52 protein-coding genes and 2 pseudogenes are annotated in these 51,803 nt (G+C 65.6%); 32 read left to right on the top strand and 22 right to left on the bottom strand.

The features are described 5' to 3' along the window. Positions 1–105: 105 nt before the first annotated feature. Positions 106–618 carry an HNH endonuclease gene (locus tag F604_RS0106235; RefSeq protein ID WP_026329021.1) on the bottom strand — a complete coding sequence of 171 codons (513 nt, stop codon included), beginning with the start codon at positions 616–618 and terminating at the stop codon, positions 106–108. A gap of 65 nt (positions 619–683) precedes the next feature. Here F604_RS0106235 and F604_RS0106230 point away from each other — a divergent pair, with 65 nt between their 5' ends. The 17 genes from F604_RS0106230 to F604_RS0106150 all read left to right on the top strand — a co-directional run bounded on the left by F604_RS0106230 (position 684) and on the right by F604_RS0106150 (position 17,719). After that, on the top strand, positions 684–2,066 hold the full coding sequence (locus tag F604_RS0106230) for a tetratricopeptide repeat protein (RefSeq protein WP_019550886.1): 1,383 nt from the start codon (positions 684–686) through the stop codon (positions 2,064–2,066). Between the two features lies 1 nt (position 2,067). Further along, positions 2,068–2,886, top strand: a complete 819-nt coding sequence (locus F604_RS0106225) for an SPOR domain-containing protein (protein WP_019550885.1) — start codon at positions 2,068–2,070, stop codon at positions 2,884–2,886. Beyond that, positions 2,883–3,518 (top strand): redox-sensing transcriptional repressor Rex, encoded by a 636-nt coding sequence (locus tag F604_RS0106220; RefSeq protein WP_019550884.1) that lies wholly within the window; start codon positions 2,883–2,885, stop codon positions 3,516–3,518. The genes F604_RS0106225 and F604_RS0106220 overlap by 4 nt, the downstream gene beginning before the upstream one ends. Positions 3,519–3,613: 95 nt before the next feature. Then, positions 3,614–3,955 carry a hypothetical protein gene (locus F604_RS0106215; RefSeq protein ID WP_248644143.1) on the top strand — a complete coding sequence of 114 codons (342 nt, stop codon included), beginning with the start codon at positions 3,614–3,616 and terminating at the stop codon, positions 3,953–3,955. 46 nt (positions 3,956–4,001) lie between these two features. Beyond that, the gene (locus F604_RS0106210) at positions 4,002–4,955 is read left to right on the top strand and encodes a polyprenyl synthetase family protein (RefSeq protein ID WP_019550882.1); all 954 of its coding nucleotides are present in this window, start codon (positions 4,002–4,004) and stop codon (positions 4,953–4,955) included. 84 nt (positions 4,956–5,039) lie between these two features. After that, positions 5,040–6,299 carry a Glu/Leu/Phe/Val family dehydrogenase gene (locus F604_RS0106205; RefSeq protein WP_019550881.1) on the top strand — a complete coding sequence of 420 codons (1,260 nt, stop codon included), beginning with the start codon at positions 5,040–5,042 and terminating at the stop codon, positions 6,297–6,299. 11 nt (positions 6,300–6,310) lie between these two features. Beyond that, positions 6,311–7,585: a Glu/Leu/Phe/Val family dehydrogenase gene (locus tag F604_RS0106200; RefSeq protein ID WP_019550880.1), complete on the top strand. Its 1,275-nt coding sequence runs from the start codon at positions 6,311–6,313 to the stop codon at positions 7,583–7,585. Positions 7,586–7,604: 19 nt separating this feature from the next. Then, positions 7,605–8,126, top strand: a complete 522-nt coding sequence (locus F604_RS0106195; protein WP_019550879.1) for a GNAT family N-acetyltransferase — start codon at positions 7,605–7,607, stop codon at positions 8,124–8,126. Between the two features lies 1 nt (position 8,127). Further along, positions 8,128–9,018, top strand: a complete 891-nt coding sequence (locus tag F604_RS0106190; protein ID WP_026329018.1) for a 2-hydroxyacid dehydrogenase — start codon at positions 8,128–8,130, stop codon at positions 9,016–9,018. Continuing rightward, positions 9,018–9,239, top strand: coding sequence for a hypothetical protein (locus F604_RS0106185; RefSeq protein WP_019550877.1), 222 nt, complete (start codon positions 9,018–9,020; stop codon positions 9,237–9,239). The genes F604_RS0106190 and F604_RS0106185 overlap by 1 nt, the downstream gene beginning before the upstream one ends. Positions 9,240–9,301: 62 nt before the next feature. Then, positions 9,302–10,324: a 1,9-bis(guanidino)-5-aza-nonane synthase gene (locus tag F604_RS0106180; RefSeq protein WP_019550876.1), complete on the top strand. Its 1,023-nt coding sequence runs from the start codon at positions 9,302–9,304 to the stop codon at positions 10,322–10,324. 89 nt (positions 10,325–10,413) lie between these two features. Beyond that, positions 10,414–13,197, top strand: coding sequence for a tetratricopeptide repeat protein (locus F604_RS0106175; RefSeq protein WP_026329017.1), 2,784 nt, complete (start codon positions 10,414–10,416; stop codon positions 13,195–13,197). Between the two features lie 20 nt (positions 13,198–13,217). Further along, positions 13,218–14,027 (top strand): menaquinone biosynthesis family protein, encoded by an 810-nt coding sequence (locus F604_RS0106170; protein WP_026329016.1) that lies wholly within the window; start codon positions 13,218–13,220, stop codon positions 14,025–14,027. A 9-nt stretch (positions 14,028–14,036) separates the two neighbouring features. Continuing rightward, the gene (locus tag F604_RS0106165; RefSeq protein WP_019550873.1) at positions 14,037–14,663 is read left to right on the top strand and encodes a Crp/Fnr family transcriptional regulator; all 627 of its coding nucleotides are present in this window, start codon (positions 14,037–14,039) and stop codon (positions 14,661–14,663) included. A 10-nt stretch (positions 14,664–14,673) separates the two neighbouring features. Continuing rightward, positions 14,674–16,128, top strand: coding sequence for a bacillithiol biosynthesis cysteine-adding enzyme BshC (bshC, locus tag F604_RS0106160; protein WP_019550872.1), 1,455 nt, complete (start codon positions 14,674–14,676; stop codon positions 16,126–16,128). Positions 16,129–16,149: 21 nt separating this feature from the next. Then, positions 16,150–17,247 carry a SpoIID/LytB domain-containing protein gene (locus F604_RS0106155; protein ID WP_019550871.1) on the top strand — a complete coding sequence of 366 codons (1,098 nt, stop codon included), beginning with the start codon at positions 16,150–16,152 and terminating at the stop codon, positions 17,245–17,247. Positions 17,248–17,272: 25 nt separating this feature from the next. Next, positions 17,273–17,719, top strand: coding sequence for a methylated-DNA--[protein]-cysteine S-methyltransferase (locus F604_RS0106150; protein WP_019550870.1), 447 nt, complete (start codon positions 17,273–17,275; stop codon positions 17,717–17,719). On the opposite strand, the gene F604_RS0106145 is transcribed toward F604_RS0106150, so the two are convergent. Beyond that, complete coding sequence (locus F604_RS0106145; protein WP_019550869.1) at positions 17,716–19,143, bottom strand: glycoside hydrolase family 13 protein; 1,428 nt, start codon at positions 19,141–19,143, stop codon at positions 17,716–17,718. The genes F604_RS0106150 and F604_RS0106145 overlap by 4 nt on opposite strands. Before the next feature lie 92 nt (positions 19,144–19,235). Between F604_RS0106145 and gmk the strand changes: the two genes are divergently transcribed. Genes gmk through F604_RS0106120 form a run of 5 tightly spaced genes read left to right on the top strand, consistent with a single transcriptional unit; the run spans position 19,236 to position 22,474 of the window. Continuing rightward, the gene (gene gmk / locus F604_RS0106140; protein ID WP_019550868.1) at positions 19,236–19,898 is read left to right on the top strand and encodes a guanylate kinase; all 663 of its coding nucleotides are present in this window, start codon (positions 19,236–19,238) and stop codon (positions 19,896–19,898) included. Further along, entirely contained in the window at positions 19,879–20,178 is a 300-nt protein-coding gene (gene rpoZ, locus F604_RS0106135; RefSeq protein WP_019550867.1) for a DNA-directed RNA polymerase subunit omega, read from the top strand. The genes gmk and rpoZ overlap by 20 nt, the downstream gene beginning before the upstream one ends. Continuing rightward, the gene (coaBC, locus tag F604_RS0106130) at positions 20,179–21,369 is read left to right on the top strand and encodes a bifunctional phosphopantothenoylcysteine decarboxylase/phosphopantothenate--cysteine ligase CoaBC (protein WP_019550866.1); all 1,191 of its coding nucleotides are present in this window, start codon (positions 20,179–20,181) and stop codon (positions 21,367–21,369) included. 10 nt (positions 21,370–21,379) lie between these two features. Beyond that, positions 21,380–21,856, top strand: coding sequence for an arginine repressor (gene argR / locus F604_RS0106125; protein ID WP_015718057.1), 477 nt, complete (start codon positions 21,380–21,382; stop codon positions 21,854–21,856). Between the two features lie 6 nt (positions 21,857–21,862). Continuing rightward, positions 21,863–22,474 (top strand): MarC family protein, encoded by a 612-nt coding sequence (locus F604_RS0106120; protein WP_019550865.1) that lies wholly within the window; start codon positions 21,863–21,865, stop codon positions 22,472–22,474. Between the two features lie 144 nt (positions 22,475–22,618). Here F604_RS0106120 and F604_RS11975 read toward each other — a convergent pair whose 3' ends face one another. The 3 genes from F604_RS11975 to glyA are packed head-to-tail and all read right to left on the bottom strand — an operon-like array spanning position 22,619 to position 25,978. After that, complete coding sequence (locus tag F604_RS11975; protein ID WP_248644141.1) at positions 22,619–23,131, bottom strand: GGDEF domain-containing protein; 513 nt, start codon at positions 23,129–23,131, stop codon at positions 22,619–22,621. Further along, on the bottom strand, positions 23,128–24,732 hold the full coding sequence (locus F604_RS0106110; RefSeq protein WP_019550864.1) for a DNA repair protein RecN: 1,605 nt from the start codon (positions 24,730–24,732) through the stop codon (positions 23,128–23,130). The genes F604_RS11975 and F604_RS0106110 overlap by 4 nt, the downstream gene beginning before the upstream one ends. Positions 24,733–24,754: 22 nt before the next feature. Further along, positions 24,755–25,978, bottom strand: a complete 1,224-nt coding sequence (gene glyA, locus F604_RS0106105; protein WP_019550863.1) for a serine hydroxymethyltransferase — start codon at positions 25,976–25,978, stop codon at positions 24,755–24,757. Between the two features lie 116 nt (positions 25,979–26,094). Here glyA and F604_RS0106100 point away from each other — a divergent pair, with 116 nt between their 5' ends. Continuing rightward, a complete protein-coding gene (locus F604_RS0106100) occupies positions 26,095–26,370 on the top strand; it encodes an LPXTG cell wall anchor domain-containing protein (RefSeq protein WP_019550862.1) in 276 nt (91 codons plus the stop codon). Between the two features lie 32 nt (positions 26,371–26,402). Here the strand turns inward: F604_RS0106100 and purF are convergent, their stop codons facing one another. The 6 genes from purF to purC are packed head-to-tail and all read right to left on the bottom strand — an operon-like array spanning position 26,403 to position 32,306. Further along, a complete protein-coding gene (gene purF / locus F604_RS0106095) occupies positions 26,403–27,794 on the bottom strand; it encodes an amidophosphoribosyltransferase (RefSeq protein ID WP_019550861.1) in 1,392 nt (463 codons plus the stop codon). Beyond that, complete coding sequence (gene purL, locus F604_RS0106090) at positions 27,787–29,964, bottom strand: phosphoribosylformylglycinamidine synthase subunit PurL (RefSeq protein ID WP_026329015.1); 2,178 nt, start codon at positions 29,962–29,964, stop codon at positions 27,787–27,789. The genes purF and purL overlap by 8 nt, the downstream gene beginning before the upstream one ends. After that, complete coding sequence (locus tag F604_RS0106085) at positions 29,964–30,677, bottom strand: HAD family hydrolase (RefSeq protein WP_019550859.1); 714 nt, start codon at positions 30,675–30,677, stop codon at positions 29,964–29,966. The genes purL and F604_RS0106085 overlap by 1 nt, the downstream gene beginning before the upstream one ends. Next, positions 30,674–31,357 carry a phosphoribosylformylglycinamidine synthase subunit PurQ gene (gene purQ, locus F604_RS0106080; RefSeq protein ID WP_019550858.1) on the bottom strand — a complete coding sequence of 228 codons (684 nt, stop codon included), beginning with the start codon at positions 31,355–31,357 and terminating at the stop codon, positions 30,674–30,676. The genes F604_RS0106085 and purQ overlap by 4 nt, the downstream gene beginning before the upstream one ends. Beyond that, a complete protein-coding gene (purS, locus tag F604_RS0106075) occupies positions 31,354–31,608 on the bottom strand; it encodes a phosphoribosylformylglycinamidine synthase subunit PurS (RefSeq protein WP_019550857.1) in 255 nt (84 codons plus the stop codon). The genes purQ and purS overlap by 4 nt, the downstream gene beginning before the upstream one ends. 2 nt (positions 31,609–31,610) lie before the next feature. After that, entirely contained in the window at positions 31,611–32,306 is a 696-nt protein-coding gene (gene purC, locus F604_RS0106070) for a phosphoribosylaminoimidazolesuccinocarboxamide synthase (RefSeq protein WP_019550856.1), read from the bottom strand. 73 nt (positions 32,307–32,379) lie between these two features. On the opposite strand from purC, the gene F604_RS0106065 reads away from it, so the two are divergent. After that, positions 32,380–32,943, top strand: coding sequence for a Uma2 family endonuclease (locus F604_RS0106065; protein ID WP_026329014.1), 564 nt, complete (start codon positions 32,380–32,382; stop codon positions 32,941–32,943). Positions 32,944–32,954: 11 nt separating this feature from the next. On the opposite strand, the gene purB is transcribed toward F604_RS0106065, so the two are convergent. Continuing rightward, positions 32,955–34,265 carry an adenylosuccinate lyase gene (gene purB, locus F604_RS0106060; protein ID WP_019550854.1) on the bottom strand — a complete coding sequence of 437 codons (1,311 nt, stop codon included), beginning with the start codon at positions 34,263–34,265 and terminating at the stop codon, positions 32,955–32,957. Positions 34,266–34,336: 71 nt separating this feature from the next. On the opposite strand from purB, the gene F604_RS0106055 reads away from it, so the two are divergent. The 6 genes from F604_RS0106055 (at position 34,337) to F604_RS0106025 (ending at position 38,518) form a co-directional block, all read left to right on the top strand. After that, a complete protein-coding gene (locus tag F604_RS0106055) occupies positions 34,337–34,996 on the top strand; it encodes an HAD family hydrolase (RefSeq protein ID WP_019550853.1) in 660 nt (219 codons plus the stop codon). Beyond that, positions 34,993–35,358 (top strand): carboxymuconolactone decarboxylase family protein, encoded by a 366-nt coding sequence (locus tag F604_RS0106050; protein WP_019550852.1) that lies wholly within the window; start codon positions 34,993–34,995, stop codon positions 35,356–35,358. Before F604_RS0106055 ends, F604_RS0106050 begins: the two co-directional genes overlap by 4 nt. Further along, on the top strand, positions 35,330–36,007 hold the full coding sequence (locus F604_RS0106045; protein WP_019550851.1) for a uroporphyrinogen-III synthase: 678 nt from the start codon (positions 35,330–35,332) through the stop codon (positions 36,005–36,007). The genes F604_RS0106050 and F604_RS0106045 overlap by 29 nt, the downstream gene beginning before the upstream one ends. Positions 36,008–36,060: 53 nt before the next feature. Next, on the top strand, positions 36,061–37,239 hold the full coding sequence (gene hemA / locus F604_RS0106040; protein WP_019550850.1) for a glutamyl-tRNA reductase: 1,179 nt from the start codon (positions 36,061–36,063) through the stop codon (positions 37,237–37,239). Then, positions 37,236–37,988, top strand: coding sequence for a cytochrome c biogenesis protein CcsA (ccsA, locus tag F604_RS0106035; protein WP_015718036.1), 753 nt, complete (start codon positions 37,236–37,238; stop codon positions 37,986–37,988). Before hemA ends, ccsA begins: the two co-directional genes overlap by 4 nt. Positions 37,989–38,146: 158 nt before the next feature. Then, positions 38,147–38,518 carry a DUF2089 domain-containing protein gene (locus F604_RS0106025; RefSeq protein WP_019550848.1) on the top strand — a complete coding sequence of 124 codons (372 nt, stop codon included), beginning with the start codon at positions 38,147–38,149 and terminating at the stop codon, positions 38,516–38,518. Here F604_RS0106025 and F604_RS0106020 read toward each other — a convergent pair. The 6 genes and pseudogenes from F604_RS0106020 to F604_RS0105990 all read right to left on the bottom strand — a co-directional run bounded on the left by F604_RS0106020 (position 38,472) and on the right by F604_RS0105990 (position 45,392). Next, positions 38,472–39,878 (bottom strand): sensor histidine kinase, encoded by a 1,407-nt coding sequence (locus tag F604_RS0106020; RefSeq protein WP_019550847.1) that lies wholly within the window; start codon positions 39,876–39,878, stop codon positions 38,472–38,474. The two genes, F604_RS0106025 and F604_RS0106020, sit on opposite strands and share 47 nt — an antisense overlap. Positions 39,879–39,955: 77 nt before the next feature. Then, a complete protein-coding gene (locus tag F604_RS0106015) occupies positions 39,956–40,630 on the bottom strand; it encodes a response regulator transcription factor (RefSeq protein WP_019550846.1) in 675 nt (224 codons plus the stop codon). A gap of 33 nt (positions 40,631–40,663) precedes the next feature. Next, complete coding sequence (gene trhA / locus F604_RS0106010; protein WP_026329013.1) at positions 40,664–41,281, bottom strand: PAQR family membrane homeostasis protein TrhA; 618 nt, start codon at positions 41,279–41,281, stop codon at positions 40,664–40,666. Positions 41,282–41,306: 25 nt separating this feature from the next. Then, a pseudogene (locus tag F604_RS12610) lies at positions 41,307–42,456 on the bottom strand (PEP/pyruvate-binding domain-containing protein). 14 nt (positions 42,457–42,470) lie between these two features. Beyond that, on the bottom strand, positions 42,471–43,379 hold the full coding sequence (locus tag F604_RS0105995) for an AAA family ATPase (RefSeq protein WP_026329010.1): 909 nt from the start codon (positions 43,377–43,379) through the stop codon (positions 42,471–42,473). A 12-nt stretch (positions 43,380–43,391) separates the two neighbouring features. Beyond that, on the bottom strand, positions 43,392–45,392 hold the full coding sequence (locus F604_RS0105990; RefSeq protein ID WP_019550843.1) for an elongation factor G: 2,001 nt from the start codon (positions 45,390–45,392) through the stop codon (positions 43,392–43,394). Positions 45,393–45,439: 47 nt separating this feature from the next. Here F604_RS0105990 and F604_RS0105985 point away from each other — a divergent pair, with 47 nt between their 5' ends. Next, on the top strand, positions 45,440–45,826 hold the full coding sequence (locus tag F604_RS0105985) for a M67 family metallopeptidase (RefSeq protein WP_019550842.1): 387 nt from the start codon (positions 45,440–45,442) through the stop codon (positions 45,824–45,826). Here F604_RS0105985 and F604_RS0105980 read toward each other — a convergent pair. The 4 genes from F604_RS0105980 to F604_RS0105960 all read right to left on the bottom strand — a co-directional run bounded on the left by F604_RS0105980 (position 45,823) and on the right by F604_RS0105960 (position 50,837). Next, positions 45,823–46,302: a flavin reductase family protein gene (locus tag F604_RS0105980; protein WP_026329008.1), complete on the bottom strand. Its 480-nt coding sequence runs from the start codon at positions 46,300–46,302 to the stop codon at positions 45,823–45,825. The genes F604_RS0105985 and F604_RS0105980 overlap by 4 nt on opposite strands. Positions 46,303–46,315: 13 nt before the next feature. Next, the gene (locus F604_RS0105975) at positions 46,316–47,110 is read right to left on the bottom strand and encodes an inositol monophosphatase family protein (protein WP_019550840.1); all 795 of its coding nucleotides are present in this window, start codon (positions 47,108–47,110) and stop codon (positions 46,316–46,318) included. 7 nt (positions 47,111–47,117) lie between these two features. Then, positions 47,118–47,729, bottom strand: coding sequence for a phosphoribosylanthranilate isomerase (locus tag F604_RS0105970; protein WP_026329007.1), 612 nt, complete (start codon positions 47,727–47,729; stop codon positions 47,118–47,120). A gap of 156 nt (positions 47,730–47,885) precedes the next feature. Beyond that, the gene (locus F604_RS0105960; protein WP_019550837.1) at positions 47,886–50,837 is read right to left on the bottom strand and encodes an adenosylcobalamin-dependent ribonucleoside-diphosphate reductase; all 2,952 of its coding nucleotides are present in this window, start codon (positions 50,835–50,837) and stop codon (positions 47,886–47,888) included. Between the two features lie 152 nt (positions 50,838–50,989). Between F604_RS0105960 and F604_RS11965 the strand changes: the two are divergent. Next, a pseudogene (locus tag F604_RS11965) lies at positions 50,990–51,541 on the top strand (MiaB/RimO family radical SAM methylthiotransferase); the annotation flags it as partial. Positions 51,542–51,803 lie beyond the last annotated feature (262 nt).

Below are 51,803 nucleotides of genomic sequence, written 5' to 3'. Positions count from 1 at the left end.
GAAGCATTGCGCTCGCCTGCCGATACGGAGTCAAGGTCTTTCTGGGCCCGGACGGGGCCTTCGGGAGCAATCCCGAGAAGCCCCGGACTTTAGTCCGGGGAGTCGTCACGACAACCAGGCTTGAAGGTAGGGCTGCCAGTCCTCGGGGACCTCCTTCAGGTCGGAAAGAAAAAGGGGCGCCTTGGGCGCCCGGGGAGGCTTTAGTAGGCGCATCCCCGCCTCCTCGGGGGTGCGGTCCCCCTTCTTCAGGTTGCAGGAGCGGCAGGCGGCCACCAGGTTCTCCCAGGTGCTCCTGCCTCCCCGGCTTCTGGGAAGCACGTGGTCCACGGTGAGCTCCCCTCCCTGGCGGCCGCAGTACTGGCAGGTGTAGCGGTCCCGCCTCAGGATGTTGCGGCGGTTTAGGGGGATGCGGCTTGGCCCCCGCCGCACCAGGCGCTTCAAGCGGATGACGCTGGGGACTGGGATCCGGGTGGAGGGAGTGTGCAGGTAGCGCCCGCTTTCCGAAAGCATCTCTGCTCCGCCGGAAAGCACCAGGAGGACGCTTCGCTTGATGCTGGCGAGCCCCAGGACCTCGTAGGCGGCATTCAGCACCAGCACCCTTGGGGCATCCAGGTCCAAGGGTTTAACAGGGACCCCACCCACGTCCTTAGGATAGCAAAAGGCCTTTCGCCTGGAGCTATGCTATGCTAAGGGCAACGACGGGTTTGGAGGCCCTTATGATGAGACCTTTTCCCAAAGCCCTTTCCCTTCTCCTCGGGCTGGGTTTGGCTTTGGCGCAAACCTCCTTGGAGCGGGCAGAATCCCTTTTCAAAGCCGGGGAGTACGTCCAGGCCGCCCTGGCTTACGAAGAGGTTCTAGCGCAGGACTATGGCCGCTTTGAGGCCCATCTGGGCCTTGGGGTGAGCCTCTTCCGCCTGGGCCGCCTCGAGGAGGCCCGCTTCGCTTTTGACCAGATGGTCCGGGTTTTCCCCGACCGTTACGAGGGCCATTACAACCTGGGCCAGGTCTACCTGCGCCTGGGGAAGGCCAAGGAGGCGGCGGAAGCCTTTGCCAAGGCGGCGGAGCTTTCCCCCACCGAGGAGGCCTTTTTGGGCTGGGCCAGCGCCCTCACCCAGGCGGGACAGGCCAAGGAGGCGGCGGAGGTTTTAAGGAAGGGGCTTACCCCAGAGCGGAGCCCCGCCTACCACCTGGCCCTGGCCCAGGCCCTTTACGCCTCCGGGGCCCGGGCCGAGGCGGTGCCGGTGCTCTATGGCCTTCTCAACCGGGAACCCAGGTCGGCCGAGGGCTGGGACCTGCTGGCCCGCATCCTGGCGGAGGAAGGGCTTAAGGAAAGGGCCTTGAGGGAGCTGGACCGGGGGCTTAAAGCCGTGGAGGGGAAGGCCAGGGCCAGGCTCCTCCTGCGCAAGGCGCTTCTCTCCTCCCGTCCCGAGCCCTTGCTGAAGGAGGCTTATGCCTTGGATCCATCCCTTTGGGAAGCCGCCTACCTTCTGGGGCAGGCGCGCCTTCAGGCGGGGGATGCCAAGGGAGCCATGGGTTATCTGCTTTCCGCCTATCGGGTAAGCCCGGAGCCCCAGGTGGCCTTGAGCTTGTCGGTGGCCTCCTTGCGCCTGAAGGATTACCAAAACGCTTACCGCTATGCCGACGAGGCTGGGCCTTTGGGAACCTTCCTCAAGGCCCAGGCCGCTTATGCCTTAGGCCGGAAGGAGGAGGCCCTTAAGCTTCTTGAGGGAGTGGGTTCCCCGGAGGCCCAGGCCCTACGGGGCACGTTGCTCCTGGAGATGGGCCGCCTCGAGGAGGCCCTGGCCCTCCTCCGCCCCCTTTATGAGTCCAGCCGGAGTCCGGAGGTGGGGGTGAACCTGGCGGCAGCCTTGGTGGCCCTGGGGCGCTTCGGGGAGGCGGAGCTGGTCCTCAGGGAGGTGCTGGGAAGAGCCCCCAGGCAGGCGGCGGCCTGGTACAACCTGGGCCTGGCCTTAAAGGGCCTAGGCCGGGAGGCGGAGGCAGAGCGGGCCTTGAACCAGGCGGCGGCCCTGGGCTCGAAGGAGGCGCGGGCCCTGCTTCGGAGGTAGGATGCGTTGGCTACGTGAGAACTGGTTGGACTTCCTCATCTTTCTCCTCATCGCCCTGGTGGCGGCGGGCATTGTCCTTTACCTAACCGGCATCAATCCCTTTGCCCGGCCAAGGGAGAGTGCCTCGCCCATGCCCGGGCCTTCGGTCACCTCCTCGCCCCCTCCTTCCCCGGACCAGCCTCCCAAGGTGGAGCCTGCCCCCCAGGTGCCCTCCCCTGAGGCCAAACCGGCCCCTGAACCCGTGGTTACCGTGCTCCCCCTACCCCAGGCTCCCGTGGAGCCGGGTCCTGCGTCCAAGCCGCCAGCGGAACCTAAGACCATGGCCCCGACCGAGCCTACATCCCCGTCCAGAGCCCCATCCCCTCCGGCCTCCACCCCCAGCGGGGTCTACAGGGTGGCGGTGGGGGCCTTCGCCGACCCGGGGAATGCGGCCAGGCTCCGCCAGGAGCTGGTAGAGAAGGGTTACCCAGCCCGGCTGGAGCCCGCGGGGAACCTGACCCGGGTGGTGGTGGGTCCCTATACCAGCGAGGCCGAGGCCCGCAGGGTGGCGGAGGTCCTGGCCTCCTATGGGGCCCAGGTGTACCGGGGCCAGGGGGCACCCCCGCCCGCCTCCAGCACCCTCTACCTGCAGGTGGGAGCCTTCCAAAAAGAGGAAAACGCCTTAGCCCTGGCAAGCAAGCTTAGGGAGATGGACCTGCCGGTGGTGTTGGTCAAGGATGGGGTTTACCGGGTCCGCATTGGCCCGGTGGCCGAGGAGGAAAAAGAGGCGCTAAAAGCGAAAGTGCAGGCCTTGGGCCTCGAGGCCCTGGAGGTGCGATGAAGGTACCCAGCGCCGCCATCAGCCGGTTGGTGACCTACCTGCGTATCCTGGAGGAACTGGAGGCTAAGGGCATCCACCGCACCAGCTCCGAGCAGCTGGCAGAAGAGGCCCAGGTAACGGCTTTCCAGGTGCGGAAGGACCTCTCCTACTTCGGTTCCTACGGCACCCGAGGGGTGGGTTACACGGTCCCCGTGCTTAAGCGGGAGCTCCGCCACATCCTGGGGTTGAACCGCAAATGGGGTCTTTGCATCGTGGGCATGGGCCGCCTGGGTAGCGCTTTGGCCGATTATCCGGGGTTTGGCGAGAGCTTTGAGCTTAGGGGCTTTTTTGACATAGACCCGGAGAAGATTGGCCGCAAGGTGGGAAGCGGGGTGGTGGAGCATTTGGACCTCCTCCCGGTGAGGGTTCCGGGCCGCATTGAGATCGCCCTTCTCACCGTGCCCCGGGAGGCCGCCCAAGAGGCCGCCGACCGCTTGGTAGCCGCAGGGATCAAGGGCATCCTCAACTTCGCTCCCACGGTGCTGGAGGTGCCTAAAGAGGTGGCGGTGGAGAACGTGGACTTTTTGGCGGGCCTTACGCGCCTGAGCTTTTCCATACTTAACCCCAAGTGGAGAGAGGAGATGATGGGATGAAGAGGGCAAAGGTGGGTCTACTCTTGCTGTTAGGCGGGCTTCTTTCAGGCTGCGGGAACCTTTTTGAGGGGGGGGTAACCTTCGGAGGACCCACCGTGCTGGTGTCGCGGGAAAACTTCAGCTTTTCTAGAGAGACAGACCAGAATAACAACACTGTCTACACGTACAGCTACACCCTCACCCTCTATGCCCTCCCGGGCTCCGGGGCGGGGTCCGTGGTCCTCCTGGATTCTTCGGACAATGCCGTGGATGCTCCCTTCATCATCCCCGAGGCCTGTCCGCCCTCGAGCCCCAATCCTTGCGGACCCTACTCCAGGGACTACCAGAAGCGGGCCTCCACACCCCTGTCCCCCGTTCAGGTGGTCAAGTACCGCATCATCTCCGCCAACGGGCAGTCCAAGGTGGTCCCTCTCCCTGCGCCCATAGAGATTTACTGAGCCTCAGGGAAAGGTGGCCCGGCCTGCCTGGCGTATACTCAGGGGCATGGGGTTTATCGCCCTTCCCGACCTCGAGGCCTCCCTTCGTCGCTTTGAGGAGGCCCTCTCCGAGCTGGTGCAGTCGGATGTCCTCTTCGTGCGCCTTATCCACCAAGACCTGGTGACGGCGGGGGGCAAGCGCATCCGCCCCCGGTTGGTGTTGTTGGCCTCGAGGGCCCTGGGAGGTGCTCCCTTTGAGATGGAGCTGGCTTTGGCGGTGGAGCTTTTGCACTCCGCCACCCTGCTTCACGACGACCTCATTGACGACGCCGAAACCCGAAGGGGCAAGGAGGCGGCCTTTCGTAAATACGGCAATGCGGTATCGGTACTCTCCGGGGATTTTCTCCTTTCGCGGCTCCTTCATGTGATCGCCAAGACCGGGAGGATGGAGCTGGTGGAGCGCTTTGCCCAGGTGGCCAAGACCTTGAGCGAAGGGGAGGTTTTGCAGTTCCAGGTGGCGGCCCTGGAGGACTACTCCCTGGAGAACTACGAGCGCATCATCACCGCCAAAACGGCGGTGCTTATGGAGCTCAGCACGGAAGGCCCCGCCCTCCTCAAGGGGGTGGATGGGGAGGTGCGGGAGGCCTTGGCCCGCTTTGGCCTCCTCTACGGCCAGGCCTTCCAGATGCGGGACGATTACCTGGACCTCATGGGCACCCCTGAAGCCTTGGGCAAGCCCGTGGGGGGGGATCTGCGGGAGGGCAAGGCCACGTTGATCACCCTTCTCCTCATGGAGCGCTTTCCCGAGGTGCGGGAGGTTCTGAGGCGGAAGGGAAGGCGTGAAGGGGACCTGGATCGCCTGCGCATGCTGGCTTGGGAAAGCGGGGTGGCGGAGGAGGTGGAAAGGCGTATCCGGGAGAGGGCGCTTCTGGCCGCGGCAGCCCTTAAGCCCCTTCGTCCCTCCCCCTACAAGGAGGCCCTTAGGGCCTTGGCCCTTAAGGAAGCGGAGAGGCTCTCCTGATCCCGCCCCGGGCCGAGGCTGGTCGATTTGAGGGCCCCATGGGGTTTGGGCTTTGGAGCGGGGTATAATCCCATCGGTGATGGTATGAGCCTTCCCGCCTATCGGCCTCCGGAGGACCCTGGCCTCTGGGAGGCCTTCCTGGAGCGATTGGAAAAGACCTTAAGGGTGGCGGCGATCCACCCCACCACGGTGGAGTACCTGGCTCACCCCAAGCGCCTGGTCACGGTTTCCCTGCCCGTGGTCATGGACGACGGGAAGGTGCGGGTTTTCCAGGGCTATCGGGTGGTGCACGATATCGCCCGGGGGCCCGCTAAGGGGGGGGTGAGGATTCATCCCAAGGTAACCCTGGGCCAGACGGCGGGCCTGGCCGCCTGGATGACCCTGAAGGCGGCCGTTTACGATCTGCCCTTTGGCGGGGCGGCGGGGGGGATTGTCGCCGACCCCAGGCTTCTTTCCCGGAGGGAGCTCGAGCGGCTGGTGCGCCGTTACACCGCCGAGCTGGTCAACCTGATCGGCCCTGACATGGACATCTTGGGCCCCGACCTGGGGACCGACCAGCAGGTGATGGCCTGGATCATGGACACCTACTCCATGACCGTGGGTTCCACGGTGCCCGGGGTGGTGACGGGCAAGCCCCATGCCCTTGGGGGGAGCGAGGGCCGGGACGATGCCGCTGGGCTTGGGGTGGCCCTGGTGCTCAAGGAGCTTGCCGGGCGCCGGGGGCTTCCCCTGGAAGGGGCCAGGGTGGCGGTGCAGGGCTTCGGCCAGGTGGGAGGCAGTTTCGCCTTGCATGCCGAAGGGATGGGCTTGAAGGTGGTGGCGGTATCCACGGCCCGGGGGGCCATGTACCAGGAAGAGGGCCTCGAGGTGGCCGAGGTCCTGCGCCACTACGAGGCCACGGGAGAGCTTCCCCGCTACGACCTTGCCCCGGAGGAACTTTTCGCCTTGGATGTGGACTACCTGGTCCTGGCGGCCCTCGAGGAGGCCTTGGACGGGGAGATGGCCAAAGCGGTGAAGGCCAAGGTGGTGCTGGAGGCTGCCAACTTCGGCCTCACCCAGGAGGCCGAAGCCTACCTCCTGGGCAAGGGGATTTTGGTGGTGCCGGATCTCCTAACGGGGGGCGGGGGGCTTTTGGCCAGTTATCTGGAATGGGTACAGGATCTCAACATGTTCTTCTGGAGCGAGGAGGAGGTGCGGCAAAGCTTCGCTAAGAGCGTGGCCAAGGCGGTGGCTGAGGTGTGCGATAGGGCTGAGGTTCTTTCCACCGATTTGCGCACCGGGGCCATGGCCCTGGCCTTGGAACGGGTGAACGAGGCCACGCGGCTAAGAGGCGTCTACCCCTAAGAGGAGTGTCTATGAAGAGCGAACCCCTTTCCTACCTGGGCAAGGACGGCGGTCCTTGGGAGATCTTCGTGGAGCAGGTGGACCGGGTGGTCCCCTACCTGGGGCGGTATGCCCCTTTGGCGGAAAGCCTTAAAAGGCCCAAGCGGATTTTGATCGTGGACGTACCCATTCACCTGGACGACGGCACCGTGGCCTATTTTGAGGGCTACCGGGTCCACCACAACACCGCCCGGGGGCCGGCCAAGGGGGGAGTGCGCTACCACCCCGAGGTGACCCTTTCCGAGGTCATGGCCCTGGCCGCCTGGATGACCATTAAGAACGCCGCCGTGGGCCTGCCCTATGGGGGCGGCAAGGGGGGCATCCGGGTGGACCCCAAGAAGCTTTCCCCTGGCGAGCTGGAGCGCCTCACCCGCCGCTACACCTCGGAGATCGGGATCCTTTTGGGCCCGGATCGGGACATTCCTGCCCCCGACGTGAACACCGGAGAGCGGGAGATGGCCTGGATGATGGACACCTTTTCCATGAACGTGGGCCGCACGGTGCCAGGGGTGGTGACGGGGAAGCCCATTGCCCTGGGGGGTTCCTTGGGAAGGCGGGATGCCACGGGCCGCGGGGTCTTCGTCACCGCCAGGGCGGCGGCGGAGAAGATCGGCCTTCCCATAGAGGGAAGCCGGGTCATCCTCCAGGGCTTCGGCAACGTGGGGAACGCCGCTGCCCGCATCTTCCACGACCACGGGGCCCGGATCATCGCCATCCAGGACCACACGGGCACCATCTACAACGAGGCGGGGATAGATCCTTATGACCTTCTCCGGCACGTGGCGGAGTTCGGGGGGGTGCGGGGTTACCCCAAGGCCGAGCCCCTGCCCAATCCCGAGTTCTGGGCCGTGCCCGCAGAGTTTCTCATCCCTGCGGCTTTGGAAAAGCAGATCACCGAGCAGAATGCCTGGCGGATCCAGGCCAAGATCATCGCCGAGGGGGCCAACGGCCCCACCACCCCGGCTGCCGACGATATCCTCCTGGAGAAGGGGGTTTTGGTGGTGCCCGACGTGATCGCCAACGCCGGGGGGGTGACGGTGAGCTACTTTGAGTGGGTGCAGGACTTCAACTCCTACTTCTGGACGGAGGAAGAGATCAACGCCCGCCTGGAGAGGGTTCTTCGGAATGCCTTTGAGGCGGTGTGGCAGGTGAGCCAGGAGAAGAAGATTCCCTTGCGCACGGCGGCCTATGTGGTGGCCGCCACCCGGGTCCTCGAGGCCAGGGCCCTCAGGGGGCTTTACCCCTAGCCTCCGTTAGGCTATTCGTGTGGACTGGCCCCGCTATGGCCGCGTTGCGCTGAAGCCCTTTAGCGCGGGGCTCACCGAGGAGGAGTGGAAGGGGCTTTACGAAACCTTCCGCGATCCTGAGGTGGCGGAGTGGAACGGCTCGAGCCCCTTGCGCTCGCCTTTCTGGCTTTTCAAGCGTTTCGTCCTGGCGGAGATGCGCCGCAAGGACCGCCTGGCCTTTGTCATTTTGGACGAGAAGGGGGAGTACCTGGGGACCCTGGAGCTTTACGATCTCACCCCCGAGGAGGCTACCTTGGGCATCCTCATCGGGCGGAAGGACCGCTGGGGCCAGGGCTACGGCACCGAGGCGGTGCGGGCGGCCTTGGCCTACGCCTTCGGTTCCTTGGGGCTTAAGCGGGTAAAGCTCCGCACCTTTGCCCATAACCTTAGGGCGAGGCGGGCTTTTGAGAAGGCGGGTTTCCGCCAGGTGGGCCTGGGCCCGGGGCCCAAGGGCAGGGAGGATGTGTACATGGAGGTGACCCGTGGTCAGCCGGAAGGCTAGCGTGCGCATCTTGAGCCCAAGGCTTAGGGAAGAGGTCTTTGCCCTTTTACCCCAAGAGGTGGAGGTATATTACCTGGAAGAGCCTTGGCCCAAGGCGGTGGACTTCTTCCTGCCTCCTTTCGGCCAGGAGGCGGTGGTGCGGCGGGTGCTGGAACAAGTGGAGGTCAAGGTGGTCCAGACCCTTTCCGCCGGGGTGGACTGGATCCTGCCCCTTGTGCCCGAGGGGGTGGTGCTTTGCGATGGCTCGGGCATCCACGACGTGCCCGTGGCGGAGTGGGTGATGATGAGCCTTTTGGCCCTCCTTAAGGACCTGCCTGCCTTTTTGCAGGCCCAGGGGGAAGGGCGCTGGGCTCCCAGGGTGCTGGCCGACCTCGAGGGCAAGAAGGTGCTTCTATTGGGCTACGGTTCCATCGGGAAAGCCGTGGAGGAGAGGCTTAGGGCCTTTGGGGTGGAGGTGCTTCCCGTGGCCAGGCACGCCCGCCCTGGGGTCTACACTCCCCAGGACCTCCCGCATCTTCTGCCCCAGGCGGATGCCGTGGTGGTTCTGCTTCCCCTTACCCCCGAAACCCGGGGGCTGGTGGACCGGGATTTTCTTTCCTGGATGAAGCCGGGAGCCCTTTTGGTGAATGCTGGCCGGGGGCCAGTGGTGGACACAGAAGCCCTCCTCGAGGCGCTACGGGAGGGGAAGGTTCGGGCGGCCTTGGATGTCACTGACCCTGAGCCCCTACCTTCCGACCATCCTCTTTGGCAGGCTCCTGGAGTCCTCATCACCCCGCATGTGGCTGGGCTTTCCCAGGGTTTCCACCGCCGGGCGGCCCGGTTTTTGGCGGAGCAGGTGGGGCGATACCTCCGGGGTGAGCCCCTTAGGAACGTGGTTTTGGAGGGATACTGATGAAGTTGGTCCTTCACGGGGACCTTAGGCGGTTTGGGGAGGCTTTGGAGGTGGAGGCCAAGACGCCCAAGGAAGCCCTGGAGAAGCTGGGCATTCCCCTGGAGGAGGCCTGGCTTCTGGCGGTGGGTGGAAGGATGGTGGAGCCCCACGAGGAAGTGGAGGGCCCCCTCGAGGTCTACCCCCCCATCGCCGGGGGTGGTATACTGGAAGTCCTGCCCTAAAGGCAGGGGGCGCGAACAAGGGGGGAGCCGCCCGACGCCCACCCCGCGTAGAAAGGAGAAGGATGGAGAAGAAAGAACTCCTCTCTACGCCCGTGGTTCCCATAGACATCAAGGCCTTTGACGCTGGGCCCATCCTCGAGGCCATGGGCAAGACGGCCTTCCAGGCCCGGAACCTCTACCGGGCGGCGGAGATCTACCTCAAGATGCTGGAGGACGACGCCGGCGTCATCCTCACCCTGGCGGGGAGCCTGGTTTCCGCGGGCCAGGGCCTCATCATCCACGACCTCATCCGGAAGGGCCTGGTGGACGCCATCGTGGCCACCGGGGCCAACATTGTGGACCAGGACTTCTTTGAGGCCTTGGGCCACCGCCACTACCAGGGAGACCCCAAGGCTGACGATGAAGCCCTTAGGCAGCTTTGGATCGACCGCATCTACGACACCTACATCGACGAGGAGGAGCTCCGCCACACGGACTACACCATCGCCGAGATCGCCGATTCCCTGGAGCCTAGGCCCTACTCCAGCCGGGAGTTCATCTGGCACATGGGCCGCTACCTGGCGGAAAGGGGCCTGGGGGAGAAGAGCATCGTCCGGGCTGCTTACGAGGAGGGGGTGCCCATCTTCGTGCCTGCCTTCTCCGACTCCTCCGCAGGCTTCGGCCTGGTCTACCACCAGGTGAAAAACCCCAAGGCCCACGTGACCATTGACTCCGTGGCCGACTTCCGCGAGCTCACCCAGATCAAGCTCAAAGCCGGCACCACGGGCCTGGTGATGCTGGGGGGTGGGGTGCCCAAGAACTTCGCCCAGGACATCGTGGTGGCGGCCGAGGTGCTGGGCCACCAGGTGGAGATGCACAAGTACGCCATCCAGATCACCGTGGCCGACGAGCGGGATGGGGGGCTTTCCGGCTCCACCCTCTCCGAGGCCCAAAGCTGGGGCAAGGTGGACGCCGCCCTTTCCCAGATGGTCTTCGCCGAGGCCACCCTGGCCTTCCCCCTCCTGGCCTCCTACGTTTACCACCGGGCTCCCATGCGGGCCAAGCGGCGCTACGCCGACCTTTTCGCTGGGGAGGTTCCCGCCTAGCGGGCCGGGGTTCCCCCCGCTTGGGGTTATGCCCGGGCGGGGGGTTTCTGCTGGACCAACCCCCCCTCCCTTTGGTAGACTTCCGGCAAATGCCCGATGAGCTAAGGCTATACCTGAAGGAGCGGTTTGGCGTCTTGGGGCCGGTTTCCCCAGGGCGCTTTGAGGCCGAGTTGGCCAAGCGGGTGGGAAGCCCCGCCAAGCGGGAGCCTGTTCTCAAGGCCTGGCGGGCCTACCTTTCGGGGGGCGGCAGGGAGGCGGTGCGAAGTTTCTACCAGGAGATCCTCAAGGTGCCCAAAGGGGAGGCCTTGGTCTACGGCATGCACCTGCCCTTTTTGGAGTTCTACGCCCGGGAGGTGCCTTCCCGCTTGGAGGGGCGGGTTTTGGAGGTGGGGGCCTTCACCGGGGCCTTGGTGGGATATTTGCAAAGGAAGCGGCCCGAGCTTTCCTTCCACGCCCTGGACGGGGTGGAGAAGGCCGTGGAGCTTGGGAAAAAGCGGGTGCCCGAGGTGGTTTGGCATGCGGCCTGGGCGGAGGAGGCGGAGCTTCCTCCCTTTGACACCCTGCTTCTCCTTTCCGTGTTCCCCGAGGGCTTTGTAGACCAGGAGCTGGAAAGCCGCCTCGAGGCCCCTTCCTTCTGGAAGCACTTCAGTTTCTTTGATCGCCTTCCCCTTCTGGCCCGGCTTTTGAGGCCCGGTGGGCTTTTGATCTACGGCCACGGACCCTTCCTGGGCAAAAGCCCGGAAGGGGTGGAGGAAGGCCTAAAGCACCTGGGGTTTGACCAGGTGGAGCGGGTGGGGGAAGGGGAGTACTTTCTGGTGCTGGCGAGAAGGCCCGAGGCACTGGAGGTTAAAGAGGAGGCCTGGTCCCTGGCGGTGGACGAGGAAGCTTCCCTGGACCTCGAGGAGGCACCCCTGCAGGTTCCCGTTCTGGTTCAGGGGGATCTTTCCGAGGTGCGGGAGCTTCTGGCCGCAGGGCGGTATGCGGAGGTGCTGGCCCATCTGCCCGAGGGAGTGGAAGGGGAGGCGGCCTGCCTGAGGGGGCGGGCCCTTTTCGCCCTTTCCCGCTATGCCGAGGCGGAGGAGGTCTTAAGGCGGGCTCTTTCCGAGGAGGCGGAGGACCTGAGGGCCATGGTGCTGGTGGAGCTCGGGGAGTACGAGCGGGCCAGGCCCCGCCTCGAGGCCCTGGCCGGGAGGGGTGGGAGGTACCGCATTTACCTGGGCCGGGTCTACCTGAGCCTGGGGCGGTATGCGGACGCCCTCAGGCAGTTTGTGGAATCGGGCCTGCCCGAGGCGGAAGGGTACGTGCGGGAGGCCCTGGAGCGGATCACCGAGCGCATGCGCCGCTTCGCCCGGGAAGGGGAGTGGGCGGAGGTAAGCCGCCGGGCGGAGTTTGTGGAGGACCTTTCCCCAACCCTCCTGACCCGGGAGATGCTCCGGCTTGGCTTAAAGGCCGCCCTGATCCAGGGGCTTTTTGCCCGGGCGGAGCGGTATGCCAGGAGGCTTGCGGATCTGGACGAGGCCGAGGGCTTCTTGGGGCTCGCCTTGGTGGCCCTAAGGGTGCGCTCCCCTCTGGAGGTGCGGCCTCTAGAGGATTTAAAGCCGGTGGAGCCCTACCTCACCGAGGCCTTGGCCCGGGCGGAGATCCCCGAGGCCTTGCTGCTTCTTGGGATGCTCCGGGAACGGGAGGGGCGCCACCTGGAGGCCCTGCGCCTTTTGGAGCGGGCGGCGGAGCGGGGAACAGGGGAGGTGGCGGGCCTGGCCTACCACCACCTGGCCCAGGTGAAGAGGGCCCTCAGGCGGCCCCTTAAAGAGATCCTGGGGGACCACAAGCGGGCCCACGCCTTGAGGGCCTACCCTGCCCCCTACCTGTTCCAGCTGGCCCAGGAGGCCCTGAAGGGGGGAGAGGAGGTCCTGGCCAGGGAGCTTCTCTCCCGGGCCCGGGATGCCGGGCTTTCCGAGGTGGCCGAGGAGGACCTCATGGGGTTACTGGAGCTTCTTGAGAGGCTCGAGGGTCCCTGGGCTGCCTTTAGCCTCCTCTACCAGGCCCTTTCCCGCACGCCCAAGCCCCCCCTGGAGCTTCTGGCCCTGGCCTACCGGCTTTCCCGTGGTTTCCGGGAAAGCCCCGAGGCCTCGGAGGTGCGGGGGCAGTACCTGGCAGCCCTGTATGCCGAGGGGCGGGGGGAGGAGGTGGAAAGGCTCTTGCTGGAGGAACTGAAGGCTGACCCCCAGGCCCTGGAGGTGCTCTTTGACCTGGCGGAGCACTACGAGGCCCAGGGCAACTGGCGGAAGGCGGCGGAGCACTGGCAGAAGGCCTTGGAGGTAGCCCTCTACCGGGAAAAGGACCTGGACCTTTCCCGGGAGGTCCTGAGAAACCTCCTGTTCCTCAGGCCTCACGACGAGAGCCTTACCCTTTACCTGGAGGAGCTTAAGGCGGTGAGCCGGGGCCTGGAGGCCTTGGAGGAAAGCCCAAAGGCCCTGCCCGAGACCAAGGAGGAGCTCCTGCAGGAGGGCCTGCCCCAGTTCCACGGGGAACACCTTTTGGTGGTGGGTGGGCACACCCAGCTTAGAAGCCGGCTTGTTCCTTTCCTCGAGGCCCGGGGCCTTAAGGTGGATTGGTTTGATGCGGACAGCGCTGGCGTGGGCAAGGAGGCCCTAAAGCGCATCCAAAACCGCCTGGAAAAGGCCCATGGCCTGATGATCGTTTCCAGCTACGTGGGGCATGACTTCTCCGAGCCTGTGCGCCTCGAGGCGGAGCGCCTGGGGGTTCCGGTCTACGTGATCCCGGGGCGGGCCCGGGGGGCCACGGGGTTTTTAAGAGCCCTCAAGGCCTTCGCCCCCGAGCTCTTCAAACGAGCCCTCAAGGGGGTACAGTAGGGTTCGTGGAGGCGCCGGTTCTGAAGCTGGGCTACTCCCCCTGCCCCAACGACACCTTCATCTTCTACGCCCTCACCCATGGCCTTGTGGAAAGCCCCCTTCCGGTGGAGGCGGTTTTGGAGGACGTGGAAACCCTGAACCGCTGGGCTTTGGAGGGGAGGCTACCCCTGACCAAGCTCTCCTATGCCGCCTATGGGAGGGTGCGGGACCGGTATGTGGCCCTGAGGAGCGGAGGAGCCTTGGGAAGAGGGGTGGGCCCTTTGGTGGTGGCCAAAAAGCCCTTGAGGAGCCTAAAGGGAGCCCGGGTGGCTATTCCCGGGCGGAACACCACGGCCTTTTTGCTCCTCTCCCTGTACGCGGAAGGGTTTGAGCCGGTGGAGGTGCGCTACGACCGGATCATGCCCCTGGTGGCCCAAGGGGAGGTGGAGGCAGGCCTCATCATCCACGAAAGCCGTTTCACCTACCCGGAGTACGGCCTGGTCAGGGTCCTGGACCTGGGGGAGTGGTGGGAGGGGGAAACGGGCCTGCCCCTTCCCTTGGGGGCCATCCTGGCCCGGCGGGATCTGGGGAAGGAGCTCATCCAGGCCCTGGACGAGGCGGTGCGGCGGAGCCTGGAATACGCCTTTGCCCATCTCGAGGAAACCCTTCCCTACCTGAAAGCCCATGCCCAGGAGCTTTCGGAGGAGGTGATCTGGGCCCATGTGCGCACCTATGTGAACGGGTTCAGCCAGGACGTGGGGGAGGAAGGGGAAAAGGCGGTGAAACGGCTCTTCGCTGAGGCCGAGGCCCGGGGGCTTATCCCTTCCTCCGAAGCCCCCCTCTTTTTGTAAACTCGGGGCATGTTCCAGGAGCTTTCCCTCGAGGCCCGGCGGGAGGTGGCCAGGGTGTTCCAGCCCAAGAGGGTCTTGCGGGGCACCTCCCTCTACGCCCTGGGGGACCGGGCGGACGGGGTGTACCTGGTGCGGGAAGGGCTTGTCTGGCTGGAGGGACCCCGCTCGGCGGAAGGGGAGCCCGCCACCTTGGGGGTGGTGGGGCCTGGGGGGCTTTTTGGGGAGGAGGCCCTGGTGGGGGGAGGAAGGCGCACTTCGGGGGCCACCGCCCTGACCTACGCCGAGTTCCTCTTCGCCCCCCAGGAAGCCCTGGCCCCCGTGCGGGCGCGTTTTCCCGAGGTGGAGCGCTTCCTCCTGGAGGCCCTCTACGCCCGGCTGAAGGAGGCGGAGGAGCGGCTTTGGGAACTGCGCCACCTCTCCGTGAGCCAGCGCTTGGCCCGGCTTCTCCTGAGGCTAAGCCAGGCGGGGGAGGTGGCCTTTTCCCACCAGGACCTGGCCCGCATGGTGGGGGCCACCCGGGAGACCGTGACCAAGCTCCTGGGGGAGTGGGCCCTTTCGGGGGTGGTGGACCTGGGCTACCGTAGGGTGGAGGTCCGGGAACCCCAGGCCCTTGCCCGCCTGGCCGAGGCGCTTTAGGCTTTGAAGCATGGAAGCCCAGGTCCTGGCCCAGCTCTTGGGCCTACCCCAGGGGGAAGAGGTCCTCAAAGAGCGCTTGGGCCGGGAAGGCCATCCCCAACTCTCTTCGGCGCTTGCGGCTTACCTGAAGCGTCTTCAGGCTCCATGGGAGGTCCTGGGGGCCCTCGAGGGCCTGGGGCAGGGGGCGGTGGTCACGGGCCAGCAGGCGGGGCTTCTGGGAGGGCCGGCCCTGACCTTCTACAAGGCCCACACCGCCTTGGGCCTGGCGGAAAAGGTGGGGGCGGCTTCCCTCTTCTGGGTGGCTTCCCAGGACCACGATGTGGAAGAGGTGCGCCACCTTCACCTTCTCCTGGAGGAGGAGGTGCGTACCCTGTCCCTGCCCCTGCCGCCCCTTCCCGCAGGGCGGATTCCATTTGCCCCTTACCGAGAGGCGGTGAGGGAGTTTCTGGGCTTCTGGTCCCGGGATGCCCGGGTGGCCTACGCCCTCGAGGGGGAAACCCTGTCCGAGTTTTTCGCCCGCACCCTCTTGGCCTTTTTGGGGGAGCGGGGCCTCATTCCCTTTGACCCCATGGCCCCGGAGCTTGCCCCCCTTTTCCAAAAGGCCCTGGAAAGGGAGCTGGAGGACCCCAGCTCAAGCGCCCAGGCCATCAACCAGGAGGCGGAGCGCATCCGCGCTTTGGGGGGCAAGCCTCCTTTGAAGCGCAAGCCAGGGGCCACCAATCTGTTTTTAGAAACTGATCAAAGAAGACTGCTTTTTTACCAGGATGGAGCCTTTACCGACGGGGTGCGTCGTTACGGCAAAAAGGAGCTTCTGGAGATCCTCAGGACCGATCCCAGCCGCCTCACCCCTGCGGCGGGCTTGAGGCCGGTATTCCAGGACCTGGTTCTGCCCACGGCGGGCTTCGTGGTGGGTCCCAACGAGTTCCGGTATGTGGCCGAGCTTTCCGGGGTCTACGCCCTTTACGGCATCCCCATGCCTGCCCTCTTCCTTCGCCTGAGGGCGGTGGTTTTGGAGCCTCCCATCCGCCGCATTGTGGAGAGGTACCGCCTGGATCCCTGGGCGTTTGTGGATGGGGGGGAGGATGCCTTTCTTAAGGCTGTCAAGGAGGTGCTGGAAGGGTTCAGGGGCCTCGAGGCCGAGCTTTTGCGCCTCTTGGAGGAGGTGGAGGCCCTGGGCCAGAAGGCCCATGCCCTGGAGCCCACCTTGGAAAGGCCTTTCCGCCGCTTCCAGGCGAGGCTGAAGGGGGAGGGGGAAAGGCTTTTGAAGAAGCTCCTTCGCGCCCGCATGGGGCGGGATGCGGTCCTTCTGCATCACCAGGAGCGCCTCAAGCGGCACCTTTTGCCTCGAGGCCTGCCCCAGGAACGAGTCTACCCCTTTGCCATGTACGCCTTGCGCCACCCGGAGGCCCTCCTTAAGCTCCAGGAGGCACCCATCTCGGGAAGGGCCACCTTGGTTTTGGGCTAGGTGGTAGGATGGGGGCAATATATGTCGCATGGGTTAAAGGGTGCCCTTCTGGCATGCCTCCTTTTGCTGGTCTGGCTCCTGCCCTCCCGGGGCCAGAAGGAGGACCTCCTCCTCAGGGTGCTCCTTAAGGAGGTGCCGGAGGGCCAGGAGGTATCCCTTCTCCTGCCGGAGGGCCAGGGAACCGTGCGGGCCAGGGGGGAGGCCCAAGGGGTCTGGGTGGAGGGCAGGCTCCAGCCCTTTTGGGAGTTTCCCGGACCCTATTTCCGCCTTGATGGGCGCACCTATAGGGGTGGGGTGCGCCTTCTTGCCCAGGAGGGGAGGCTTTTGGTGGTGAACCAGGTCCTTTTGGAGGACTACCTCCTCGGCGTTCTCCCTGCCGAGATGCCCGAGGGCTTCCCCCAGGAGGCCCTGGAGGCCCAGGCGGTGGTGGCCCGCACCTTCGCCGTGAACCGCTTGAATCCCCGGGCGCCTTACGACCTCTGCGCCAGCGAGATCTGCCAGGTCTACCTGGGCTTGGCCGTGGAAACCCCCAGGCATACTGAGGCGGTGAGGGGTACCCGGGGGAAGGTCCTCAGCTACCAGGGAAGGGCCATTTCCGCTCTCTACCACGCCGACTCCGGGGGTATGACCGCAGGGAGTGAGGAGGTCTTTCAGAAGGCCCTGCCCTATTTGCGGCCGAGGCCGGACCCCTACGCCCGGGGTCCCAAAAGCCAGTGGCAGCTTTCCGTGAGCCCGGAGCGGGCGGCGGCGGCCTTGAGGGCCATGGGCCGTACACCCCAGACTGGCTCCCTTGGGGATTCCCCGGTGGTGCTGGAGCGAAGCGCCTCGGGAAGGGTGTGGCGCCTGCGGCTTTTGGGGGTGGAGGTGCAGGGCCCCGAGGCCCAGCGGCTGGTGCGGAACCTGGGCCTGCCTTCGGCCTTGGTGGAGTTTAGGGGCTGGCAGGCGGAGGGCCGGGGAGCAGGGCACGGGGTGGGGCTTTCCCAGTGGGGTGCCAAGGGCATGGCGGAGGCAGGGTACGGGTACCGGGAGATCCTCGGGCATTACTTCCCCGGCACCTTCCTCTCCGACCTTTTGCTGGGTGGGATTCCGGGCCCCGAGGAGGCTTGGGCCACAAGATAGCCTCGGCCGACCCCGCTAAAGAGCCATGTTGATTCCCACGCCCATCGGTCCTTTGTGGCTCGAGGTGAGCTCCGATGGCGTGCGGCTTTTAGTGCCTGCCCTTTTCCCCCGGGGGAAAGAGGCCAGGGGTCCCTTGGCTGCCAGAATACGGGAGCGAGTTCTAGCCTATTTCGCCGGGGAAAGGCCCGACTTCCTGGATATTCCCCTGGACTACATGGGAATCTCTCCCAAGCGGGTGGCCCTTTACGAGAGGGTGCGCCTTATCCCCTACGGGCGCACGGAAAGTTATGGAAGCCTGGCGCGGGAGCTTGGCCTTTCCCCGAGGGCGGTGGGGGCGGGGATGCGGGCCTCGCCCTTTTTCCTCCTGGTGCCTGCCCACCGGGTGATCCACGCGGACGGGCGGCTTGGGGGGTTTGCCGGGCAGGAGGGGCTTAAGGCCTGGCTCCTGCGCTTTGAAGGAGCCTGGCCCTAGACCTCCACCCAGATGGCCACGGAAAAAGGGGGAAGCTCGGGTCCGCAAAGGCGTCCTCCCGCCGGGGTGCAGGTTTTCCCGGAGGGGAGGTCCACGGCCCGGGCCCCTCGAGGCAGGGCACCATGCAGGGGAAAATCCTGGCGGAAAGGCTCAGGAGAAGCGTTCACCACCACCAGGTAGGGCCCCCGGGTGAAGGCCAGGTGCCCGTCTGCGGCATAGACCCGCTGATAGGGGGCGGTGCGGAGCTCAGGGTGTTCCTGGCGCAGGCGGGCCATGCGCCGCACGGTTTGGCGGATTTCCTCCTGCCAACGGGCCTCGTCCCAGATCATCCCTCCCCGGTTTTCCGGGTCGTGGCCCCCCTCCATCCCCACCTCCTCCCCGTAGTACACCGTGGGGTTTCCAGGCAGGAGGAAAAGCAGGGAAAGGGCCAGCTTAGCCCGTTCCACGCTTCCCCTAAGGAGGGTGAGGAGGCGGGGGGTGTCGTGGGAGGTGAGGAGGTTCATCTGGGCCCGCACCACCTCCGGGCGGTAGCGGCTGAAGAGGCCTTCCAGGCGGTGGCTGAAGGCCAGGGCCTGCAGGGGCTCTATCCGCCCCAGGCCCGAACGGGAGGATAGCTCCTGGTCCAGGACCTCTCCCCCCACGAATCCCAGGATGGCCCGGCTCAAGGGGTAGTTCATGGTGGCGTCGAACATATCCCCCTGGAGCCAGAAGTCGGCTTCCTCCCAGATCTCGCCCACGATGTAGGCCTCCGGGTTGGCCCCCTTCACCCGCCGGCGGAAGGCCCGCCAGAACTCGGGGTCAGGGATCTCGTTGGGCACGTCCAGCCGCCAGCCATCCGCGCCGAAGCGGATCCAGTGCTCCGCCACCTCCAGGAGGTACTCCCGCACCGCCGGGGTTTCCACCCGGAGTTTGGGAAGCTCGGGATTGCCCCACCAGGCCTCGTAGTTGGGGTGGCGGCTATAGGGGTTTAGGGGAAAACCCTTCACGTGGTACCAGTCCCGGTAGGGGCTTTGTTCTCCGTTTTCCAGAAGGTGCTGGAAGGCAAAAAAGCCCCTACCCGTGTGGTTGAAGACCCCGTCCAGGATGACCCGCATGCCGTGGGCGTGGGCGACTTCCAGGAGGTGCCTTAGGGCCACGTTCCCCCCCAGGAGGGGATCCACCTGGAAATAGTCCGTGGTGTGGTACCGGTGGTTGGCGGTGGAGGCGAAGACGGGGTTCAGGTAAAGGGCTTCCACCCCCAGGTCCTTGAGGTAGGGGATTTTCTCCGCTATGCCCCAGAGGGTGCCCCCCTTGAAGCCCCTAAGGGTGGGGGGAGCCTCCCAGGGCTCAAAGGGCCCCGTGGGGGCGGGTTTGCCCGGGGGGCCGGCCCGGAAGTACCGGTCAGGGAAAATCTGATAGAAGAAAGCGCCTTCGTACCAAGCCACGGGCCCAAGTGTACCACGCAGGTAGTGTGTTATAGGTCACAAAAATCCTTGCCTCCTCCAGGTGGCTTTGGTATCCTCCCGGGGTGAGGGGTATGGGAGGCCGCCTTTTCGTCATGACCGGCGCCAGCGGGGTGGGGAAGGGCACGGTGCGGGCCAAGGTGCTGGAGCGCACCCGCCTCTTCTACTCCATCTCCATGACCACCCGTCCCCCGCGTCCCGGGGAACGGGATGGGGTGGACTACTACTTTGTGGACAGGGCCACCTTTGAGGCCCTGTTGCGGGAGGATGGGTTCTTGGAGCACGCCGAGTACGTGGGGCACCTTTATGGTACCCCCAAGGCTCCGGTGGAGCGGGCCTTGGCCCGGGGGGAGGATGTCCTCCTGGAGATCGAGGTCCAGGGAGCCCTGCAGGTGCGCAAGAAGATACCGGAGGCGGTCCTCATCTTCCTCCTGCCCCCTTCCCTTTCCGAGTTGAAGCGGCGTCTGGTCTACCGGGGCAAGGATAGTCCCGAGAAGATTGAGAAGCGCCTAAAGCAGGCGGAATGGGAGATTCAAAACGCCCACCTCTTTGATTACGTGATCGTGAACGAGGTGCTGGAGGAGGCGGTGGCCGACTTCCTGGCCATCCTTACCGCCGAGAGGCGGCGCACCCCCAGGATGGGCCCCGCCTTGGAGAGGGCCTTGAAGCGGGATAAGGACCTGGAAGCTGAGCTGGACGAGATTCTACGGAGGAGTTATGGCGGAACCCGGGATTGACAAGCTTTTTGACATGGTGGATTCCAAGTACCGGCTCACCGTGGTGGTGGCCAAGCGGGCGGAGCAGCTTCTCCGCCACCGCTTTAAGAACACGGTTCTGGAGCCGGAGGAGAGGCCCAAGATGCGGACCCTCGAGGGGATCCTGGACGATCCCAACCCCGTCACCTGGGCCATGAAGGAGATGCTCACGGGAAGGCTGGTCTTCGGGGAGAACCTGGTGCCCGAGGACCGCCTGCAGAGGGAGATGGAACGCCTTTACCCGGTGGAAGAGGAGGAGTAGGTGGCCCGGGTCCTGGTGGCGGTGACGGGGGGGGTGGCGGCCATCAAGGCCCCCCACCTCCTCCGCCTTCTCAGGGGCCAGGGCCACGAGGTACGGGTCCTGGCCACCCCCAGGGCCCTGGAGTTCATCACCCCCCTTTCCCTGGCGGTGGCCGCTGGAGGGGAGGTGGCCACGGAGGAGGCCTGGTTCAGGCCGGATGGCCGGGCCTTACATATAGAACTCGCCCGCTGGGCCGATGTGGTTTTGGTGGCTCCCGCCACCGCCGACGCCATGGCCAAGGCGGCCCTGGGCCTGGCCGACGACCTCCTTTCCGCCACGCTTCTCGCAGGGGCTAAGCGGGTGGCCTGGGCCCCGGCCATGAACGAGGCCATGTGGCTTTCCCCCCAGACCCAGCGGCACGCCCAGGGCCTGAAGGAGCTGGGCCACGCCATCTTTGGCCCCGCTTACGGCCCCTTGGCGGCGGTGGGGGAGGGGGAGGGATGGGGACGGATGCTGGAGCCCGAGGAGCTTTTGGAGAGGCTTCAGGCCTTCCTCACCCCCAAGGACCTTAAGGGACTTAAGCTTCTGGTGTCTGCCGGCCCCACCCGGGAGTACCTGGACCCGGTGCGCTACCTTTCCAACCCTTCCTCGGGCCGCATGGGCTACGCCGTGGCCGAGGCTGCCCGGGACCGGGGGGCGGAGGTGGTGCTGGTTTCCGGGCCCACGGCCCTGCCCGCCCCTTGGGGGGTGGAAGTGGTGCAGGTGGAAAGCGCCTTGGAGATGCGTGAGGCCATTCTGGGGCGCTATTCCTGGGCCCAGGCGGTGGTGATGGCGGCGGCGGTGGCCGACTACCGCCCGGCGGAGGTGAGCCGGGAGAAGGAGCCCAAGGTGGCGGCGGAGAAGGTTCTCCGCCTCCTTCCCAACCCCGACATCCTCAAGGAGTTGGGGGAGAACAAGGGACCGAGGGTCCTGGTGGGCTTCGCCATGGAGACCGGGGAGGGCTTGGCGCGGGCCAAGGAGAAGCTTCTCCGCAAGAACCTGGACCTCATCGTCCTCAACTGGGTGAACCGGGAGGGAGTGGGCTTCGGCAGCCTCGAGAACGAGGTGGTCCTCCTCCTGCGGGATGGCCGGGTGCTGGAACTCCCCCGCATGAAAAAGCGGCAGGTGGCCGACCGTATACTGGACTTGGTTAAAGAGTTCTGGAAGGGTTAGAGGGGTGTCTATGCGAAGCAAAGCGGAGCGGCACCGCGCCATTCAGGAGATCGTGAGCCGGGAGGAGATCGGCACGCAGAAGGAGCTGGTGGAGCGCCTGAGGCAGCTGGGGTTTGAGGTGACCCAGGCCACGGTGAGCCGGGACATCGCCGAGCTGAGGCTGGCCCGGGTTTCCCTGGGCAAGGGGCGGCACAAGTACGCCCTGCCCTCCATGGAGCTTCCCGAGGACGTTTACGAGGAGCTGAAGCGGCAGTTTGGCCTCTTCGTCAAGGATGTGGACCGGGGGGGGAATATCCTGGTGGTGAAGACGGCGGAGGGCCACGCCTCCGGCATCGCCCTTTTGATGGACCGCCTCAAACGGGACGAGATCGTGGGCACCCTGGCGGGGGAGGATACCATCCTGGTGGTGGCCCGCACCGAGGAAGGGGCGAGGGCCCTGGAGGAGGAGTTCGGGGAACTCCTGGTGGCGGGGAAGATGCGCCTTTAGGCCTTCGTGCTGGAGCTTTTCCTCAAATCCTTCCTCACCCTCTTCGTGGTCATGGACCCGGTGGGGCTGGTGCCGGTCTTTCTGGCCCTGGCCGGGGACCGTCCTCAAAGGAAACAGGCCCAGATCGCCAGGAAGGCGGTGCTGGTGGCGGGGGGGCTTTTGGTCTCCTTTTTTTTCTTCGGGCGGGGGCTTTTGGGCTACCTGGGGATCAGCCTCGAGGCCCTGCGCATCGCCGGGGGCATCCTCCTCTTCCGCATCGCCACCGAGATGGTCTTCGCCCACCACGAGCGGGAAACGGAAGAGGAAAAGGATGAGGCCCGCCTCCGGGCGGATATCTCCGTCTTTCCCCTGGCCATTCCCTTGATCGCCGGCCCCGGGGCCTTGGCCAGCGTCCTTATCCTGGCCGCAGAGGCCCGGAAGGAACCCCTGGGCTTTGCGGTGGTCCTTTTCACGGTCTTTTTGGTCCTGGCCCTGGCCTATGTGTTCCTCCGGCTTGCGGCCCAGGTGCGCCGGGTCCTGGGGCGCACGGGGGTGAACGTGGTCACCCGGGTGTTGGGCATCCTCCTGGCGGCCTTGGCGGTGCAGTACGTGGCGGATGGGGTTAAAGCCCTTTTCTAGCCCTCTTGGCCCGGTACATGCGTTTGTCGGCCTCCTTAAGAAGGACCTCCAGGTCCTCCCCCTCCACCAGAAGCCCTCCTGCGGCCACCTGGTAGGGCAGGTTCTCCTGAAGCCGAGCGATGAGGGCGGGGATCTCCTCCGCCTTCAGGCCCAGGTGGAGGCTCCGCCGATGCGGAAGGCCACGTCGCGGCGGCGGGAGAGGTTTCTTAGGGCCTGGGCCAGGCTCTTCAGGGCCTGGTCGCCCACTGCATGGCCCTCCCGGTCGTTCAAGGCCTTAAGGCCGTTGAGGTCCCAGTAGATCAGGGACAAAGGCTCCCCCAGGGTCCGGGCTTCCTGCAGGAGCAGGGGAAAGGCCTCCTCCAGGGCCCGGCGGTTGCCCAAGCCGGTGAGGGGATCGGTGCGGGCGGCCTCCTGCAGGGCCTGGCGCTCCTTAAGGTCCTTGAGGAGGAGGGCGGCTTCCAGGGCGAAGGCCTGGGCCAGCTCCAGGGAAAGGGGGGTGAAGGCCTCGGGGTCCGAGAAGCTATCCAGGTTCATGGTCGCCAGCACCACCTCCAGGGTGTCCCCCTGGGGGAGGGGGAGGCCTTCGGCCAGGGAGTTGCGCACCACCTCCGTTTCCCGGACAAGATAGACGGGGTAGGGAGCCTCGAGGGGATTCATTCCTGGGCCTCCACCCAATCCTGTGCAAGGTGGCCGTTTCCTTCCAGAAGGAGGCGGGCGTGGGCCAGGGCGGCCTCGGTGTACTGGCCGGAGAGGAGGCGGGCGAGCTCCCGTATGCGCTTCTCCCCTTCCAGCACCTCGATGCGCACCTCTTCCTCCTCCTTCACCACCCTGAGGTGCCTCTTTGCGCGGGCGGCGATCTGGGGCAGGTGGGTGACCACCAGGACCTGCCGGGCCTGGCCCAGCTGGGCGAGCCTTTCCGCCACCTTCCAGGCGGTTTCCCCGCCCACCCCGGTGTCCACCTCGTCGAAGACCACAGTGGGGGCCTCGGCCCCGGTGAGGAGGGCTAAAGCTAGGGCGATGCGGGAGAGCTCCCCGCCGCTGGCCGCAGAAAGGGGAGCGGGGGGAAGGTGGGGGTTGGCGGAGAAGCGGAAGAGGACCTCCTCCAGGCCCTGGGGTCCGGGTTCGGGAAGAGGCTTGAGCTCCACCTGGAAGCGGGCTTTCGGGAAACCCAGGGCGGAAAGCTCCGTCTCCATTTCCTTCTCCAGCTTCCGTGCCGCCTCGAGGCGGGCTTCGGAAAGGCGCTCCCCCGCTTTATAGAGGGCCCCCGAGGCCACCCTTAAAGCCCTTTCCAGCTCCAAAAGCCGCTCTTCCCCTCCCTCCAGGGCCTTCAGCTCCTCCTCTGCCCTTTCCCGGTAGCGCAGGACCTCCTCCAGGGTGGGGCCGTACTTGCGCTTAAGCCTTTCCAGAAGGGAAAGGCGCTCCTCCAGCTGGGCCAGACGGCTGGGATCTCCTTCCAGGCTTTCCAGGTAGTCCTCCAGCTCCCGGGCCACGGCCCGGCCTCCCTCCAAAGTCGCCTCCAGGTCCTTAGCCAGGGCCTCGAGGGCCGGGTCAAAGCGGCTTCCCGCCCTTAGCTCCCGCAGGGCTGCCTGAAGAAGATCCAGGGCACCTCCTTCCGCCAGGAGAGCGTAGGCCTTTCCCGAGCGCTCCCTCAGGGCTTCCAAATGGCGAAGCCTTTGCGCCTCGGCTAAAAGCTCCTGGTCCTCGCCAGGCCTGGGGCTTGCCTCCAGGATCTCCTTGAGCTGGAAGCGCAAGAGGTCCTCCCGCTCGGTCTTGGCTCTCAGGGCTTCCTCCAGGGTGCGTTTTTCCGCAAGGAGGGCCTGATGCTTCCTGTAGGCCTCCCCGTACTCCTGGAGGAGGCCCGGGGGCAGCAGGGCATCCAGAAGCTCCCGTTGCCTTTTGTGGGAGAGGAGGGCGATGGCCGTGTGCTGGGCGTGGAGGGAAAGCCACCTTTCCGCCTCCTCTTGGAGTTCTTTGAGGCTCACCACCTCCCCATCGATCCGGGGGGTGGAGCGGCCCCCGACGCGGCGGGAAAGGATGCGCTCCTCGCCCTCACCTTGGAAGAAGGCGGTCACCAGGAGGCTATCGCCAAAAGGCCCCAAAAGCCCCTCGGACCTGGCCCCCAGGAGGAGGGCTAAAGCGTCCACCAGGAGGCTTTTCCCCGCCCCGGTTTCCCCGGTGAGGACGTTGAGCCCAGGCCCGAGCTCCAGGGTAGCCTCGCGGATGACGGCGAGGTTACGCACCTCGAGGCGCTTGAGCATCTTCTTCCATTCTAAGGCTTCCCTAGGGCATGGGGTGGGCGAGGGCGAGCCGCCTAACCTCCTCCCGCAGGGCCTCCGAGGGCCCCTCCATGAGGGCCCGGTCGATGAGCTCCGCCACCAGGGGCATCTCCTCCGGGGTGAAGCCCCGGGTGGTGATGGCCGGGGTGCCGATGCGGATCCCAGAGGTGACCCTGGGGGGCTTGGGGTCAAAGGGGATGGCGTTCTTGTTCACGGTGATGCCCACGGCATCCAGCTTCTCCTCCGCCTCCTTGCCGGTCAGGCCCTTGGGGCGGAGGTCCAGGAGGAAGAGGTGGTTGTCGGTTCCCCCCGTGACCAGGCGGTAGCCCCTTTTGGCCAGCTCCTCGCCAAGGCGCTTGGCGTTTTCCACCACCAGCCGGCTATACTCCTTGAACTCGGGCTGCAGGGCCTCAAAGAAGGCCACCGCCTTGCCGGCGATCACGTGCTCCAGGGGCCCGCCCTGGATGCCGGGGAAGATGAGCTTGTCTATCTTCTTGCCCAACTCCGGATCGTTGGAAAGAATAAGCCCGCCCCGTGGCCCCCTTAGGGTCTTGTGGGTGGTGCTGGTGACCACGTGGGCGTGGGGGAGGGGGTTGGGGTGGAGCCCCGCCGCCACCAGGCCAGCGAAGTGGGCCATGTCCACCACCAGGTAGGCCCCCACCTCCTCGGCGATCTCCCGGAAGGCCTTAAAGTCCCAGAAGCGGGGGTAGGCGCTGGCGCCCGCCATGATCACCTTGGGCCGGTGCTCGAGGGCCAGGCGTCGCACCTCCTCCAGGTCGATGAGCTCGGTGTCGGGCCGGACCCCGTAGGAAACCACCTTGTAGAGCTTCCCGGAGAAGTTCACCTTGGAGCCGTGGGTGAGGTGGCCTCCCGCGGCCAGGTCCATGCCCATGAGGGTATCCCCCGGTTCCATGAGGGCCATGTACACCGCCATGTTGGCCTGGGAGCCGGAGTGGGGCTGGACGTTGGCCCAGGCGGCCCCGAAGAGCTCCTTGGCCCGCTCGATGGCCAGGCTTTCCACCTGGTCGATGATCTCGCATCCCCCGTAGTAGCGGGCACCCGGGTAGCCCTCCGCGTACTTGTTGGTGAGGACGCTTCCCACCGCCTCCCGCACCTGGGCGGAGACGAAGTTCTCGCTGGCGATGAGCTCCAGGCCTTCCCGCTGGCGCTTTTCCTCCAGGGCGATGAGCTGAAAAAGGGCCTCGTCCCGTAAGCTGGTCCTGACCATAGGCCGATTATAGGCCCTGCACCGGGGCGCTACCAGGTTACCTTTACCGGGAACCGGGGCCTTAGGAGGAGGCGGAAGTACCCCGGAAAGGGTCTTTCCTTTGGTAAGCTTGGGACATGAAAGGAAGTGTTTTCCCGATTTTGAAGTGGGGGCTTGCCCTGACCCTGGCTATCCTGCTTGTGGCCATTATTCTCATCAACTTCACCTCCAGCCGCGACCTGCCGGAGCTGGTCCGGGTGCAGGTGGAGCGGTATGCGGTGTGCAGCTACTGGTTCTTCGGCTGGCACCTGGCTTCCACCGGGGCTTTCGCCTTTATCTTCCTGCTGGTGGGGTTTCTCCTGGGCCTTGGGGCGGGGTTTTTCCTAAGGCGGGGGGTGGCCTCGAGGGGCTAAGGCTTGGCTAGGGTGGGGATAAGGAATAGGGCCTAGAGGATTTCCAAGGCCAGTTTTTCCCCTTCCACGGGCACCCCGGCCGGGTAGCGCCCGTTGAAGCAGGCCAGGCACACGGGCCCCCCGATGGCCCGCCTGACCCCCTCTTCCGAAAGAAAGGCCAGGGTATCCGCACCGATATAGGCCCTTATCTCCTCCACGCTCTTCTCGGCGGCGATGAGCTCCTTACGGGCGGCGGTGTCGATGCCGTAGTAGCAGGGGAAGCGGATGGGGGGGCTGGAAACCCGGAAGTGGACTTCCCGGGCCCCTGCTTCCTTCAGCATGGCCACGATGTGGCGGCTGGTGGTGCCTCGCACGATGGAGTCGTCGATGAGCACCACCCGCTTGCCCCGCACCGCCGAGGTGGGGGAGAGCTTCAAGCGGGTCTTCAGGTCCCTCAGCGCCTGGGTGGGCTGAATGAAGGTCCGGCCCGCATAGGGGTTCTTGTAGAGGCCGTACTCCAGGGGGAGGCCGCTTGAGCGGGCGTAGCCCACCGCCGCCCCGATGCCGGAGTCGGGCACCGGCACCACCATGTCCGCTTCGGCCGGGGCTTCCCGGAAGAGCTCCATGCCCATGCGCACCCGGGCCTCGTAGGCCTCGAGGCCATCCAGGAGGCTATCGGGCCTGGCAAAGTAGATCCACTCAAAGGCGCAAGGGGCGGGGCTTGGGGGAAGGGCCTGGAGGCTTTTAAGCTCCCCCTCCTCCACCCAGACCACCTCCCCGGGGCGCACGTCCCGGATATACCGGGCCCCCATGAGCTCGAGGGCCGGGGACTCGGAGGCAAAGGCGTAGCCTTTAGGAAGCCTGCCGATGGCCAGGGGCCGCACCCCGTGGGGATCCCGGAGGGCCACCACGGTCCTGCGGTCCATGAGGAGGATGGAATACCCTCCTTCCAGGGCCTTCATGGCCTCGGCGGCCGCCTCGGGGAGGGAGAGGTGGCCCAAGCGGGCCAGGAGGAGGAGCATCACCTCGGTGTCGGAGGTGCTCTGGAAGGTGGCTCCTTCCCTTAGAAGCCGGTCGCGAAGGGGTTTGGCGTTGGTGAAGTTGCCGTTATGGGCGATGGCTAAGACCCCGTGGGCGGTGCGGGCGGTAAGGGGCTGGGCGTTGAAGCGCAGGTTGGAGCCCGTGGTGGAGTAGCGGGTGTGGGCCAGGCCCAGCCGCGCCTCGGGAAGCCTCAGGCGGGAAAGCCGTTCCTCGGTGAAGACCTGGTTCACCAGTCCCAGGTCCTTTTCCACCAAGAACTCTTTTCCGTCGGACACGGCCATGCCCGCCGCCTCCTGCCCCCGGTGTTGGAGGGCCAGGAGGCCCAGGTGCAAAAGCCCAGGTATATCCAGGGGCTCTTGGCTATAGATTCCCAGGACCCCGCATTCCTCCTGAGGCTTATCCATCCAAAACCTCCCTAAGGGGCTTCTGCCAGGCCGCCCTAAGCTCCTCTACCCCCCACTCTAGCACCCCCTCGGGCGTCAAGACCGTGAGGCTGTTCCCCCCGGTCTCCCCCAGCACCCGGTAGGGGAGGCCCATCTCTTCCAGGCGGAAGGTTGCCTCCTTGAGGTTCTCCTTGGCCACGGTGAAGAGGATCCGGCTAGGGGCTTCCCCAAAGAGGGCCTTTAGGCCTGGGGTACGCACCTCCACCGTGGCCCCCAGGCCGTAGGGGAAGGTCATCTCCGCCAGGGCCACCAAAAGCCCTCCCTCCGCCAGGTCGTGGGCGGTGCGGGTGAGGCCCAAGCCGATGAGCTCCCGGATGGCCTCCTGCACCCGCCTCTCCCGTTCCAGGTCCAACCTGGGCGGGTGGCCGGCCTCGAGGCCCGTGAGGAGGTAGAGGACCTCGCTTCCCCCAAGCTCCCCTTTCTCCTCTCCCAAAAGGAGGATCACCTCTCCCGGGCGGCGGAAGCCCATCTCCGCCCGCCTCCTGATGTCCAAGACCCCCACCACCCCCACCATGGCCGTGGGGGGGATGCGCCGGCCCCCGCTTTCGTTGTAAAGGGATACATTTCCGGAGACCACCGGTACGCCCAAAGCCTCGCTGGCCTCCCTGAGACCGGCGATGGTTTCCTGGAGCTCAAAGTAGCCTTCCGGGGTTTCCGGGCTTCCCAGGTTGAGGCCGTCGGTATAGGCCAGGGGCTTGGCCCCCACCACGGAGACGTTCCGGCAGGCTTCGGCCAGGGCGTGCATGGCTCCAAGCCGGGGGTGGAGGCGGCTATACCTGGGGTTCTGGTCCACCTTGGCGGCCACGCCCAGGTGGGTTCCCTTTACCCAGAGCACCGCGGCATCCCCTTTGCCTGGCAGGAGGGCAGTCCGGGTTCCCACCTGGTGGTCGTAGCGCTCGTAGACCGCTTCCCGGCTTGCCAGGTTGGGGGAGGCGAGAAGCCTGGGGAGGACTTCTTTGGGGTCGGCGGCCAGGGGTGGTAAGGGTGTTTCCCGGAGTTTTCGGATCTCGGGGTCCTCCCTTCCCAGGCGCACGTAGGTGGGGGCTTCCGCCAGGGCTTCGGTGGGGACCTCGGCCACCACCTCGCCCCGGAAGAGGACGCGGAAGACCTTCTCGGGGATGGTTTTGGCCACGGGCACGCAGTCCAGGCCCCACTTCTTAAAGACCTCCTCCAGCTCCCTTTCCCTGCCCTCCCTGGGCACCAGGACCATGCGCTCCTGGCTTTCGGAGAGGAGAAGCTCTATGGGCCCCATGTCCCTTTCCCGGGTGGGGACGCGGTCTAGGTCCAGCTCCACCCCGAGGCCCGACTTATGGGCCAGCTCCGAGAGGCTACTGGTGAGCCCTGCCGCCCCCATGTCCTGGACGCCTTCCACCAGGTCCTTCTCAATGGCCTCGAGGGTGGCCTCCATGAGGAGCTTCCCCAAAAAGGGGTCCCCCACCTGGACCGCTGGCCGGTCCTCCTCCTTGTCCTCGGAAAGCTCCCGGCTGGCGAAGGCGGCACCCCCAATCCCATCCCTTCCCGTCTTGGCCCCGGCGTAGTAGATGGGGCGGCCCAAGGAGGCCCGGCTTCGCCTTAAGTGCTCCTCCCTAAGAAGCCCCAGGCACATGGCGTTCACCAAGGGGTTTTCCCGGTAGCCCTCGTGGAAGTAGAGGTCCCCTCCCACCGTGGGCACCCCGATGGCGTTGCCGTAGTGGGCGATGCCGGAGACCACCCCCTTGAGGAGGTAGCGGCTTCGGGCATCCTCCAGGGGGCCAAAGCGCAAGGAATCCAGCAGGGCGATGGGCCGGGCCCCCATGCTCATGATGTCCCGGATGATCCCCCCCACCCCGGTGGCAGCACCCTGGAAGGGCTCCACTGCGGAGGGGTGGTTGTGGCTTTCGATCTTAAAGGCTACCGCCCAGCCCTCACCGATGCGCACCACGCCGGCGTTCTCCCCCGGGCCCTGCAGGACGGCCTCCCCCTCCTTGGGAAGCTGCTTCAGAAGGGGGCGGGAGTTCTTGTAGGCGCAGTGCTCGCTCCACATCACCTTGAAGAGGAAAAGCTCCACCCGGTTGGGCTCCCGGTCAAGCCGCTTGCTGATCTCCCGATACTCCTCTTCCGGGATGCCGATTTCTTGGGCTAGGGTTTCCATCACCGGAGAAGGGGAAGAAGCTCCCGGTGGTCCTTGATCTTGGCCGTGGGCTTGATCTCCCCGTTCACCTCCCTCAGGCCCACGTACTGCACCGCCCAGGGGTAGCCGGTGGCGAAGGCTCCCTTGATGTCCGTCTGGGGCAGGTCGCCCACGTGCAGGGCTTCCTCCGGGGCTACGCCCAGGGCCTCGAGGGCCACCCGGAAGGCTTCGGGCCTGGGCTTCACGAAGCCCGTTTCGTCGGAGAAGCTAAAGGCCTGGAAGACGTCCAGCCCCTGCCGCTTCAGGTGCTCCCTGAGGAGCCTTCCCGGGGTGAGGCCGGTATCCGAGACCAGGGCCAAGGGGTAGCGCTGGGCCAGCTCCTTGAGGACCTCCACCCCGGGGAGGGGTTTGAGATCGGCGAGGAGGGAGCTCTCCTCGAGGCGCCTTGCCGTGAGGGCGATGAGGCCTGGGTCATGAGGAGCCCCAAGCAGGGCGAAGATCCGCGCCACCCGGTCGTACACCGGCATGTGCTCCCCCGCCCGCCAGGCCTCCTCAAAGGCGATGGACGCCTGGCGGTAAGCCTCCCGCACCTCGTGCTCCTCCGCCGGGTGCCCGGCCTCGGAAAGGGCGTCCAGAAGGATCTCGTACCGGGCGGGCATGACTTTTTCTAAAAACGCCTCTCCCTCGGTGAAGAGGGTGCCCCAGAAATCAAAGGTGATGGCCTTGGGTTTCATCCTGCTACCTCCTCTACAAGCCCTAGGAACAAGGGGAGCCCATCCGTGCCACCCAAAACCTCGTCCACCGCCCGCTCGGGGTGGGGCATCATGCCGAGGACATTGCCCCTTTCGTTGGTGATCCCGGCGATGTCGTTAAGGCTCCCGTTGGGGTTGTAATCCTTCTCCCCGCCCAAAGGGGCATAGCGGAAGACCACCAACCCTTCCCCCTCCAGCCGGGCCAGGGTTTCCCCATCGGCGTAGTAGCGGCCCTCCGCATGGGCGATGGGCAGGCGGAGGACCTGCCCCTTCTGGTAAAGCCGGGTGAAGGGAAGGTCGGTGCGCTCCACCCGCACCCCCACCTCCTTGCAGGTGAAGTGAAGATTGAGGTTGGCGAGAAGGGCCCCGGGAAGGATCCCGGCCTCGGTGAGCACCTGGAAGCCGTTGCACACCCCAATCACGGGCCGGCCCTCCCGGGCAAAGCGCCATACCTCCTCCATCACCGGGCTCTTGGCCGCCAAGGCCCCGGCCCGCAGGTAGTCCCCGTAGCTGAAGCCCCCGGGCAGGAAGACCCCGTCAAAGCCCCTTAGGCTCCTTTCCGTGTGCCAGACGTACGCTGCCCTTATCCCCGCCTTTTCCAGGGCAAAGCGGGCATCCTCATCGCAGTTGGAGCCAGGGAAGCGGACGATGGCCCACTTCATGGGAGTTCCTTTAAGGCCTCGAGGGTGAAGACCTCCATCACCGGGTTGGCGAGGAGGTTCCCCATGGCCTTGGCCTTCTCCTCCGCCTCGAGGAGGGTTTCCGCGGGGAAGACCACCTCGAGGACCTTTCCCACCCGCACCGAATCCACGGGGTGGCCCAGATCCTTCAAAACCCCTTCCACCGCCCGGCCCTGGGGGTCCAGGATGCCCTCTTTGAGCTCAATGAGCAAGGTGGCCTGGTACTTGGGCATGGCTACCCCCTTAGAACCCGCCTAAGGACCTCCTGGTAGGCTTCCTCCACGCCTCCCAGATCTTTGCGGAAGCGGTCCTTGTCCATGGGTTCCCCCGTCTTCTGGTCCCAAAGGCGCATGGTGTCGGGGGAGATCTCGTCGGCGAGAAGGATCTCCCCGTTCCTTTTGCCGAACTCCAGCTTGAAGTCGATGAGGTCCAGCCCCCTTTGGGCGAAGAAATCCCGCAATAGCTCCCCTACCTTCAGGGTGGTGGCCTTCACCCGGGAAAGCTCCTCCTCCGTGGCCAGGCCCAGGGCCAAAATGGCCTCGGGGCAGATCAAGGGGTCGCCCAGAGGGTCGCTTTTAAGGGAGTACTCCACCAAGGGAGCCCTTAGGAGGGTGCCCTCCTTTACCCCGTAGCGCTTGGCGAAGCTTCCTGCCGCACGGAAGCGGAGGATGACCTCCAAGGGGAGGATCTCCACCCGTAGGACCCGCATTTCCCGGTCGGAAACCTCTTCCAGAAAGTGGGTCTTCACCCCGTGGGCCTCGAGGTAGCGGAAGAGGGTTGCCGAGACCTTGTTGTTGACCACTCCCTTGCCGGGGATGAGGCCCCGCTTCTGCGCGTTGAAGGCCGTGGCCTCGTCCTTAAAGTAAACCCTGAGGGTGTCGGGCCCTTCCGGGTAAAGGATTTTCGCCTTGCCCTCGTAAAGCTTTTCCATGTGCCTCCGCTTCGGGACCTTGGTCCCCTCCAGCCTTCATTTTAAGCCCGGAGGGTGCCACAATGAGGAAGGTATGGCCCTATCCCTGGACCTTCTGCGCCCCATCGGGGAAAGGGAGCTTTGGCTGCTTTCGGAGCGCAATCCCGGCTACCAGTTTGAGCGGTCGCCGGAGGGGAGGCTTTGGGTGAGTCCCACAGGAGGGCAAAGTGGTCGGCGGAGCCTCCAGCTGGCGTATCAGCTGGCCCGCTGGAACGAGGAAAGGGGTCTGGGGGTGGTCTTTGACGCCTCCACGGGGTTCAAGCTGCCGGGCGGGGCCATCCTGTCCCCGGATGCTTCTTGGGTGGGAAAAAAGCGGTGGGAGGCTTTGTCGGAGGAGGAGAAGGAAGGGTTTCCTCCTTTGGTCCCGGACGTGGTCTTTGAGGTGCGCTCCTCCTCGCAAGGGATAGAGGAGCTCAGGGCCAAGATGACCCTTTACCTTAAGGAGGGAGCGCGCCTGGGGGTGCTGGTGGACCCTTATACCCGGACCGTGGAGGTGTACAGGCCGGGAAAGGAGCCGGAGCGCTTTGAGGGTGTGGACACCCTTTCCCTGGAACCGGAACTCCCGGGCTTCGCCCTCCAGCTGGCCCCTTTGTGGTAACGGTTTTCCCCTCAAAGCCCAAAGCGGGCGTAGATGGCGTCCACGTGCTTTAGGAAGGGCGCAGGGTCAAAAAGGGCCCTAAGCCTTTCCCCCTTGAGGGGGTTTTCCGGGTCCTCTTCCAAAAGCTGGGCGAAGCTAAGGCCCTCCTCCCAGCTTCTTAGAGCGTTGCGTTGCACGATAGCGTAGGCCCTGTTCCGGGGAAGGCCCTCGGCGATGAGGGCGTTCAGCACCTGCTGGGAGTAGACCAGGCCCCGGGTGAGGTCCAGGTTCCGCTTGAGGTTTGCCTCAAAGACCACCAGGCCCCCCAGGATGCCCTTTAACCGCCTAAGGGCGTAGTGGCTGGCGGTGGTGGCGTCGGGGAGGATGACCCGTTCCACGGAGGAGTGGGAGATGTCCCTTTCGTGCCACAGGGCGATGTTTTCCAGGGAGGGGCCCAGGTATCCCCGAAGGAGCCTGGCCATCCCGGTGAGGTTTTCCAAACCCACGGGGTTTTTCTTGTGGGGCATACTGGAGCTTCCCGTCTGCCCCTCCCGGAAGGGTTCTTGGGTTTCCAGCACTTCTGTGCGCTGGAGGTGCCTTAGCTCCACCGCCACCCGCTCCAGGTTCCCCCCCAGGATGGCCAAGGCGGCCAGCACCTCCGCATGCCGGTCCCGGGGCACCACTTGGGTGGAGAGGGGCTCTGGGCTCAGGCCAAGCCGCCGGGCCACGTGGGCCTCCACCTCCGGGGGGATGTGGGCGTAGTTTCCCACCGAGCCCGAGAGCATGGCCACCCCGATGGTCTTCTGGGCGCGCTCAAGCCGTTCCTTGTCCCGCTGAAAGGCGGCGTAAAAGCTCAGGAAGCGGAGGCCGAAGCTGGTGGGCTCGGCGTGGACCCCGTGGGTGCGGGCGATGGCCGGGGTGTGCTTGTAGCGGAGGGCCAGGCGCTTGAGCTCCTCCTGGACCCCGGATAGCTCCTCGAGGATCAGGTCCAAGGCCCTCACCAAAAGGGCGTTTTGCGCGGTGTCCACGATGTCCGAGCTGGTGAGGCCCAGGTGCAGGTAGCGCCCCACCTCCTCGTCCCCGGTCCACTCCACCAGGGCCCGGGTGAAGGCCACCAGGTCGTGGCGGGTGACCTCCTCCAGCTCCGCCACCCTCTGGGCGAAGCGGGCGTCCAGGGGATGCTCCTTTAGGTGCTCAAGAAGCCTTTGGGAAAGCCCTTTGGGCACCTGGCCCAGGGATTCCCAGGCCTCGAGGGCATAGGCCTCCACCAACGCCCACATGCGGTAGCGGTTTTCCTCCGACCATAGCTCGGCCATCTCCGGGGTCTGGTAACGGGGGACCATGCTTTAAGGGTACTAAAAGGGCAGGGTAAGGACGAAGCTTCCCCCATAACCCTCGGTATAGACTTAAGACCATGGTCCGGGCTGTTCTCTTTGATGTGGGCAACACCCTGATCCTGGCAAGTCCCCGGTTTTGGCTCCTGCCTTTTTTGGAGGAACGGGGCCTTAAGCCCAGGAGGGATCCCAAGGCGGCGGCCTTGGCGGCTTTTCGCTTCTATGAGGACCATCATCTAGAGGCTCGGGATCTGGAAACCGCCTTGGGGCTTTGGCGGGAGTTCCACCGGAGGCTCTTTACAGGGATGGGCCTCGAGGAGCACGCCGAGGCCCTGAGCCGGGAGCTGGTGGAGAACTGGAAGAACCCCCGCTTTTGGCCCGTAACCCCGGGGGCCAAGGAAACCCTGCAAAGGCTAAAGGAACAAGGTTATGCCCTGGCGGTGGTTTCCAACTGGGACGCCACCCTCCCCGAGATCCTGGAGGTGGTGGGCTTAAGGCCCTACTTCCAGCACCTTGCCGTAAGCGCCATTTCGGGGGTGGCCAAGCCCGACCCCAGGCTCTTTCAGGAGGCGCTAGACGCCTTGGGCGTGCCGCCAGAGGAGGCGGTGCACGTGGGGGATTCGGAAGCGGATCTGGTGGGGGCCAAGGAAGCCGGGGTTAGGCCCCTTCTCTTTGACCCCCTGGGGGAGACCCCTGGGGCCCTCCACCGGCTGGAGGGGGTGCTAGACTACCTGCCATGAGCGTGCGGCAGGCCATCTGGGGGGAGAAGCAAGGGGCCATTGAGGCAAGCCTGAAGGAGGTGGACGAGGATCTTTTCCGCTACATCCGGGACTTCGCCTACGAGGAGGTACTAGCCCGGCCAGGGTTGGACCTTAAGACCCGGGAGCTTCTTGCCATCACCGCCCTCATCGCTTTGGGTAGCCCCAAGGAGCTGGCCACCCATCTGGAGGGGGCTTTACGGGTAGGCGCCACCGAGGAGGAGGTGCGGGAAACCATCCTGCAGTCCGCCCTTTTCCTGGGCTTCCCCCGGGCCTTGGCCGCCATGAAGCTCTTTCACAAGGTCCTTAAAGGCCGTGGTTCTGCTCACCCGCGGGAAGGATAAGGGGCTATTGGACCGGCTCCGCGCCTTGGGGATTGAGGCGGCGGAGGTGGCCCTTTTGGAGCAGGTGGACCTGCCGGGCCTCGAGGTCCTTCCCGGAAGACTCCTCCAGGCGGACTGGGTGGCGGTCACCTCCAAAGAGGGGGCTAAGAGGCTCCTTTGGGCCTGGGAAAAGGCGGGAAGGCCCCTTCTCAAGGTGGCGGCGGTGGGGGAAGGGACGGGGGAGGTGCTGCGCCAGGGGGGCCTATCCCCTGCCTTTGTCCCTCCCCGGGCCACGGCCAAGGACCTGGCGGCAACCTTTCCCCCAGCCCAAAGGGTACTCTTCGTGGCGGGGGATCTGGCGGGGAAGGATTTGGAGGAAGGCCTCGAGGCCCGGGGGGTGGCGGTGGAGCGAGTGGAGGTGTACGCTACCCGGGAGAGGGAGCTTTCCCCTGAGGAGCTGGCTCTTTTGGAAAGGGCCCAGGTGGTGGCCTTCTTCAGCCCAAGCGCCGCCAGGGCCTACGCCTTAAAGACCCCTAGGAGGCCCAAGGCGGCCTGCATCGGCCCCAGCACGGCCGAGGAGGCGGGGAGGCTTGGTTTTCCCCCTTACGAGGCGGAACGCCCGGGCCTCGAGGGCCTCTATGGGGCCATCCTTCGGGCCTTGGGGGGGTAGGGGGGGGTAGGGCATATGCCCCTATCCCCATGGCGTATACTGTGGGGCAGCCTATGGCCCTGCCCCTCTACCTGGTGGGCCTTTCCCACAAGACCGCCCCCGTGGAGGTGCGGGAGCGGGCGGCCCTGGACCCAGCGGTGGCCCTGCCGGCGGCTCTGCGCACCCTGGGCAGGGCGGTGGTGCTTTCCACCTGCAACCGCACGGAGATCTACGGGGTGGGTAGCCCCAAGGAGGCCAAAGCCCTCCTGCTTTCCCGGGGGGTGGAAGCCCGCCACCTCTACCAGAAGGAGGGAATAGAGGCCCTGCGGCACCTCTTTCGGGTGGCGGCGGGCCTGGACTCCTTGGTGATGGGGGAGGCGCAGATCCTGGGGCAGGTGCGGGAGGCCCTCTTCCTGGCCCGGAAATATGGGGCCACGGAAAGCCTATTGGAGAAGGCCTTCCAGTCCGCCATCGCCCTCGGCAAGCGGGCTCGGAGCGAAACCGGCATCGGGGCGGGAGCAGTGAGCGTGGCCTACGCGGCCTTGGAGCTGGCCCTGGCGGTGTACGGGGACCTCACGGGCCTTGCCGTGGCGGTTTTGGGGGCGGGGGAAATGGCGGAGCTCTTTCTTACCCACCTGAAGGCCCAGGGAGTGGACCGGGTTTTGGTGGTGAACCGCACGGTGGAGAGGGCCAAGGCCCTGGCGGAGCGGTTTGGAGGGGAGGCGTATGGCCTTAAGGATCTTCCCCTAGTCCTGCGCCAGGCGGACCTGGTGGTGGCCTCGGCTGCTGCCCCCCACTACCTGGTGCGCCCGGAGGACCTGCCGAGGCGGTCCAAGCCCCTTTTCCTCATCGACATCGCCCTGCCCCGGAACATCGACCCCCGGGTGGGCCGCCTGCCCCAGGCCTACCTGTACAACCTGGACGACCTCAAGCGGGTGGTGGAGAAGAACCTCAAGGCCCGCCAGGGCGAGGTGCCCAAGGTGGAGGTCCTCATAGAGGGAGCCATTGGGGACTACCTGGAGTGGTATGCGGGCCACCGGGTGCGGGAGGCCATACGGGCCCTGAAGGGCCTGGCCTATAAGGAGGTGGTGCGGGAGTACCCGGAGGCCGATCCCCTTACCTGGCACAAGGAGGCGGGGCGCAGGGCCCATCCCTGGATTCTGGCCGTAAAGGCCCGGACCCAGGAGTTTTTCCAGGGTCCTCCCTGCCCTGGGGAGTGCCCGCTTCTGGCCTTCCGTCCTCCACGGCTATGACCGCGGTTTCCCTGCTGGCCCTGGTGGGGGTTCTCCTCCTGGCGGTGGGGTTGTTCTGGCCTCGAGGGCTTTTCCTCGGGGCCTTTCTGTACCTGGGGGCCGCCTTGGCCGATGCCTTCGCCAAGGGGTTTTTCTCGGGTCCAGCCCAGCCCGCCTTGGTCCTGGGGGGGCTTTTGGCCTTGCGGGGGGAGAGTTTGTTGCTTCGGCCAAGGCTTACCCCTCTCCGCCGCTACTTGGTTCTCCTGGCCATGCTCCTTGGCCTCTTTGCCCTCAAGGCCCTGCCCCATCCGGGGGGAAGCCTGCCCCTCCTCCTTACCCTGGTGCACGCCGGGGCCTTCCTGGTGGCCTACCTGGCCCTGGCGGTGGGGGTGGGGGCAGGGGTGATGTGCGCCATGCAGGACCTGCGCCTAAGGTCGGTGCCGGAAAAAGCCCTGCTTTCCGCCCCCCTTTGGAGCCTGAGGCGGCTGGAGCAGGGCTACCTTCGGGTGGGGTACCTGGCCACCACCTTGGGCCTGACCAGCGGCATGGCCTGGGCCTGGGGGTATTTCGGTAGCCCTTTGGCCCTGGATCCCAAGGAGATCTCCGTGCTCCTGGGCTGGCTGGGCCTCACCCTTTACTTCCTTCTCGAGGAGAGGCTTCAGGGCTACCCGCGCATGGCCTTGCTCCTACTGGCCTATGCTCTTTTGCTCTTCGCCTTCATCGGCGCTCCTTTCCTGGGTTCCCGCCATCCTTCGGGCCTGGGGTTTTAGATATGGAAACCTCAACTTGACAGATTTGGAACAACGGGTTTATAATCCTTCACAAGGAGGTGAAGGATGTGGAGCCCATGGTGGGACCCGGGGGCGGGGAAGAGGAGGCACGAGGAGCTCCTTTTGGAGGCGGAGGAAGTAGAGATCAAGGTGGGGCTATGGTGATGAAACCCGTTCCCGTGCGGTGCCCGGCCTGCGAGGCTCCTTTGGCGGTGAAGGTCCTCTTTTGCCCCTCTTGCGGCACCGAGGTGCACGGCCGCTTCCAGCTGAACGAGTTCGCCCTCCTTTCCAAGGACCACCTGGACTTCCTGCGGCTTTTCGTGAAGGCCCGGGGCAACCTGAAGGAGGTGGAGAGGATCCTAGGGGTTTCCTACCCCACGGTGCGGGCGCGGCTGGACGCTCTCCTCAAGGCCCTGGGCTACGAGGCCGCAGAGGAAGGGGAAGACAGGCTTGAGGTGTTGGAGGCTTTGCGCCGGGGGGAGATCAGCGTAGAGGAGGCGGTGGCGCGGCTGAAGGAAGGGAGAAGCTGAAGGCCGTTCCCTTGCCCACCTCGCTTTCCACCCAGATCTCCCCCCCGTGGGCCTCGAGGATGGCCTTCACGATGGCGAGGCCCAGCCCTGACCCCCCCCGCTCCCGGTCCCGGGCCTTGTCCACCCGGTAGAAGCGCTCAAAGATGCGGGGGAGGTGTTCCTGGGGAATACCTTCCCCGTCGTCCTCCACCCGCACCACCACCCGCCCTTCCACCCCGAAGGCCTTGAGGGTAATCCTTTGCGCCTTGGCCTTGATGGCGTTGGTCACCAGGTTGGCCAGGACCTGGTGGAGGCGGTAGGGGTCTCCCAGGAGGTAGAGGCCGGGGTCGGCCTCCACCCGGATTTCCCCCGCAAACCCGGGGGCGAACTCCTCCCGGATCTCCTCCAGGAGGTCCAAGACCCTTAGGGGCACGGGCTCTATGCGCCAGGTGCCGCTTTGGGAAAGCTCCAGGAGGTCTGAGACCAGCTTTCCCATACGTTCTGCTTCTCGTTTTACGATCTCCAGGCTTTCCCTTTGGGCCTCGGTGAGGGGGGTGCGGCGGAGGAGGTAGCCCACATGGCCCAGGATGGCGGTGATGGGGGTTCTAAGCTCGTGGGAGGCATCCTGCAGGAAACGGGTCTGGGCCAGAAAAGCCTCCTGCATTCGGGAGAGCATCCCATTCAGGGCCCGCACCAGGGTGGCCACCTCGTCCCGCCCCTCGGGTTCGGGCAGGGGTTCGGGGCGGGCGGTGATGGCCTCGGCCCGCCGGGCCACCCATTCCAGGGGTTCCAGGGCCCGGGCCACCAGGCTCCTGGCCAGGAGGATGGAGAGGAGAAGCACCAAAAGTGCCGTCCCCGCATAGATGCGGGCGAACTGGGAGAGGGTGCTTTCCAGGCTTTCCACGGGCTTCCCCACCAAGAGGGCTCCCTGCCACACGGTTCCCGAAAGGTTCACCTCCACCCGGCGGGCGTAGACCAGAAGCTTTAAGGGGGGTCCTTCCCGCGGCAGCTCGGCGTAGGCCCAGGCCTCGCCCCGCTCCAGAAGGGTGCGGTAGTCTGCCTCCTTTAGGAGAAGGCGCTGGCTTCCTAAGGTGGGGCTTTTCTGCAGGCTGATCCCTCCTTCCCGGGCCAGAAGGGCGGGGTTTTCCTCGGGAAGAAGCTGGAGCTCCGCATAGAGGCTTGCGGGAAGCCCGGCCTCCAGGAGGGTCTGGCCGCCCAGGTTCAGGAGGCGGACCACCTGGTTGCTGGCCTCCAGAAGCTCCTGGCGCAGGGAGCGGTAAAGGAAGCCCCGCAAGAGGCCTTCCAGGGCCAGCCCCAGCACCAACAGGGTTACCAGGAGGAGGCCCGCGGTGAGGAGGGTGATGCGGGAGCGCAGGGTCATACCGCCCTGCCCTGGCTTTGGAACCCCGGCGAGGAGGCCCTTAGGGCTGCTTCAAGGTGGGGCATGGGAGGGATGCGTCAATCCTCACGGAGCACGTACCCCACGCCCCGCACCGTGTGGATCAGGCGCCTTTCCCCCGCGGCCTCCAGCTTCTTGCGCAGGTAGCCGATGTAGACATCCACCACGTTGCTACCTCCCTGGTAGCCGGGCCAGACCTTCTCCTCAATCTCGTAGCGGCTGAAGACCTTGCCCGGATTTTTGGCCAGGAGCTCTAGGAGCTCAAACTCCTTGTTGGAGAGCTCTATCCGGCGCCCCCCCCGGAAAACCTCCCGGCCCTCGAGGTTGATGATGAGGTCCGCCACCCGGATCTCCCCGGTGATGGCGGGGCTCACCCGGCGCAGGTGGGCCCGCACCCGGGCCAGGAGCTCCTCTATGGAAAAGGGCTTCACCAGGTAGTCGTCGGCCCCGGCGTCCAGGCCCTCCACCTTGTCCTCGATGCGGTCCTTGGCGGTGAGGATGAGGATGGGGACGTTGGAGGTCTTGCGGATGCGCTTGGCCACCTCGATCCCGTCCATGACGGGAAGCATCAGGTCCAGGATCACCAGGTTGGGGTTCACCTCCCGGAAGCGGGAAAGGCCGGTGATGCCGTCGTAGGCCACCTCGGTGCGGTAGCCCTCGGCTTGCAGTTCCAGCTCGATGAAGCGGGCGATGTCCTTTTCGTCCTCCACGATCAGGATAAGGGGAGGTTCCATACCCTCCAGGATACTCACTTTCTCATGAGAAAGCTAGGTGTACAGGCTTAGAACCGCCAGGTACATAAAAAAGCTTCCCACGAGGACCAGGAGATGCCACAGACCGTGAAACCCCACTTTCCCCGGCCAGGGGTCAGGCTTCTTTCTCGCATACACCCAGGCTCCCAGGGTGTAGAAGGCCCCGGAGAGGGCCATGAGGGCAAAGGTGGAAAGGGGCAGGTGGAGCTTGGGGAGAAAGAAGACGGAAAGCCAACCCAGGGCCAGGTAGGCCAGGGTGTAGAGCCAGCGGGGGGCCTTGAGGAAGAAGAGGCGGAAGCCCACCCCTAGGAGGGCTAGACCCCACACCAGGCCCAGGGCGAAGGGTTTCCAGCTTTCCTGAAGGCCCTCCACCAGAAAGGGGGTGTAGCTTCCGGCGATGAAGAGGAAGATGGCCGCATGGTCCAGCCGCCTGAGCCAGGCCAGGGCTCGATCCCCCACCCGCAGGGCGTGGTAAAGGGTGCTGGCCCCAAACATGAGGGCCATGGTGAGCCCGAAGATGAGGAGAGCGGGCCAGACCTCCCTGGGGGCGAGGAGAAGGAGGAAGGCGCTTCCCAAAAGGGCTAGGGGCACCCCCAGGGCATGGCTTAGGGCGTTAAAGGGTTCGCGGACCATGCCCCAGCGTACCCTGACTTGGGCTTCAGGCACCAGAGTCCAGGGCGGCTTCGATCTCCGCCACCTTCTTCACCGTGCGCAGGAGGGCGTCGGGGTTGAGGCTTAGGGAGTCGATGCCCTTGGCCACCAAGAAGGCGGCGAACTCGGGGTAGTCGGAAGGAGCCTGGCCGCAGATGCCCACCTTTTTCCCTTTGGCGTGGGCCTTTTCTATGAGCATGGCCGAGAGGAGTTTGACGGTTTCCCGCCTTTCGTCGAAGAGCCAGGCCACCCGTTCCGAATCCCGGTCCAGGCCTAAAGCCAGCTGGGTAAGGTCGTTGGAGCCGATGGAAAACCCGTCAAAGAGCTCGGCGAAGGCCTCAGCCTCGAGGACATTGGAGGGAATCTCCGCCATCACGTAGACCTCGAGGCCCTCCTCTCCCCGTTTCAAGCCTCCCTCCGCCATCACCTCCAAAACCCTGGCCCCCTCCTCGGGGGTGCGGCAGAAGGGCACCATCACCATGAGGTTCTTGAGGCCCATCTCCTCCCGCACCTTCTTGACCGCCGCCACCTCGAGGAGGAAGCCCTCCTTGTAGTCGGGGTGGTAGTAGCGGCTCGCCCCCCGCCAGCCCAGCATGGGGTTTTCCTCCTTGGGCTCAAAGAGGTGCCCCCCGACGAGGCGGGCGTACTCGTTGGTCTTGAAGTCGGAGAAGCGGAGCCATGGCCCGCTTCACATGGAGGAGGAGTTCCTCCTCCCCTTGCACGTAGAGGTAGCTTTCCTGTTGCCCGGCGAAGCTGGCGGTGGGGAGGTCCTCGGCGGTGGCGCTGCTGCGCACGGCCACAGGGAGGGCTTCCTCCCCGGCTTCCTGGGAAAGCGTTCGGTAGGCCTGGCGGATCTCCTCCTCCAGGTCCTCGGGATATTCCCCCTTCAGGATCAGGTTTCTCAGGCGACGGCTTGCCCGGGCCAGGAGGATGGGGTCATCGGGGTCCAGGTCCTTAAGTTCCTGGGCGATGGCCTCCTTGAGGCCGTTGGCCGTGAGGAAATACCAGTAGGCCTCGCTGGTGGTGGCAAACCCCCCGGGCACCTTCACCCCCAAAGGGCTTAGCTCCCGGATCATCTCCCCGAGGGAGGCGTTTTTACCCCCCACCAAAGGCACATCCTCCAGGCCCACCTCGTGAAAAAACCGGATCCAGCGCATGCCTTGCCTCCTTCCTAGGGGATGCCCCCCTTCTTGAGAAGCTCCTTCAGGATTCCCTCGGCGCTTTCCCCCTCGTAAAGGGCCTCCTCCGTGAGGAAAAGCCGGTGGGGAAGGGCCAGGAAGGCTGCGTCCTTTAGCTCCTTCCAGTCCACCAGGGGCTTGGCCCTGAGGTAGGCCAGGGCCCGGGCCAGGGACAGCCAGGCCTTGGCCCCGCGGGGGGAGAGGCCCATGCGCAGGCGCCGGTCCTCCTGCGTGAGAAAAGCCACGTGGGTGATGGCCTCGAGGGCCTCCCTGGCCACCCTGACCCCCCGCACCTCCTCCTGGGCCTTAGGGAAGTCCACCCCCAGGGGTTCGGGAATCCGGGGTTCCTCCGTGAGAATCCTGAGCCACACCTCCCGCCTGGGGGGGCGGAAGGGGATTTTGGCGGTGAAGCGGTCCAGCTGGGCCTCTGGGAGAGGGTAGGTGCCCTCGAGCTCTAAAGGGTTTTGCGTGGCCACCACGAAGAAGGGCTCGGGCAGGGGGTAGCGCACCCCTCCTGCGGTCACCGCCCGTTCCTGCATGGCCTCGAGGAGGGCCGACTGCACCTTGGGCGGGGCCCGGTTGATCTCGTCCGCCAGGACCACCTGGGCGAAGAGGGGGCCTTTCACGAACTCAAACCGCCCCTCCCTAAACACCTCGCTTCCCGTGAGGTCCTGGGGCAGGAGGTCGGGGGTGAACTGGATGCGCTTGTAGCTCAGGCCGCTTCCCTTGGCGAAGCTTTCCGCCAGGAGGGTCTTTCCCAGGCCCGGAACGCCTTCCAAAAGGGCGTGCCCCCGGGCCAGCAGGGTGGCCAGAAGGGCCTCTATGGCCTCTTCCTGGCCGAAGAGGACCTCCTGCAGGGCCTCCCGGAGCCGGGCAAGCGCTTGAAGGGGGGTTTCCGCCATGGCCTCCAAGGCTTAGGTTTCCTCGGCGCTCTTGCGCTCCTGCACGATCTTCTGCGCCAGGTGGGGGGGCACCTCCGCGTAGTGGCTGAACTCCAGGGTGTAGGCCCCTGCCCCCCCGGTGAGGCTGGGCAGGGCCTTGTAGTACTCCAAAACCTCCGCCAGGGGCACCTCGGCCCGCACCGCCGCCAGGGCCCCTTCCTGCTCCATGCCCAGGATGCGCCCCCGCCTGGCCTGGAGGTCGGAGAGGATATCCCCCACCCGCTCCTGGGGGGCGATCACCTTGATCTGGTAGATGGGCTCCAGAAGAACCGGGCTTGCCAGCTCCATCACCTTCTTGAAGGCCATGCTGGCGGCGATCTGGAAGGCGAGGTCCGAGGAGTCCACCTCGTGGTAGGAGCCGTTATAGACGATGGCCTTGAAGCCCATCACCGGATAGCCCGCCAGGACCCCCTTTTTGGCCGCCTCGAGGATCCCCTCCTCAATGGCCTCCTGGTACTTGCTGGGGATCACCCCCCCGGTGATGCGCCATTCAAAGCTGTACTCGGGGGCGGGTTCCAGCCGGAGCCACACATCCCCGTACTGGCCGTGCCCCCCGGTCTGCTTCTTGTACTTGCCCTGTCCCTCGGCCACCTTGCGGATGGTTTCCCGGTAGGGGACCTTGGGCACGGAGAACTCCACCTCCACCCCGTAGTCGGCCAGGCGCTCCTTGGCGGTGGTGAGGTGAAGCTCCCCGTGTCCCCAAAGCAGGAACTCCCCCGTCTCCTCCTGGCGCTCCAGCTTGAGGCTTGGGTCCTCCTCCAGAAGCTTCCTCAGGGCCTCCCCCAGCTTGGCCTCGTCGGTCCTGCCCTTGGGCTTAATGGCCACGGGCACGTTGGGCTCGGGCAGGCGGGCGAAGGGTACCGCCTCGCTTTCCGGCCGTTCCCCCTGCCAGAGCACCATGCCCCGGTGGAGGTTTTCCGCCTTGGGCACGCCCAGGACATACCCTGCCTCCGCCTCCTCCACCTCCAGGAGGTCCTTGCCCATGGGCACGTAGAGGTGGGGTAGGCGGATAGCGCCCGCTTCGCTTTGGAGGGTATCCCCTGGCTTCAGCCTGCCCCGGTAAAGGCGCACGTAGGCTACCTGGCCCATGAAGGGGTCCACCTGCACCTTGAAGACCTTGGCCAGGGCGGGGCCTTCCCCAAAGCGTTCCTCCGGGGAAGGGAGGGCCTCCAGGATCAGGTCCAAGAGGGGCAGGACCCCGATGCCTTCCGTGCCCGAGGCCAGGGCCACCGGGTAGAGGAGGCCCTGGCGCACCGCCTCGTGGAAGGCTTTTTCCAGGGCCTCCCCGGTCACCTCTTCCCCCTCCAGGTACTTTTCCAGAAGGGCTTCGTCGGTTTCCACGATGGCCTCGAGGACTTCCTGGCGGAAGCGCTCGGCCCGCTCCCGCTCCTCCTCGGGCACGGGGACCTCCACCTCCTGCCCGTTCTCGTACCGGTAAGCCTTGCCGTGGAAGACGTCGATGAGCCCCACCCAGCGCCCGCCTTCGAAAAGGGGCAGGTCGATGGGCAGGATGTGCCCCAGGGTGGCCCGGAGGTCCTCCAGAAGGGCGTAGTAGTCCCCGCCTTTGTCCAGCTTGGTGACCACCACCATGCGGGGAAGAGCAAGCCGCTCGGCCACGGTCCAGGCCCTTTCCGTGCCCACCTGCACCCCGTTTTCCGCGGATACGGCCACCAAGACGGCGTCGGCGGCCTCCAAAGCCCCCCTGATCTCCCCCACGAAATCCCCGTAGCCGGGGGCGTCCAGGAGGAAGATGCGGTGGTCCTTGTACTTCAGGGGGGCCACCCCGGTGCGCACCGTGGTGCGGTGGAGCTTGGCCTCGGGGGTGTAGTCGGTGGTGGTGGTGCCGTCCTCCACCCGGCCCATGCGTTCCTTGGCCCCGGTTCGGAAAAGCAGGGCCTCGGTCAAGGTGGTTTTGCCGCTTCCCGCATGGCCCACCAGGGCCACGGTTCGGATGGGAGAGGTTCCTGGGATCATCTTCCCTCCTTCTTGGTGCCCATAGTATAGGCCTAAGGAGGGGGCGATTGTCCCAAGTGCTCTACGTGCCCAGGAGGCTTCTGGAGGAAACCCGCACCCACCTCCAAAAGGAGGCGCCCAGGGAAGGGGTGGGGCTTTGGGCGGGGAGGCGGGAGGTGGAGAGGGTGATTCCCCTGCCCAACGCCCATCCCGAGCCTCTGGTGGGATATCTGGCCGAGCCCTTGGCCCTGCTTCGGGCCCTAAAGGAGATGGAAAGGGAGGGTCTAGCCCTCCTGGCCATCTACCACTCCCATCCTCGGGGGCCTGCCTTCCCCAGCCCCACCGATATCCGCGAGGCCCGCTGGCGGGTGCCCTATGTCATCTTCGGCACCGATGGGGTCAGGGCTTTCCTTCTACCGGAAGGGCTGGAGGTACCCGTGGCCTTGCTGCCCTAGCCCCCGTAGAACCAGCCCGTGTCCCACATGATGAGGGGCTTGGCCTCCTGCCTCACCCCGGCCTCCACCACCTCAGCCACCACCACGCTGTGGTCCCCGCCCTCGTAGATGTGGCGCACCTCGGCCTCGAGCCAGTAGGGAAGCTCGGTGAGGAGGGGAAGGCCAAAGGTGGGGGAGGGTTCAAAGGGATGGCCGTTCAGGGTGCTCCCTTCCCGCACCGTGGGTTTGAAGAAGTCCTGGGCGATCTGCTTCTGGTCCTGGGCCAGGGTCATGAGGGCCAGCCTGCCCGTGCGCTGGATAAGCTCATGCAGGCGGCTATCCCGCTTAACCCCCAGGGCGACGAGGGGAGGGGTGAAGGAGGCCTGGGTCACCCAGTTCACGGTGCCGGCGGCGTAGTCCTCCCCGTCCCTGGCCGTCAGGATGTAAAGGCCATAGGTGAAGCTCCGCAGGACTTTCTTCTTGGCCTCGAGGTCCATACCGGTTTCCATTCTAGCCCTGGGCCAGGAGGGTCTGGATGAGGGCCTCATGGATGTGGCCGTTGGTGGCCACGATGTAGCGGTGCCCAAGGCGGTAGGGCCTTCCTTCCAGGTCGGTGACCTTGCCCCCCGCCTCCTCCACGATGAGCCAGCCTGCGGCCACGTCCCAGGGGTTCAGCTTCACCTCCCAGAAGCCCTCCAGCCTCCCGGCGGCCACATACACCAGGTCCAAGGCCGCCGCCCCCGGCCGGCGCACCAGGAGTCCCCTGGACAGGGCCCGGTGAAAGTAGGTGAGGTTTTCCGGGTCCTTGGCCACATCGTAGGGAAACCCCGTGGCGAGGAGGCTTCCCAAAAGCTCCTTCCGTTCCGTGACCCGGATGGGCCGGCCGTTTAGGAAGGCGCCTTCCCCCCGTACCGCGTAAAAGGCCTCGTCCCGGCTGGTGTCCAGCACTACCCCCACCTGGACCTTCCCTTCCACCTCGAGGGCAAGGGAAACCCCATAGAAGGGAAAGCCATGGGCGTAGTTCACGGTGCCGTCCAGGGGGTCCACGATGAAGCGGAGGGCCTTGCCCCCCTCGCTTCCCCCCTCTTCCCCCAAGAAGCCCGCCTCGGGGAAGCGGGAGAGGAGAAGTTCCTTGATGGCTTCCTCCGACTCCCGGTCCGCCTGGGTAACCAGGTCGGTGGGGCCGGACTTGGTGCCGTGGGTGAAGCCCTTGGCCTGGTAATAGGCGTGGATGCCCTTGGCCAGGTGGGCGGCTTCCAGCATGGCCTCGAGGTAGGGGAAGTAGGGATGCTTCCTGCCAGTCACTTCCCCATCATACGCCGGGATTCCAGATCCTTCCCTTAGCGAGAAGGGCTTTTAGCTTGGCCTCGTCCTTTATCCCCGGGGCCCTTTCCACCCCGCTGGCCAGGTCGATGGCGTAGGGCCTCAGGGCCAGAACCTCCTCCAGGTTTTCGGGGGTTATCCCACCCGCCAGGATGATGCGCTTTCCCGTTTGCAAAAGGGGTTTGGCCCAGTCCCTGGGGTAGGTTTGGCCGCTTCCTGGAGCCTTGCTATCCAGCAGAAGGGTGCCTGCGGGGTACTGGGCCCAGCCGGGATCCGCAGGACCGGTTAGGGGAAAGGCCTTGATGACGGGAAAGTGCTTGCCGATGGCCTCGGCCCACTCCGGAGGCTCCTGGCCATGCAGCTGGACCACCTGGAGCCTGGCCTGTTCCGCAAGCCTCAGCACCTCCTCGGGGCCTTGGTTCTGGAAGACCCCCACCCGAACCACAAAGGGGCCCAAAGCCTCCGAGATGGTCCGGGCCACCTCGAGGTCCACCCGCCTTCTGGAGCCCGGAGCAAAGACGAATCCCACGGCGAAGGCCCCCAGGGCTTCCGCCAGAAGGGCGTCCTCCAGCCGGGTGATGCCGCAGATCTTGATGCGGATCAAGGGAGAACCCTCCTCCCTTTGTCCTCCTGGATCACCCCTGTTTCCAAAAGGTAAGGGTGCTTCTCCCAGGTGAAGCGCCGGGGCTGGACCATGCCCTTAGTTTAAGGGCCCCACCAGGGCGGCTGGTGGGGCCTGGACACCCTTACCTGAGGTCTAACCGCACTTGGAGTAGCCGCAGGCCTGGCATTTGTAGCATCCTTCCTCCCGCACCAGGGCCACCTCCCCACAGGAGGGGCACTTGGTGGCTCCCGCCAGGGCCAGGCCGCCTTGGGGCCCCCATACCCCGAGCGAACCGCCAGAGAGAGCGGGTACCTCGGTCAACTCGTCAAGGTAGCCCCCACGGGGCTGACCAGGGACTGCCTTGGCAGCGGTGGCCTCCCCCTTCAGGACCTCGGGGATGGTTTCCAGGGCCACGGCGATCAGGTCCGCCTTGCTGGAAACCAGCCTGCCCTGGTAGGTGCCGTAAAGACCGCCGTTGATGCCCCTTAGGGTCCTCACGATGGCCTCTGGGGGCACCCCGTACTGCAGGGCGATGGAAACCACCCGGCCCAGGGCCTCGGAGTCGGCGTTGGCCTCGTCCCCTGCCTTGCCCGAGGTGAGGATGACCTCTATGGGCCTTCCCCCCAGCATGTTCACCGTGACCAGGAAGCTCCGCTTGCCCCCGTCGGGGGAGAGGAGCTTGACCATGTCGGTAAAGCCCATGAGCCTGCCCGGGCGCTCGTACATGGGGGTGCCCGGTTGAGGCGCTGGCGAGGGGGCCTGGGGAGCAGGGCGGGAAGCCAAGGGAGCTTCTTCCTTGTCCTCCTCTGCCTTCTTCTCCTCTTTCCTCACCGTGAGCACCTGGAACTCCCGGGAGCCGTCCCGGTAGACGGTGATGCCCTTGCACCCCGTGCGGTAGGCCTCCAGGTAGGCTTCCTCCACCTCCTCCACGGTGGCGTGGTTGGGCAGATTGATCGTTTTGGAGAGCGAGTTGGCAGCGTACCCTTCGGCGTCGAAGGCTCGCTGCACGGCTCCTTGCATCCGCACGTGGTCCAGGGGATGGATGTCGTGGGCGCACTCGAAGACCCGGCGAATCGCCTCGGGGACAAAGGGAAGGTTCTTGACCGAGCCGTGCCCGTCCTCCTGGATGGCGGCGATGATCTTCTCCCAGTCCCACTTTCCGTCCTTCTCGTAATCGGGATGGGGCGGGTAGGTCTCCATCAGCTCCACGAAGAGGGGGTGGAGGAGGGGCTTGTACTCTCCGCCGATCCGCCGCCACACGAAGGGGCTGAAGACGGGCTCGATGCCGCTAGAAACCCCCATGACCATGCTGGTGGTCCCGGTGGGGGCCACGGTGAGGAGGGCCACGTTGCGCCTGGGCCTGATTCCCAGGGCCTCAAAGTACTCCTGGTGCGCCTCGTAGAGGGGAAAGACCCCCCTTTCCTTTGCCAGGGCCTCCGAGGCCTTGATGGCCTCCTCCCGCATGGCGGACATGATCTCGTAGACCTTCTCCCTGGCCTCCTCGGAGGAGTAGGGGAGGCCCATCTTGATGAGGGCGTCCGCCAGGCCCATGACCCCGAGGCCAAGCCTCCTGAGCTTCTTGGCCGCCTCCTCGTTATCGGGGAGGGCGAACCTGTTCACGTCCAGAACGTTGTCCAGGAAGCGGATGGCTGTGTGGACATCCCTCCTGAACTCCTCCATCTGGAACTCCCCGTCCTTCACGTAGGCGGCCAGGTTCAAGGCCCCAAGATCGCAGGGCTCGCCCACGGTGAGCGGGATTTCCCCGCAGGGGTTGGTGGAGCGGATCTGGTACCGGGGCCCGAGGCCCTTGAGGGCGGAAAGCTCGTTGATGCGGTCCACGAAGATAAGCCCTGGCTCCCCGGTGGCCCAGGCGTGCCAGGCGATCTCGTGCCAGAGCCAGCGGGCGGGAACCTTGCCCCCGAAAAGGGGGACGGGTTTGGCCCCATCCTCCCGCTCCGGCAGGGCAGGGATCTGGCCCGTGTAGGTGCTTCCTAGGGGATGGGGGTAGTACTTTCCCGGCACCTCAATGGGGGTCACGGGCCAGAGGGCGTCCTCCTCGAGGGCCTTCATGAAGGCTTCGGTGACCAGGACGGAGATGTTGAAGGTGGAGATATCCCCCTCGGCCTTTTCCCGGTCCAGGTCCTTGGCGGTGAGGAAGTCCAGGAGGTCGGGGTGCTCTATGGAAAGGGTAGCCATCCCCGCCCCGCGGCGGGTCCCGCCCTGCCTCACCACCCGAAGCACCGGGGCGTACACATACCGTAAGGTGGCCACGGGCCCGGCTTCCTCCCCTCCCAGGGCGGCCCACTCCAGGAAGTTGTCGAAGATCTCCATAAGGAAGCTCACCGGGCCGGAGCTGGTACCCCCGGAGCCCCGGATGGGGGCTCCTTCAGGCCGGAGGAGGGAGAAGTCCACGTGGGGCTCGAGGCCCTTCAGGGCCAAGGCGGCTGCCGCCTTGGCGGCTTCCACAATGCCCCCCATGTCGTCGGGTACCTGGATGGCTCCGGGAGGGGGTTCCTGGACCACCAGGACCCCGTAGCGTTCCGCCAGGTCCTTAAGTTCAGGGGAAACCTCCCCGTAGACCGCCCGCACGAAGTTCCTCAGGGCGATCTCCTCCTTTTCCCCTTCCGGGTTGGTGGGGGGGCGCATGAGGCCCCGGATGAAGTCGGCCACGTCGGGGTGGCGGGCGGAAAGATAGGCCACGCCCCGCACCGCCTGGCGCTGGCGGTTCCCCTTGGAGCGGTAGGGGTCCAGGTTGACCCCGTTCCCCCCGCCCACCTTGGTGACCAGGGCCAGCTTTTTGGCCACCTCCATGATTCCATTGAAGCTTTCCGGGGGGTTCTCCGTGGCCCCCTGCACGAAGCAGTTCAGGAGGTTGCCGTGGGGGGTGCCTGCCCCGGCCAGGATGCGCCCGCCGGGGGAGAAGCGCTTGGAGGCCATGAGGTCATAGAACTTTTCCTCCCAGTAGACCCGGTCCTCGGGTTTTTCCACCTTGGCGATCTCCCGGGCCACCCGGCGGAACATCCCGAGAATATCCCCGTCCCCTTCCTGGAAATACTGGCGCCTGGCGATGGCTTGCGCGTGATCGTCAAAGAAAAACCGTTCCATAAATCCTCCAGGCCCCCTCGGGGTGTTTCCCCCACATCTTGGGGCAGACGCCTGGAATACTACAACCTTTGGGGTTTTCCCGGCAAGTGGGGTCGGTCACACTCTGCTTGCGGTTGTTGACTAAGCCCCCTTAGCCTACCAGAATGGGAAGGATGCGCGCGGCTTTCCGCACCCTCGGGTGCAAGGTGAACCAGGTGGAAACCGAGGCCCTGCTGGGTTTCCTCAAGGCCCTGGAGCCGGAGGTGGTTCCCCTCGAGGCGGGGGCCGACCTGGTGGTCATCAACACCTGCGCCGTGACCACCACCGCTGAGGCCGATGCCCGCAAGGAGATCCGCCGGGCCAGGCGGGCCAACCCAGGGGCCTTCATCGTGGTCACGGGGTGTTACGCCGAGCTCTCCCCGGAGGAGGTGCGGGAGCTGGGTGCCGACGCCGTGGTGCCCAACTCCCGCAAGGCGGAGCTTCCCAAGGTGATCCTGGAGCATTTCGGGCTTCCCTCGGATCCCATCACCACCCCCCCCAACGAGTTCTGGGGGGCGGGGGAGAGGGGGCTTCTCAATAGCCGGGTCCGGGCTTTTTTGAAGGTGCAGGATGGCTGCCAGGTGGGCTGCGCCTACTGCATCATCCCCCGGCTAAGGGGCAAGGAACGGCATCGGGATTACCGGGATGCTTTGGCGGAGGCGGAGGCCCTTCTGAGGATGGGCCTCAGTACACGTCAAAACGTGGGACCACCCCTTTAGGATGGACCTGCGCCCACGTGGATGGGCAGGTACCCATAGGAGGTGGTCCCCATGGAACAGCTTACCCCACTCATCAACGCCTTGAAGCGATACTGGAAGGCCGACCTCAGGCGCCTCACCTTCCTGGCCGCCCTGGTGATGGCTCTGGTCACCGCCCGCACCACAAGCGGCCCCAGACTCGCTCTTTCCCTCGGCTCCATAGCCAGCCCTGACCCCCGCTCCGCCTACC

The organism is Thermus scotoductus DSM 8553 (genome assembly GCF_000381045.1).
Taxonomy (GTDB): domain Bacteria; phylum Deinococcota; class Deinococci; order Deinococcales; family Thermaceae; genus Thermus; species Thermus scotoductus.
The sequence above is the reverse complement of the archived record's forward strand: the minus strand, read 5'-3'. Positions and strand labels throughout refer to the sequence as shown.

Coding starts and splice junctions, on each gene's coding strand:
- F604_RS0106155 (WP_019550871.1), top strand. CDS start 16,150: ATGTCGCATGGGTTAAAGGGTGCCCTTCTGGCATGCCTCCTTTTGCTG.
- purC (WP_019550856.1), bottom strand. CDS start 32,306: ATGGAAAAGCTTTACGAGGGCAAGGCGAAAATCCTTTACCCGGAAGGG.
- rpoZ (WP_019550867.1), top strand. CDS start 19,879: ATGGCGGAACCCGGGATTGACAAGCTTTTTGACATGGTGGATTCCAAG.
- F604_RS0106225 (WP_019550885.1), top strand. CDS start 2,068: ATGCGTTGGCTACGTGAGAACTGGTTGGACTTCCTCATCTTTCTCCTC.
- F604_RS0106065 (WP_026329014.1), top strand. CDS start 32,380: ATGGCCCTATCCCTGGACCTTCTGCGCCCCATCGGGGAAAGGGAGCTT.
- F604_RS0106165 (WP_019550873.1), top strand. CDS start 14,037: ATGTTCCAGGAGCTTTCCCTCGAGGCCCGGCGGGAGGTGGCCAGGGTG.
- F604_RS11975 (WP_248644141.1), bottom strand. CDS start 23,131: ATGAATCCCCTCGAGGCTCCCTACCCCGTCTATCTTGTCCGGGAAACG.
- F604_RS0105995 (WP_026329010.1), bottom strand. CDS start 43,379: ATGGCGGAAACCCCCCTTCAAGCGCTTGCCCGGCTCCGGGAGGCCCTG.
- purS (WP_019550857.1), bottom strand. CDS start 31,608: ATGCCCAAGTACCAGGCCACCTTGCTCATTGAGCTCAAAGAGGGCATC.
- purQ (WP_019550858.1), bottom strand. CDS start 31,357: ATGAAGTGGGCCATCGTCCGCTTCCCTGGCTCCAACTGCGATGAGGAT.
- F604_RS0106180 (WP_019550876.1), top strand. CDS start 9,302: ATGGAGAAGAAAGAACTCCTCTCTACGCCCGTGGTTCCCATAGACATC.
- F604_RS0106100 (WP_019550862.1), top strand. CDS start 26,095: ATGAAAGGAAGTGTTTTCCCGATTTTGAAGTGGGGGCTTGCCCTGACC.
- F604_RS0106015 (WP_019550846.1), bottom strand. CDS start 40,630: ATGGAACCTCCCCTTATCCTGATCGTGGAGGACGAAAAGGACATCGCC.
- purF (WP_019550861.1), bottom strand. CDS start 27,794: ATGGATAAGCCTCAGGAGGAATGCGGGGTCCTGGGAATCTATAGCCAA.
- F604_RS0105960 (WP_019550837.1), bottom strand. CDS start 50,837: ATGGAACGGTTTTTCTTTGACGATCACGCGCAAGCCATCGCCAGGCGC.
- F604_RS0106150 (WP_019550870.1), top strand. CDS start 17,273: ATGTTGATTCCCACGCCCATCGGTCCTTTGTGGCTCGAGGTGAGCTCC.
- F604_RS0105990 (WP_019550843.1), bottom strand. CDS start 45,392: ATGATCCCAGGAACCTCTCCCATCCGAACCGTGGCCCTGGTGGGCCAT.
- F604_RS0106085 (WP_019550859.1), bottom strand. CDS start 30,677: ATGAAACCCAAGGCCATCACCTTTGATTTCTGGGGCACCCTCTTCACC.
- F604_RS0106220 (WP_019550884.1), top strand. CDS start 2,883: ATGAAGGTACCCAGCGCCGCCATCAGCCGGTTGGTGACCTACCTGCGT.
- F604_RS0106210 (WP_019550882.1), top strand. CDS start 4,002: ATGGGGTTTATCGCCCTTCCCGACCTCGAGGCCTCCCTTCGTCGCTTT.
- F604_RS0106175 (WP_026329017.1), top strand. CDS start 10,414: ATGCCCGATGAGCTAAGGCTATACCTGAAGGAGCGGTTTGGCGTCTTG.
- F604_RS0106055 (WP_019550853.1), top strand. CDS start 34,337: ATGGTCCGGGCTGTTCTCTTTGATGTGGGCAACACCCTGATCCTGGCA.
- argR (WP_015718057.1), top strand. CDS start 21,380: ATGCGAAGCAAAGCGGAGCGGCACCGCGCCATTCAGGAGATCGTGAGC.
- gmk (WP_019550868.1), top strand. CDS start 19,236: ATGGGAGGCCGCCTTTTCGTCATGACCGGCGCCAGCGGGGTGGGGAAG.
- F604_RS0106020 (WP_019550847.1), bottom strand. CDS start 39,878: ATGACCCTGCGCTCCCGCATCACCCTCCTCACCGCGGGCCTCCTCCTG.
- F604_RS0106200 (WP_019550880.1), top strand. CDS start 6,311: ATGAAGAGCGAACCCCTTTCCTACCTGGGCAAGGACGGCGGTCCTTGG.
- ccsA (WP_015718036.1), top strand. CDS start 37,236: ATGACCGCGGTTTCCCTGCTGGCCCTGGTGGGGGTTCTCCTCCTGGCG.
- purL (WP_026329015.1), bottom strand. CDS start 29,964: ATGGAAACCCTAGCCCAAGAAATCGGCATCCCGGAAGAGGAGTATCGG.
- F604_RS0105980 (WP_026329008.1), bottom strand. CDS start 46,302: ATGGACCTCGAGGCCAAGAAGAAAGTCCTGCGGAGCTTCACCTATGGC.
- F604_RS0106185 (WP_019550877.1), top strand. CDS start 9,018: ATGAAGTTGGTCCTTCACGGGGACCTTAGGCGGTTTGGGGAGGCTTTG.
- bshC (WP_019550872.1), top strand. CDS start 14,674: ATGGAAGCCCAGGTCCTGGCCCAGCTCTTGGGCCTACCCCAGGGGGAA.
- glyA (WP_019550863.1), bottom strand. CDS start 25,978: ATGGTCAGGACCAGCTTACGGGACGAGGCCCTTTTTCAGCTCATCGCC.
- F604_RS0106230 (WP_019550886.1), top strand. CDS start 684: ATGCTAAGGGCAACGACGGGTTTGGAGGCCCTTATGATGAGACCTTTT.
- F604_RS0106205 (WP_019550881.1), top strand. CDS start 5,040: ATGAGCCTTCCCGCCTATCGGCCTCCGGAGGACCCTGGCCTCTGGGAG.
- F604_RS0106110 (WP_019550864.1), bottom strand. CDS start 24,732: ATGCTCAAGCGCCTCGAGGTGCGTAACCTCGCCGTCATCCGCGAGGCT.
- purB (WP_019550854.1), bottom strand. CDS start 34,265: ATGGTCCCCCGTTACCAGACCCCGGAGATGGCCGAGCTATGGTCGGAG.
- hemA (WP_019550850.1), top strand. CDS start 36,061: ATGGCCCTGCCCCTCTACCTGGTGGGCCTTTCCCACAAGACCGCCCCC.
- trhA (WP_026329013.1), bottom strand. CDS start 41,281: ATGGTCCGCGAACCCTTTAACGCCCTAAGCCATGCCCTGGGGGTGCCC.
- F604_RS0106025 (WP_019550848.1), top strand. CDS start 38,147: ATGGTGATGAAACCCGTTCCCGTGCGGTGCCCGGCCTGCGAGGCTCCT.
- F604_RS0106050 (WP_019550852.1), top strand. CDS start 34,993: ATGAGCGTGCGGCAGGCCATCTGGGGGGAGAAGCAAGGGGCCATTGAG.